This is a genomic window from Prevotella sp. P2-180 (assembly GCF_002251435.1).
Classification (GTDB): Bacteria; Bacteroidota; Bacteroidia; order Bacteroidales; family Bacteroidaceae; genus Prevotella.
On record NZ_NPJI01000110.1, the window covers coordinates 115,344 to 173,014 of the forward strand.

The 57,671-nt window shown below is 45.8% G+C and carries 46 protein-coding genes (1 of these 46 only partly in view); 13 read left to right on the top strand and 33 right to left on the bottom strand.

The genetic code is table 11. The features are described 5' to 3' along the window. From CIK98_RS15735 to CIK98_RS15745, 3 genes are all read left to right on the top strand, one after another. A protein-coding gene (locus tag CIK98_RS15735; protein ID WP_094385915.1) for an autotransporter-associated beta strand repeat-containing protein crosses the window boundary here: on the top strand, positions 1–2,991 show its 3' portion. 1,608 nt of this gene lie to the left of the window's left edge; 2,991 of the gene's 4,599 nt are visible here — the last part of the coding sequence; its start codon lies off the left edge, out of view; the stop codon is at positions 2,989–2,991. A 150-nt stretch (positions 2,992–3,141) separates the two neighbouring features. Beyond that, a complete protein-coding gene (locus tag CIK98_RS15740) occupies positions 3,142–4,146 on the top strand; it encodes a hypothetical protein (protein WP_094385917.1) in 1,005 nt (334 codons plus the stop codon). Between the two features lie 136 nt (positions 4,147–4,282). Continuing rightward, a complete protein-coding gene (locus CIK98_RS15745) occupies positions 4,283–7,276 on the top strand; it encodes a glycoside hydrolase family 2 protein (RefSeq protein WP_094385919.1) in 2,994 nt (997 codons plus the stop codon). Between the two features lie 204 nt (positions 7,277–7,480). Here CIK98_RS15745 and CIK98_RS15750 read toward each other — a convergent pair whose 3' ends face one another. The 4 genes from CIK98_RS15750 to CIK98_RS15765 form a co-directional block, all read right to left on the bottom strand. Further along, on the bottom strand, positions 7,481–9,079 hold the full coding sequence (locus tag CIK98_RS15750; protein ID WP_094385921.1) for an ATP-binding protein: 1,599 nt from the start codon (positions 9,077–9,079) through the stop codon (positions 7,481–7,483). 267 nt (positions 9,080–9,346) lie between these two features. Beyond that, positions 9,347–10,942, bottom strand: coding sequence for an ATP-binding protein (locus CIK98_RS15755; RefSeq protein WP_094385923.1), 1,596 nt, complete (start codon positions 10,940–10,942; stop codon positions 9,347–9,349). After that, a complete protein-coding gene (locus CIK98_RS15760; protein WP_094385925.1) occupies positions 10,939–12,672 on the bottom strand; it encodes an ATP-binding protein in 1,734 nt (577 codons plus the stop codon). Before CIK98_RS15760 ends, CIK98_RS15755 begins: the two co-directional genes overlap by 4 nt. 37 nt (positions 12,673–12,709) lie before the next feature. Further along, positions 12,710–13,720, bottom strand: coding sequence for a hypothetical protein (locus CIK98_RS15765; RefSeq protein ID WP_141210570.1), 1,011 nt, complete (start codon positions 13,718–13,720; stop codon positions 12,710–12,712). Between the two features lie 175 nt (positions 13,721–13,895). On the opposite strand from CIK98_RS15765, the gene CIK98_RS15770 reads away from it, so the two are divergent. The 5 genes from CIK98_RS15770 to CIK98_RS15790 all read left to right on the top strand — a co-directional run bounded on the left by CIK98_RS15770 (position 13,896) and on the right by CIK98_RS15790 (position 21,390). After that, positions 13,896–15,746 carry a sulfatase-like hydrolase/transferase gene (locus CIK98_RS15770; protein WP_253249760.1) on the top strand — a complete coding sequence of 617 codons (1,851 nt, stop codon included), beginning with the start codon at positions 13,896–13,898 and terminating at the stop codon, positions 15,744–15,746. A 70-nt stretch (positions 15,747–15,816) separates the two neighbouring features. Further along, positions 15,817–17,628: an LTA synthase family protein gene (locus CIK98_RS15775; RefSeq protein WP_094386226.1), complete on the top strand. Its 1,812-nt coding sequence runs from the start codon at positions 15,817–15,819 to the stop codon at positions 17,626–17,628. Next, the gene (locus tag CIK98_RS15780; protein WP_094385928.1) at positions 17,625–19,610 is read left to right on the top strand and encodes an LTA synthase family protein; all 1,986 of its coding nucleotides are present in this window, start codon (positions 17,625–17,627) and stop codon (positions 19,608–19,610) included. Before CIK98_RS15775 ends, CIK98_RS15780 begins: the two co-directional genes overlap by 4 nt. A 32-nt stretch (positions 19,611–19,642) precedes the next feature. After that, positions 19,643–20,230 (top strand): sigma-70 family RNA polymerase sigma factor, encoded by a 588-nt coding sequence (locus tag CIK98_RS15785; protein WP_094385930.1) that lies wholly within the window; start codon positions 19,643–19,645, stop codon positions 20,228–20,230. Further along, entirely contained in the window at positions 20,227–21,390 is a 1,164-nt protein-coding gene (locus CIK98_RS15790) for a glycosyltransferase family 1 protein (protein WP_094385932.1), read from the top strand. The genes CIK98_RS15785 and CIK98_RS15790 overlap by 4 nt, the downstream gene beginning before the upstream one ends. Here the strand turns inward: CIK98_RS15790 and CIK98_RS15795 are convergent. The 7 genes from CIK98_RS15795 to CIK98_RS15825 all read right to left on the bottom strand — a co-directional run bounded on the left by CIK98_RS15795 (position 21,374) and on the right by CIK98_RS15825 (position 27,848). Further along, on the bottom strand, positions 21,374–21,880 hold the full coding sequence (locus CIK98_RS15795) for a hypothetical protein (protein WP_141210571.1): 507 nt from the start codon (positions 21,878–21,880) through the stop codon (positions 21,374–21,376). The two genes, CIK98_RS15790 and CIK98_RS15795, sit on opposite strands and share 17 nt — an antisense overlap. A gap of 37 nt (positions 21,881–21,917) precedes the next feature. Continuing rightward, complete coding sequence (locus CIK98_RS15800; protein ID WP_253249761.1) at positions 21,918–22,925, bottom strand: M28 family peptidase; 1,008 nt, start codon at positions 22,923–22,925, stop codon at positions 21,918–21,920. A 52-nt stretch (positions 22,926–22,977) separates the two neighbouring features. Next, the gene (locus CIK98_RS15805) at positions 22,978–24,759 is read right to left on the bottom strand and encodes a gamma-glutamyl-gamma-aminobutyrate hydrolase family protein (RefSeq protein WP_094385937.1); all 1,782 of its coding nucleotides are present in this window, start codon (positions 24,757–24,759) and stop codon (positions 22,978–22,980) included. A 2-nt stretch (positions 24,760–24,761) separates the two neighbouring features. Next, on the bottom strand, positions 24,762–25,226 hold the full coding sequence (locus CIK98_RS15810; protein WP_094385939.1) for an Lrp/AsnC family transcriptional regulator: 465 nt from the start codon (positions 25,224–25,226) through the stop codon (positions 24,762–24,764). Positions 25,227–25,362: 136 nt separating this feature from the next. After that, positions 25,363–26,271: an FKBP-type peptidyl-prolyl cis-trans isomerase gene (locus CIK98_RS15815; RefSeq protein ID WP_094386228.1), complete on the bottom strand. Its 909-nt coding sequence runs from the start codon at positions 26,269–26,271 to the stop codon at positions 25,363–25,365. A gap of 68 nt (positions 26,272–26,339) precedes the next feature. Beyond that, positions 26,340–27,212 (bottom strand): FKBP-type peptidyl-prolyl cis-trans isomerase, encoded by an 873-nt coding sequence (locus tag CIK98_RS15820; protein ID WP_094385941.1) that lies wholly within the window; start codon positions 27,210–27,212, stop codon positions 26,340–26,342. Between the two features lie 30 nt (positions 27,213–27,242). Further along, positions 27,243–27,848, bottom strand: a complete 606-nt coding sequence (locus CIK98_RS15825; protein ID WP_094385943.1) for an FKBP-type peptidyl-prolyl cis-trans isomerase — start codon at positions 27,846–27,848, stop codon at positions 27,243–27,245. A gap of 149 nt (positions 27,849–27,997) precedes the next feature. Here CIK98_RS15825 and CIK98_RS15830 point away from each other — a divergent pair, with 149 nt between their 5' ends. Together CIK98_RS15830 and CIK98_RS15835 are read left to right on the top strand one after the other, a co-directional pair. Then, positions 27,998–28,699: a Sir2 family NAD-dependent protein deacetylase gene (locus CIK98_RS15830; protein ID WP_094385945.1), complete on the top strand. Its 702-nt coding sequence runs from the start codon at positions 27,998–28,000 to the stop codon at positions 28,697–28,699. Beyond that, on the top strand, positions 28,696–29,178 hold the full coding sequence (locus tag CIK98_RS15835) for a C-GCAxxG-C-C family protein (RefSeq protein WP_094385947.1): 483 nt from the start codon (positions 28,696–28,698) through the stop codon (positions 29,176–29,178). The genes CIK98_RS15830 and CIK98_RS15835 overlap by 4 nt, the downstream gene beginning before the upstream one ends. Here CIK98_RS15835 and CIK98_RS15840 read toward each other — a convergent pair. Together CIK98_RS15840 and CIK98_RS15845 are read right to left on the bottom strand one after the other, a co-directional pair. Next, complete coding sequence (locus CIK98_RS15840; protein WP_253249762.1) at positions 29,173–30,726, bottom strand: OmpP1/FadL family transporter; 1,554 nt, start codon at positions 30,724–30,726, stop codon at positions 29,173–29,175. The genes CIK98_RS15835 and CIK98_RS15840 overlap by 6 nt on opposite strands. Positions 30,727–31,320: 594 nt before the next feature. Beyond that, the gene (locus CIK98_RS15845) at positions 31,321–32,388 is read right to left on the bottom strand and encodes a C1 family peptidase (protein WP_094385948.1); all 1,068 of its coding nucleotides are present in this window, start codon (positions 32,386–32,388) and stop codon (positions 31,321–31,323) included. A gap of 168 nt (positions 32,389–32,556) precedes the next feature. On the opposite strand from CIK98_RS15845, the gene CIK98_RS15850 reads away from it, so the two are divergent. After that, positions 32,557–33,147, top strand: a complete 591-nt coding sequence (locus CIK98_RS15850; protein WP_253249769.1) for a DUF4294 domain-containing protein — start codon at positions 32,557–32,559, stop codon at positions 33,145–33,147. 581 nt (positions 33,148–33,728) lie between these two features. Here the strand turns inward: CIK98_RS15850 and CIK98_RS15855 are convergent. Together CIK98_RS15855 and CIK98_RS15860 are read right to left on the bottom strand one after the other, a co-directional pair. Continuing rightward, positions 33,729–33,986: a hypothetical protein gene (locus CIK98_RS15855; protein ID WP_094385952.1), complete on the bottom strand. Its 258-nt coding sequence runs from the start codon at positions 33,984–33,986 to the stop codon at positions 33,729–33,731. 60 nt (positions 33,987–34,046) lie between these two features. After that, the gene (locus CIK98_RS15860) at positions 34,047–34,520 is read right to left on the bottom strand and encodes an endonuclease (protein ID WP_094385954.1); all 474 of its coding nucleotides are present in this window, start codon (positions 34,518–34,520) and stop codon (positions 34,047–34,049) included. Between the two features lie 182 nt (positions 34,521–34,702). Between CIK98_RS15860 and trpS the strand changes: the two genes are divergently transcribed. Beyond that, complete coding sequence (gene trpS, locus CIK98_RS15865) at positions 34,703–35,788, top strand: tryptophan--tRNA ligase (protein WP_094385956.1); 1,086 nt, start codon at positions 34,703–34,705, stop codon at positions 35,786–35,788. A gap of 139 nt (positions 35,789–35,927) precedes the next feature. Beyond that, positions 35,928–38,348, top strand: coding sequence for a glycoside hydrolase family 2 TIM barrel-domain containing protein (locus tag CIK98_RS15870; RefSeq protein ID WP_094385958.1), 2,421 nt, complete (start codon positions 35,928–35,930; stop codon positions 38,346–38,348). Positions 38,349–38,446: 98 nt separating this feature from the next. Here CIK98_RS15870 and CIK98_RS15875 read toward each other — a convergent pair whose 3' ends face one another. From CIK98_RS15875 to CIK98_RS15960, 18 genes are all read right to left on the bottom strand, one after another. Then, positions 38,447–40,270: a VapE domain-containing protein gene (locus CIK98_RS15875; RefSeq protein ID WP_094385960.1), complete on the bottom strand. Its 1,824-nt coding sequence runs from the start codon at positions 40,268–40,270 to the stop codon at positions 38,447–38,449. Positions 40,271–40,459: 189 nt separating this feature from the next. Next, positions 40,460–40,888 carry a DUF6078 family protein gene (locus tag CIK98_RS15880; protein WP_094385962.1) on the bottom strand — a complete coding sequence of 143 codons (429 nt, stop codon included), beginning with the start codon at positions 40,886–40,888 and terminating at the stop codon, positions 40,460–40,462. A gap of 238 nt (positions 40,889–41,126) precedes the next feature. Continuing rightward, entirely contained in the window at positions 41,127–42,725 is a 1,599-nt protein-coding gene (locus CIK98_RS15885) for an ATP-binding protein (protein WP_094385964.1), read from the bottom strand. A 337-nt stretch (positions 42,726–43,062) separates the two neighbouring features. Continuing rightward, positions 43,063–44,217 (bottom strand): ATP-binding protein, encoded by a 1,155-nt coding sequence (locus CIK98_RS15890; protein ID WP_094385966.1) that lies wholly within the window; start codon positions 44,215–44,217, stop codon positions 43,063–43,065. Positions 44,218–44,440: 223 nt separating this feature from the next. After that, positions 44,441–44,992 carry a hypothetical protein gene (locus CIK98_RS15895; RefSeq protein WP_094385968.1) on the bottom strand — a complete coding sequence of 184 codons (552 nt, stop codon included), beginning with the start codon at positions 44,990–44,992 and terminating at the stop codon, positions 44,441–44,443. Beyond that, a complete protein-coding gene (locus CIK98_RS15900) occupies positions 44,989–45,600 on the bottom strand; it encodes an ADP-ribosylglycohydrolase family protein (RefSeq protein WP_094385970.1) in 612 nt (203 codons plus the stop codon). The genes CIK98_RS15895 and CIK98_RS15900 overlap by 4 nt, the downstream gene beginning before the upstream one ends. 33 nt (positions 45,601–45,633) lie before the next feature. After that, positions 45,634–46,194, bottom strand: coding sequence for a hypothetical protein (locus CIK98_RS15905; RefSeq protein ID WP_141210572.1), 561 nt, complete (start codon positions 46,192–46,194; stop codon positions 45,634–45,636). Positions 46,195–46,397: 203 nt separating this feature from the next. Then, a complete protein-coding gene (locus CIK98_RS18405; protein WP_172409995.1) occupies positions 46,398–46,559 on the bottom strand; it encodes a hypothetical protein in 162 nt (53 codons plus the stop codon). 62 nt (positions 46,560–46,621) lie between these two features. Continuing rightward, complete coding sequence (locus CIK98_RS18410) at positions 46,622–46,798, bottom strand: hypothetical protein (protein WP_172409996.1); 177 nt, start codon at positions 46,796–46,798, stop codon at positions 46,622–46,624. Between the two features lie 70 nt (positions 46,799–46,868). Continuing rightward, positions 46,869–49,727, bottom strand: a complete 2,859-nt coding sequence (locus CIK98_RS15920) for a calcium-translocating P-type ATPase, PMCA-type (RefSeq protein ID WP_094385978.1) — start codon at positions 49,725–49,727, stop codon at positions 46,869–46,871. A gap of 3 nt (positions 49,728–49,730) precedes the next feature. Next, positions 49,731–50,168 carry a hypothetical protein gene (locus CIK98_RS15925; protein WP_094385981.1) on the bottom strand — a complete coding sequence of 146 codons (438 nt, stop codon included), beginning with the start codon at positions 50,166–50,168 and terminating at the stop codon, positions 49,731–49,733. 26 nt (positions 50,169–50,194) lie between these two features. After that, positions 50,195–51,160, bottom strand: a complete 966-nt coding sequence (locus CIK98_RS15930) for a DUF4407 domain-containing protein (protein WP_094385983.1) — start codon at positions 51,158–51,160, stop codon at positions 50,195–50,197. A gap of 26 nt (positions 51,161–51,186) precedes the next feature. After that, positions 51,187–51,825 carry a hypothetical protein gene (locus CIK98_RS15935; RefSeq protein WP_094385985.1) on the bottom strand — a complete coding sequence of 213 codons (639 nt, stop codon included), beginning with the start codon at positions 51,823–51,825 and terminating at the stop codon, positions 51,187–51,189. Positions 51,826–51,955: 130 nt separating this feature from the next. Then, positions 51,956–52,984, bottom strand: coding sequence for a PrsW family glutamic-type intramembrane protease (locus CIK98_RS15940; protein WP_094385987.1), 1,029 nt, complete (start codon positions 52,982–52,984; stop codon positions 51,956–51,958). Between the two features lie 5 nt (positions 52,985–52,989). After that, complete coding sequence (locus tag CIK98_RS15945) at positions 52,990–54,486, bottom strand: helix-hairpin-helix domain-containing protein (RefSeq protein WP_094385989.1); 1,497 nt, start codon at positions 54,484–54,486, stop codon at positions 52,990–52,992. 11 nt (positions 54,487–54,497) lie between these two features. Further along, positions 54,498–55,946, bottom strand: coding sequence for a PP2C family serine/threonine-protein phosphatase (locus CIK98_RS15950; RefSeq protein WP_094385991.1), 1,449 nt, complete (start codon positions 55,944–55,946; stop codon positions 54,498–54,500). A 3-nt stretch (positions 55,947–55,949) separates the two neighbouring features. After that, the gene (locus CIK98_RS15955; RefSeq protein WP_094385993.1) at positions 55,950–56,996 is read right to left on the bottom strand and encodes a TerY-C metal binding domain-containing protein; all 1,047 of its coding nucleotides are present in this window, start codon (positions 56,994–56,996) and stop codon (positions 55,950–55,952) included. An 18-nt stretch (positions 56,997–57,014) separates the two neighbouring features. Then, positions 57,015–57,653 (bottom strand): VWA domain-containing protein, encoded by a 639-nt coding sequence (locus tag CIK98_RS15960; RefSeq protein ID WP_094385995.1) that lies wholly within the window; start codon positions 57,651–57,653, stop codon positions 57,015–57,017. Between the last annotated feature and the right edge of the window lie 18 nt (positions 57,654–57,671).

Consider the following 57,671-nt stretch of genomic DNA (forward strand, 5'->3'; position numbering starts at 1 on the left):
AACAGCACCAAGGCCACTCCTTGTTATCAGGGTGACATCTTCGGCGACTGGCGCGAGGAGGTGATAGAGCGCACCGCAGATAATAATATAAGGATATACACCTCAACCATACCTACAGAATGGCGCAACTACTCACTTTGGTACGACCATCAATACCGCAATGCCATGGTTTGGCAGCCTTGTGGATATAACCAGCCACCTCATGCCTCTTATTTCCTTGGCGAACTGGAAGGCATAACCATCGCTCCTCCTCCTCTCACAACCACGGGTCGCGAGATAATATCATTTTCTGTTGACGCATCGCTCAACGGCAAGCACGCACTGCTCGATGTTGACGGCGACGCCACTGTATCAGTGGCAGCGGGAGCATCTCCAGCAGTCTTCACCGACAATGCCCCATCGTGGGTGCAGGGCTCAGCCCCCAGCGAGTGTACAACCAAGGACACGGAGATTACATACGCCTACTATACCCATACTCTTACCGGAGGAGCTTTCACAGGAGAAATGCGTCTTGTGAAGCAGGGCGACGGAACACTCGTACTTCCTAACGTCACAGAGACATACACAGGCAATACCGACGTATGGGCAGGAACGCTGCAGTTTGACGGCACAATGGAAAAGAGCCCGGTATGGCTTAACCGCTTTGCACGACTCAGTTCGAACAGAGGTAAGTTCCTGGCAGGGATCAAGGCTGATTATGGTTCTGAAATCATGCCAGGTGGAAACAACCAAGTGGGTACTATTAACGCTTCTTCTATAGAACTCGGTTTCGGCGCTCGTGTTATCTTTGATGTCAATGGAAACGAGACCGACCGTCTTGTAGCCGAAAATATCAGTATCGAGAAGAAGGTGTGGGACAACGGACCGGAATACAGTGCTCCCGTATTTGTGTTCACATCCCAACCCATAGCAGGAACATACATTCTCGCAGAGGCAAGTGGATTGACTGGCAATCTTTCGGATGTCACAATAGAAGGTCTCACAGGAGTAAAGTATGACTTGGCATACGCCGACGGCAAGATTACACTTAATGTATATAATGGTCGTGGCAGTGAGGATGTAGTGTGGACAGGTGCAACAGATGGTACTTGGGACCTTATGAACTCTGAGAACTTCTCTTCTTCTGACAAGAAGTTTGTCACAGGCGACGAGGTAACGTTTGACGACAGTGCAGTGAATACCGCAATCACAGTGGCTGAGGACGTAACCCCGGGAAACATCATCTTCAAGAACGACAGCAAGACCTATTCTATCACAGGTGAAGGCGCTATCTCTGGAGAAGGCACACTCTCTGTAGAGGGCAATGGCGAGGTGAAGATTAATAACATCAACAAATATAATGGCGGTACGATAATCAGCAATGGTATTCTTACTCCCGCATCGCTCGCCAACAATGACGGTTCACAATATGGTTCGCTTGGAGATGTCAGCAACGGCATTACACTGAAGAATAACGGTACGCTGAAGACTTCTACCTCCATGACTGCCTCGCATCCGATAATTATTGACGAAAATGGCGGTACAATCAATACGACAGGAACGCTTATCCTGAATGGAAGCATAAAGAAAGCCAATACAGGCAAGAGCAGGAATCTTTACAAGGCAGGAACCGGTACGCTTCAGTTGAATTGCGCTGCCGACTTCGACTCATTGTATATCAATTCAGGTACGGTGTATGACTTCCAGGATGCACACTTCACGGGCAAGACCATTGTGCTCAACGGAAGCAAGGTCACACTACAGGCTAACAACAGTATATACAGCTCCAACACTGACAACGTAAATATCGTTGTGCCAAATGGAAAGACAGGTATATGGTATCCTGACGGACGCTGCGACTATACTGGTAAACTGACAGGAGAAGGCAAAATCGACATCTATGCCACATGGGTGCGTTGCGCGTTCAAGGGTAATTGGAGTGAGTTTGAAGGAACCATCAATGCCAAGCGCGGAACAAAGAACGCTTACGAACCTGTATTTGATTTCTGTAATACTTACGGAATGCCTAAGGCCACACTCAACGTTGACTCCCGATTCACAAAAGACACGCCGTTTAACACAAACGGAAAGAGTTTTGCCATCGGTGCACTCACCGGTTCGGGATATATCAGCAATGGCGGTAATTTCGGTTCGGGTACAAACACCCTGACTGTAGGTGGCAACAACACCAACTTCACCTTCTCGGGCACTATCAACGGCAGCCACATGGTGAAAAACGGTACGGGCGTATGGACAATTGCTTCCGAGACTGTTCTTGCCAATGCCAAGTCGCTGAAGATTATTGACGGAGCAGTTAAGCTGAATAAGGCAGCTGCAACAACATCTATGACCGCTCCTACCATCACTTATGTGCAGGACAACGGTGAACTGCGTGGAATGGGTTACTGCTACGGCATCAACCTTCTCAACGGAGGTACTCTCCGCCCCGGTAGTAATGCTGCGACATCACAGACAAAGAACGCCGGAATCATCAGTATAGAAAATAACCTCAATGCGGAAACCGGATCACATATCTATGTGAACAAGACCAAGACAGACTCAATATCCGTGAACTCTATCACTGGAGCTGAGTCACAGGCATGGGCATTCATTAAGGTAGGCGGCAACGCAACAGTCAATGCCACCATACATGTCACATACGGCACAACATGGAAACCTGCCGAAGGTGACTACGTGAGAGTATTCGACTGTGAAGGCACAATAAGCGGCACACCGTCGTTTGACCTTCAGGAACTGCCGGAAGGACTGAGATGGGATACTTCTAAATTGCTCTCAGAGGGTGTCATCTATGTAAGTTCCACTACCGGTATAATGAATATTGATGCCACTGCAGAGTTCTCGGCTGATGTTTACACCTTGACAGGAGTAAAGGTGGCAACTGATGTGACAACGACCAGAGCCACATTACAGAAAGACTTGAAGGCAATAGGTTTGTCTAATGGTACTTACATTGTGCGCTCAGGAAAGAACAGTTTCAAGATTTCGTTCTGATTCTGCACTTTCCTCATCGGATAATAACACAGAAACACAAAGGCACATTGATCTTCATATCATTGTGCCTTTGTTTTTTTATTGTAAAATTATCAGTAAAACGTTTGGTCATTAGAAAAATTAACACTACTTTTGCATAAAAAATAAATTATGATGAAAAAAGAATTGTTATACGTTGTGGCATGTGTCTTGATTTTAATGCCATTGTCTGTTTCACATGTTGCCGCACAGGGCAATGAAACCCGTGACGAAGGAGAACTCAGTGAGGACTCCGTAGTAAATATAATCGCATATTTTTCCAAGAATGACACGCTGACTTATGTATACGATTACCAAGAAATGAGTGTAGACAACGGAGACACTGTTTCTGTTCGGAAACTGTCACGTGACATATCAATTGTCGTGACCGATTCAACCGAAAATGGTTACATGCTTGAATTGATCAGTACGGATATACATGCTGATAAGAACATCAAAAAATCTTTCTTCGAGAAGAAATTCTTTGAAAGCATCAAGGGAGAGAAAGTCATAGTGAAACTTGACGAGTATGGTGCACTTCAAGGTATATCCAACTGGAAAGAACTCTACGACAAGGGCAAGACTTTGTTGAATGACGAAGCAAATACCACAGACAAGGAAACATTAAAAGGCTTAAAAAGAATGTTTGACAATACCATCAAAAGCGAACAAGGCATGATGGGTATGTTCCCAGAGCTTGACTTGCTTTTCGGAAGTCATGGAATACAGGTCATGGTTGGAGAAAACAATTTTGTTGATTCAGTATCGAGCGAAATACCTGTTACATACAAGTATATTGCCTATAATGACTATGAGGAAGACGGCACGTATGCAGGGTGTTTCACTATGGCACTTAGTGAAACCGTTATTCCTAAAGAGCGGTTTTCCGGCCTGTTGGCAAGAGGATTGTCAAATGTTGGCTTTGGAAAAGAGAAGAAAATAGAAGGCTCTATAGGCGAATTTTTCAATAAGGAATTGGATGGAGATGTGGACATAAAAGGATACGAATCAAGGGAATATTATTTTGTAGGCTGGCCACGTAAGACCGTAACAATTAGGGATTCTGGTACAGGAAACAACAGGAGCATAATAGCCCGTAGGATTTCATGCACAAGCTATTCATTGTTTAATTATTAACTGTATTCTTTTAAAAAAAGCTGAGCAACAAAACAAGACCAAAGATTTTATTGCCCGTTTCGGTGGTGCATGGAAAGGTGAAATAAAATAGGAATTGAACATATATATATATCAGAGATGACGGTTGGTGAATTGTATGTTGAATAAATACATGAGAAAACTTTCGATAATAGCAATTGCCGCCCTAAACATTGCGGCGGCGTTCGCACAGCGTTCGCAGAACTTTAATGCCGAATGGAAGATAGGCGACAAATCGGTTACCCTGCCACGGGCATGGAACGAGGAGTATGCTTTCAAGGTGCCTATAGAGAAACTGCCGGACGCGCAGGTTACTTACACCAAGACATTCCTTGCCCCCAAGACTTGGAAGGGCAAGAAAGTGTTCATCGAGTTTGAGGGCGCAAGACAGGCGGCCGAGGTGTTCCTCAACGGCACGAGAATAGGACTGCATGAAAATGGAGTGATGGCATTCGGATTTGACCTCACTCCATACATACGCATAGGGAAAGAGAATGTCCTCGAAGTGAAAACAGACAACTCATGGGCATACAAGGAAAAGGGGACACCCACTGACGGCGAGGTTGTTGCAGACTGCAACAACCTTCCGAACAACACCCTCAGCCCGGCTTCCTTCCAGTGGAACAACAAGAACTTCAACGCCAACTACGGCGGACTGCCTAAGAACGTGAAGCTGCACGTGACAGACCGCCTCTATCAGACACTCCCACTCTATTCCGCTCTCGGAACTACGGGTACTTACGTCTATGCCAAGAATCACGACGTGAGGGGAAGGAAGGCTATTATACATGCCGAGTCGGAGGTGAGAAACGAGACGGGCAAGAAACAGACTTTTGTATATAATGTGGAAATCATCGACCGTGACGGCTCCAAGCTGTCTGCTTTCTCCTCAGCTCCAGTCACATTGGACAAGGGCGAGACACGCACTGTCAGTGCGGAGAAGATGGTGGAAGGACTGCATTTCTGGTCGTGGGGATATGGCTATCTGTATGATGTGAACACCAGTATCACTGTCAAGGGAAAGGTAATAGACCGACAGACCACCACGACAGGATTCCGCAAGACTGCCTTCCGCGATGGAATGACCTATCTGAACGACCGTGTCATGATGATGCACGGATATGCTCAGCGCACATCCAACGAATGGCCTGGAGTGGGTATGTCGGTGCCGGCATGGCTGAGCGACTACAGCAATGAGCTGATGGTGCTCTCGGGCGGTAATCTCGTGAGATGGATGCACGTATGTCCATGGAAGCAGGACATCGAGTCGTGCGACCGTGTGGGACTCATACAGGCTATGCCCGCGGGAGACGCCGAGAAGGACGTGAGGGGAAGGCACTGGGAACAGAGGGTGGAACTGATGAGGGACGCCATCATATACAACCGCAACAACCCTTCCATCCTCTTCTACGAATGTGGCAACAAGGGCATCAGCGAGGAACACCAGATGGAGATGAAGCAACTGCGCGACAAGTACGACCCGCACGGAGGCCGTGCCATAGGATGCCGCGAGATGCTCAACAAGGCGACATGTGCCGAATATGGTGGTGAGATGCTATATATCAACAAGTCGGCTGGCAAGCCTGTATGGGCAATGGAATACTGCCGCGACGAGGCTCTGCGCCGCTATTGGGACGACTGGTCGTACCCATATCACAAGCACGGCGATGGTCCTCTCTACAGGGATGCCGACGCCTCGGCATACAATCAGAACAACGACCAGTTTGCCGTGGAGATGGTGCGCCGGTGGTATGACTACTGGATGGAACGCCCAGGAACGGGACTGCGAGTATCCAACGGTGGCACGAAGATTATCTTCTCCGACACCAACACCCATAACCGTGGTGAGTCAAACTACCGTACATCGGGTGTGGTGGATGCCATGCGTCTGCCAAAGGATGCATTCTATGCACACCAGGTGATGTGGAACGGATGGGTTACTCCCGACAAGTCGATGACGCATATCGTGGGGCATTGGAACTATGAGGAATACTGCCGTGACAGGAACAACGGCAACATGGATTTCAAGAAGACGGTATATGTAGTGAGCGACGCTCCTGTGGTAAGGCTCTTTGTCAATGGCAAGGAGACGGGACGTGACTCCGTGGCTTATCATTTTCTGCATGTCTTTGAGAACATAGCCTTCGAGCCGGGAAACATCAAGGCCATTTCATACAGTGCCGACGGCAAGGCTCTCTCCGAGCATTACATAGAGACCACAGGCAAGGCCACCTCACTTCGCATCAGCAATATAAAGAACCACCAGCTCGTTGCCGACGGTGCCGACATGGTTCTCTTGGAGATAGAGGCTCTTGACGACAAGGGTCGCCGCAATCCTCTTGCCACCAATATGCTTCACTTCTCAGTGGAAGGTCCGGCGGAATGGATAGGCGGTATAGGCAAGGATAACCACGACACCAACTGCATCCGTTCCAAGTCACTGCCCCTGGAATGTGGCGTAAACCGTGTACTCCTGAGAAGCACCGGCGAAGAAGGTATTGTGCGTGTAAACGTCACCTGCGACGGTATGCCCGCATCGTCCATCACCCTTGATGCCAAGAAGGATGTCGCAAACGCTCCATTCGAGTTTGTCAGGTCAGAGACTCCCGCCACTCCTTCCTATAAGGACATCAAGCGCACCATACAGTGCAAGTCTGTCACTGCGGGATGCAACCAGCAGGATGCCATCCGCTCTTACGACGACAGTGAGGACACAGAATGGAAGAACGACGGCAGGATGTCAACGGCATGGATAAGATATGAGCTTGCGGAAAAGGCGCGCGTGGATGAAGTGGTGCTCAAACTGACGGGATGGCGCAAGAGGGAGTATCCCCTGCAGATCTTCGCCGACGACACCCTCGTTTGGGAGGGCAAGACTCCCGTGTCATTGGGTTACGTTCATCTTCCCCTTGCAGCATCCCAACCTGCGGGCAGCATAACCATCAACCTGCAAGGCACAGCCTCCGACTCCGACAAGTTTGGCAATATCAAGGAGCTTGCAGCCCCCGTGGCCAACGAACTTGACCTCTTTAAGGTAAAAGACGGCGACAAGGTGCGCAATGAACTGCGAATAGTGGAGTGTGACTTGTTGCAATGGATTAAGCCAAATTAATTATTGCCATTAGGGTTTTCACCCGAATTGACTCACGCTTGATGCTTGAAGATTATAATAGGAGAAAAACAATAAAATATTTAGTATAAACAATGTTTCAAACAATGAGAAAAAACATTTAGTTTTTTGTGGAATCATATTATAAACTCAAATTTCACATCCCTTTTATAGTATTGCAACTTCAATATAACCCACTTTATACAATTACTCACAAGGCTTGTAGGAAAAGTCGTTTACGGTGCCTGTTTCGGAAGAGAAGCTAATGCCTACCTTGTATATCTTGCGCTTGTCGGCGGCGTATGGCTGGGCATAGCCCTTTTCGTCTATCTGTTTTAAGGCTACTTCCGCCGTGGAGTTAAGCTTGAATTCGAAGATATAGACGTAGTCGGGACACTCCAACACGCAGTCGATGCGACCTTGGCTCGTCTCCTTCTCAACGTAGGTGTTGTATTTGCCGAGAAGTTGGAGGATGAGGTAGAAGGTGTATTGGAAATGACGCTCACACTCCCTTGTGTCCTCTTTGCGCTGGAAACGGTAGGAGATGTTGGCGAGGAAGCCGGTCAGCTGGAGCTTGAACTTCTCGAGGTCGCCACTGCGCAAGGTACGGGTGACGTCAACAAGCCATGAGTTGGAATAGTTCTCGTCGCTGAAATAGTCAGACGCAAGGAGCGCTATCATACCGTTGCGCACCTCCTCGTTGGGGAAGTCGAGACGATAGACGTCGAAGGTGGGGTCATAGCCCTTTATGGTAAAATATCCGCTTTGGTAGATCATAGGCAGCGGCTTTTGCTTTGTTGCCTTGTAATCTACAAATTCTGCGGCTGAATATTCCTTGCATGCCAGTTCGTTGATGTTTTCGTGGTTGTTTGCCAAGAGACGCATAAGATACGTCGGAGTGCCTGTGGAGAACCAATAATCCATAAATTTACGTTTTTGGAAACAGTTCAATAAACTGAACGGATTGAACACATCAATCATTCCATCACTGAAATGGTAACCGTCATATTTCTGTTTCAGCTTTTCTATTGTCTCTTCCTCTGTCATGCCGTTCACTTTGCCAAGTTCCTGTATCTGATCCTTGAACACCGAAAGCAGTTCTTTTTCGGAGATGCCGCAAAGTGTGTCGAAACGGGAGTCGTAGCTGATGTCTGCAGGCTGGTTGAAACCGCTGAACACGCTGACCTGAGAGAACTTGGTGACTCCCGTGAGCAGCACAAACTGCAGATGCTTGTCCGTGAGCTTGAAAATGCTATAAAAGCCTTTAAGTATCTCGCGGTTATAGTCTTCAAGAGTCTTTATGTCTCCAGCCACAACAGGTGATGGGGTGTCAGTGTTCATCACGTCGAGCAGCGGCTTGTCGTATTCGTCGATAAGTACCACAACACGCCTGCCGGTCTTCTCGTGTGCTTTTTCGAAAACGTAAGCCAACCGGTCGCCATAGGTGTTGGCAAGCTCATCCTTACCGTATTTTTCCTCACATTTTGCGATGAAGGTCTCAATGGTTTCCTTTAGCTCCATAGGCGAGGTGAAGTTCTTTCCGTTGAAGTCAATATGGAACACAGGATATTCCTTCCACTCCTTCTCCAGCGCGTCGATGGCAAGACCGCGGAACAGTTCCTTGCGTCCGAGGAAATAGTTTTCGAGTGTGGAGATGAGCAGGCTCTTGCCGAAGCGGCGGGGGCGGCTGAGGAAATAAATAGTCCCCTTGCTGACAAGCTCATAAATCAATGCCGTCTTGTCGACATAAACGTAACCATCCTCACGTATTCGGTCAAAGCTTTGTATTCCTATAGGGTACTTCATAATCAAGCATTTTTTTATTTTTGTCGCAAAGATACATTATTAATTTCATTTCTCCAAAGAAAAACACAGATTTTCATATCTTGAGAATCTCATGCTGCAAAATTACTGCATTTTTTCTTTTTCTGCAATAGTTGTCCTCTATGCCGAGCGCCATAGTCCCGGATTTTGTATCGGCAAACCATAGTATGCAGAACATAATCCCTCAAACAGGTAATTTTGTGTAGAATTAAAACACGTGAGGTAACCAGAGTAACCGGAGTAACTGAATTACTCACAAGGCTTGTAGGCAAAGTCGTTTACGGTGCCTGTTTCGGAAGAGAAGCTGATGCCTACTTTGTATATCTTGCGCTTGTCGGCGGCGTATGGCTGGGCATAGCCCTTTTCGTCTATCTGTTTTAAGGCTACTTCCGCCGTGGAGTTGAGCTTGAACTCGAAGATATAGACATAGTCGGGACACTCCAACACGCAGTCGATGCGCCCTTGGCTCGTCTCCTTCTCAACGTAGGTGTTGTATTTGCCGAGAAGTTGGAGGATGAGGTAGAAGGTGTATTGGAAATGACGCTCACACTCCCTTGTGTCCTCTTTGCGCTGGAAACGGTAGGAGATGTTGGCGAGGAAACTCGTCAGCTGGAGCTTGAATTTTTCGATGTCGCCTGCTTCCAATGAGTCGCTTACGTCGTTGAGCCACGTGGAAGGACTGCTTGTGTCGCCAAAGTAGTCGGACGACAATGCTGCCACCATTCCGCTGCGCACTTCCTCGTTGGGGAAGTCGAGCAGATAGGTGTCGCGTCGGCGGTTGTAGCCCTTTATGGTAAAATATCCGCTTTGGTAGATCATGGGCAGCGGCCTTTGCTTTGTTGCCTTGTAGTCAACAAACTCTGCGGCTGGGTATTCCTTGCCAGCCAGTTCGTTGATGTTTTCGTGGTTGCTTGCCAAGAGGCGCATTAGATACGTCGGGGTGCCGGTGGAGAACCAATAATCCATAAATTTACGTTTTTGGAAACAGTTCAATAGGCTGAACGGATTGAACACATCAATCATTCCATCACTGAAGTGATAACCGTCATATTTCCGTTTCAGTTTTTCTATTGTCTCTTCCTCTGTCATGCCGTTCATCTCACCAAGTTCCTTTATCTGATCCTTGAACACCGAGAGAAGTTCGTCCTTCGAGATGCCGCAAAGCGTGTCGTAGCTGGGGTCGTAGCTGATGTCGTTCGGCTGGTTGAAACCGCTGAACACGCTGACCTGAGAGAACTTGGTCACTCCCGTGAGCAGCACAAACTGCAGATGCTTGTCGGCGAGTTTGAACACGCTGTACAGACCTTTTAATATACCTCGATGTATGTTCTCAAGTTTTGTTTCCTTCCCGTTGAGCAGTCCTGTATAGTCACTGTCCATAACGTCGAGCAGCGGCTTGTCGTATTCGTCGACAAGCACAACAGCACGTCGTCCAGACTTCTCGTGCGCTTGTTTAAGTACATGGGCAATCCTTGCGCCAAGTTCCTTGTTTATTGGGTCTTTGCCCCATTGGTTCTCCCATGTCTCAAGACTTCCAAGAATACGGTTTTCGAGTTCTCCGTCTTTGTCGTAGTTACCACCGTTGAAGTCCAAATGGAACACAGGATATTCCTTCCACTCCTTCTCCAGCGCGTCGATGGCAAGCCCACGGAACAGTTCCTTGCGTCCGAGGAAATAGTTTTCGAGTGTGGAGATGAGCAGGCTCTTGCCGAAGCGGCGGGGGCGGCTTAGGAAATAAATAGTCCCCTTGCTGACAAGCTCATAAATCAATGCCGTCTTGTCGACATAAACGTAACCATCCTCACGTATTCGGTCAAAGCTTTGTATTCCTATAGGGTACTTCATAATACTTCCTCCATCCTATTTAGTTCCCATCCCACAAACTGCATCACAATTTTGTGCATCTGCGTGCCTTGGCGCAGTGCTTCAACGCGCGGAGCCACGGCATAGCCGTTAATCTGCTCCACAGCCTCCTGCCATTGCTTTTCGGCGGCTTCCTCGGTATAGTCTTTCTTCGGCATGTATTTCAGTTCGAGGATGTAGCTGTGGTTAGCTTGGTAGTGGGTGAGGTTGGGCAGAAGGAAGAAGTCGCAATAGCCGTGTGCCACCTCAACCTCCGGTGCGGTGTAATAATAGTCGTTGAGGTTGAGATATGCAAGGAAGAATCCCTGTATGTTGCGCTCTCCCTCTATACTGTCGCGCACAGAAGAAAGGTTTTTGTAGCAGTCGGCCATATACTGGAGACATTCGCGCCAGTTGCCATCAAATGCCATCATGTCGAAAAAGTCTCTTAGCTTTAGGATATTCACTTGGTTGCCAAGTTTGTCATACACCTCAAGGATATAGTTGTAATATTGTTTTCTTACGTTGTTGTTTGGTATGCCGAGTATAACCCTACTGCCCCTTGTACCGGTAATAGTCAGCATACCATAATAGAACAGTAAGCTTGGGAATATCTCGGGCTTGGTCATCTCCATGGCAGAGAACGAGGGGATGAGTGTTGCCTTTATCTCCCCCTTTTCAATTATCTCGAGCATCACTCCCTTGCGGTCGCCATCGAGTTTGTCGAGCTTTATGAGTCTCTTCAGTTTGTTATAGTCGGTCTTGGTGTTAGGGTCGAGCATAATCTCGGGCGCATGACCACGAGAGACATAGCTTCTGAGATAATACATCACCATGTCGCAATTAAATACCCTTATGTCGCTTTCAAGACATTCCTTGGCAAAGCAGTAGTTGTTATACCACGGCTTCATTTCTTCGATCATAGCCTCAATGTCGCAATCAGCAGACAGCAATTCCACTTTTTTATAATATGAGAACATTTCGCGCACATCCTCTGTTGAGAATCCGAGCATCTTGTCGAGTTCTGGGTTCATCGACACGTTCCAACCGATGTTAAAGCCGCTGGTGAGGTCGTCGAGTGTAACAGGACTTACTCCTGTCAGGAATATGCGCTCAAACATGCCCTTAAACAGTTTGAAGAAGTCGCGATAGAAACCATTTGCATGTGTTATGGCATGATACACCGCCTCGCCCTCCTCATTGAGCACGATATTGGTGAAGTTGTCGTATTCGTCGATGATGAGATAAAGTGGAATGCCTAATTCCTGGGCACTATTGTTTATGAGATTGAGCTTGGCGCGGGCGGAATTGGTCTGTAATACTTTTCCGACAATTCTTTCGGGATATTCATCTTTGTACCGCTCAATAAATGAGTCGATACATCCACAACTGTATTCATTGAAATTCTCCTCAAGTCGCTCGATTGTTCCTCCTGCCCTTGAATAGTCGAAATACATCACCTGATACCTGTTGCGCAGCGGTGTCGGATGTTTGCCCACCCATAGGTCGCCAAACAGTTCGTCGAACCGTCCTGCCATCGCCTTGTCGTAGTATGCCTGCATCATACTTATGAATAGGCTTTTGCCAAAACGGCGTGGGCGTATGAATATCAGTGTGTCTGGTTGACTTTCCAGTTCAGCCAGATACATTGTCTTGTCGATATAATAGAGATTTCTGCTTCTAATCGACACGAAGTTTGACACTCCGTAAGGTATTTGTCTTATTCCGTCCATTGTGCGAATATATTTTTTTGGTATATAGCTTGACTCCTTATTTACTAAAAACAACTTCCCTAATGTTGCTTACTTCAGAACAAGGTACGCTGATACCATAAACGCCACGTTCTATCAATTTCAGTCCTTCTACGGGCAGTGGCTTGTCGGTAGAGAGACCGTAGCGTCCTTCGGTCTCGCCACGCAGATGGAATGTGAAACCATGATAGTCGCAGAGCGTCTGTATTAGTCCTTCGGAATAGCGCCCGTTGCGTATGGCCTCATTGGAGGAACGTGTGGTAGTGGAAGGAAGATAGGGACTCTCGTAGGTCTGCCATCGACCATCGTGGTAAATGGAACGCAGTATTTCGCGTCCCTCGGGTGTCACCTCATACAGTTCTGCATTTTCCTCAGGAGCGTAATATCCGCTGAATGTCCATTCGGGATATCCGCCTTCGCCGAGTGTGGACGTGGTGAAACCACCTCCACCGTTAGGCCACTCATGAGGCTGGCTGCCTCCAAGTTCGGGAGAATAGGGGATGTACATATTTTCAGTGGCACTGCTGTAAAAACGTATTACGGCATAGCCTGCACCATCGGCCTTGAACTTAGTGCCGGAATAGTCGAGGCGTAGGCCATGGAAGACTTGTTCCATGGTGTGTAGCGACTTAACGTCGGCAGCCTCGCATACGAAACCACCAATGGTACCTCCATACATGTTGTTCATGTAGGTGCTTATGTCTTCCAAAGGTATTATTTTCTGTAGTAATGTCTTGCCGTCGGGACGGCTTACCCCGTCGCGCACTGACTTCAGTTTCTTCTGTTCGGCATGAGGCAGAGCCCAGGCAGAGTCGGTGCTGAGACGTATGAATTCCTGATTGGTCACTCCGTTGGCTTCTAACAGCGCCGTTTTTTCTTCGCCAAAGCCATCAAGTGTTTTCACGAAAGCACTTGTGAGTGAGCCTTCGCTGATGGTTGGGTTACTTTCGTTGTCGTCGTTGGTGCATGAGCTTGGTGCAGTGCATAAGACGGCACAGGCTATGATAAAAAATAGATAAGTCTTTTTCATGTCAGCAAAGATAGGCATTTTTCTCCAATGTCGGAAATTATCGTTAGGGGAAATGTGGCAGCATTATGATATTATAACATTTTTTATATATGAAACTTTACAATTTTATGCGATAATCAGTTTTTTTGCCTACCTTTGCAAAAGAAATGCAATATTATTGCCATACTTTAAAGATATGATGGAAAAGAAAACAATAAAGGACAGACTGAAACAGGCATTCCTGTTTTACGCCTTGTCGGCCATGACAGCCGCCGTGATGTTTGTCTGCTTTATGCAGTCAAGCAGCGTGAAGGAGGTGATGGACTTGGAGGGCTGGGTGTTTTTCGCTGCCTCGTGTCTCAGCCATGCCTCGCAGGTAATGTTGCCCCCGTTTTTGGTGTCGGCCCTGCTCATTTGGCTTAGGCTGTCTCGCACTGCAATCATTGTGCAGGCCGTGCTTACTGCCCTGACGCTCATACTCATCGACCTCGACAGTCAGGTATATGGTATCTACCGCTTCCACATCAACGGCTTCGTGCTCAGTATGGTGTTCGGTGAGGGAGCCTCCCAGATATTCACCTTCGACACCCAGCTCTATGTGAAGGAGACGTTGAGGCTCTTGGGAGTGTTCGGCGCGTTGACTTGCCTTTGTGCCTATGCGGCACGGATAGTATACCGCAGGCGAGGAAAGGCGTATACCCTGCCCGTGGCGCTTACATTTGCAGGTTGCACGTTGTTTGCCCACCTGTGGCATATCTATGCCTCGTTTAACCAGCATCAGTCGGTCACCAAGAGCGCCATGCTGCTGCCTTACTATTTTCCCACTACTGCCAACGGACTAATGTTCGACCTTGGCATGGTACCGCCAGAGAGCTATCAGAACATGGCAGGCAGCAGGCAGAGTTCTGACGTTAGCTATCCACTGCATCCGCTCGATACGGTGTCGCCACAGTCGCTGCCAAATATCGTAGTGATTGCCGTGGACTCGTGGAACCGACGCGCATTGACCAGTGAGTGCATGCCCAACGTGTATAAGTATGCCACCGAAAACCAGTGGTTCACCAACCATCTTAGCTCGAGCAACGGAACTCGAAGCAGCATCTTCGGCCTCTTTTTCGGACTGTCGTGCTACTATTGGGAGTCGTTTGAGCCAAGTCACATTCAGCCACTGCTCATCGACCGTCTGCTGCAGTTGGGCTACCACTGCCAGGCTTATCCCAGTGCAACACTGCTCGAACCGCCTTTTGCGAAGGTGGTGTTTGGCAATGTAAAGGGCTTGAACGTCAGCACTCCGGGCGACAACACGTTCGACCGCGACTCGAAGATAACGGAGATGTTTATTGCCGACATGAAGAAGCGTGACAAGACGAAACCTTTCTTCTCGTTTGTGTTCTACGACCTTCCCCACAGCTTCGAGCTGTCGAAGGAACAGAACGTTCCCTTCAAGCCGGCATGGGACTACGCCGACTATACCCGACTGAACAACGACCTCGACCCGACGCCATTCTGGAATCTCTATCGCAACTGCTGCTATCAGGACGACAAGATGATAGGACGGGTGTTGAAGGCTATCGACGACGAGGGGATGGCCGACAACACTATTGTCGTGCTCACCGGCGACCACAGTCAGGAGTTTAACGAAAACCACCGCAACTACTGGGGACACAACAGCAATTTCTCCATTCACCAGACAGGAGTGCCGTTGGTGTGCCATTTCCCTGGGCAGTCAGCCGCCCGCCATAACTATCGCACCACCCACTATGACTTGGTGCCGACGCTGATGCATGACTACCTTGGAGTGAGGAATCCCGTAGGCGACTATTCGATGGGAAAGCTGCTTAACGACTCAACGCCAAGGCTGTGGCATATCGTTGGCAGCAATCTCAACTATGCTTTCATCATTGGTGGCGACACCATACTTGAGAAAAAGGCTGAAGGAGCATTAGAGGTTTATGACGCAAGTATGAAGCCTGTTATTGACTTCAGGATGCCGGTGAAGGAGTTTGACCAAGCCGTAAAGGAGCTAAACCGGTTTTTTAAGAAATAGGGGGAGGGGAGAAGGAGTTATGGAGTTAACTCCTCAAAAACTGAGCAAATGTGAAATTTAAATGGAGAAGATGAAAAAAAGAGTAATATATCTCATAACGCTGTACGCAATGCTGATAGCAGTGTTCGTCTTACAGAAGACTGCATTCATGCTGGTCGATATGCCCGACGGCAAAAGCTATGGCATAGGCGACTGGTGGAATGTGGTGGTAAACGGTCTGTTGCTCGACATTCCTATGGCAGGATATCTTACGGCATTGCCACTGCTTGTCGTTATGGCAAGCGTATGGGTGAATAAGACGGTGCCGTTGAGGCGTATTGCCACTCCTTATTATATTATTGTGGCAATGGTGACAGGCATAATCTTCATTGCCGACATGGCTCTCTATCCGTTTTGGCAGTTTAAGCTCGACGCACTCGCCCTGAGCTATCTTGAGTCGCCACAAGGTGCCTTTGCAAGCGTGTCTGTAGGGTTTGTAGTGGTAAGGCTTATCTTGATATGTGTTGTAGTGGCCCTCACGGCATGGCTGCTTGTGAAGATAACACCAGCAGTGCTTCAGCCTGTAGCGAAAACAAGTCGACGCATAGTGTTCACTGCCGCCGTGGTAGTGTGTCTTCCTCTTTATGTCATTTCGATAAGAGGTGGAGTAGGGGAGTCGACTGCTAACATCGGAAAGGTATACTTCTCCGACGACATTTTTCTCAACCATGCCGCCATCAATCCCACTTTCAGCCTTTTATATTCGCTCGACAAAACCACCGATTACGCCAGCGAATTCAACTACTTCAGCGAGGAAGAAAGGAAGAGTATCATCACCACCCTCCACCCTCTACCTTCCATCCTCTTAATTATCATGGAAGGCTTCGGCGGCCAGTTTGTCGAGGCGGTAAGCGGAAGGAAGGACATTACCCCAAACTACAACCGCCTGGCCCGAGAAGGCATAATATTCACCAACTGCTACTCCAACAGCTTCCGCACCGACCGCGGCACGGTGTCGACGCTCAGTGGATACACCAGTTTCCCGACGCTCTCGGTGATGAAGATACCGGCAAAGAGCCGCACGCTGACATGTCTTGCCAACACGCTGAACGCCAACTGCTACACAAGCAGCTTCTTATACGGAGGCGACATAAATTTCACCAACATGCAGAGCTATCTCAGGACAGGAGGCTATAGTACTATTGTAAGCGATGTGGATTTCGACAACAAAGACCGTAAGGACAACCCGTGGGGAGTGGACGACGACGTGACCTTCGACAGACTGTACGACATGATATTAAGCCAGAAGCAACAGCCGTGGCATATCTGTTACCTTACATTAAGCAGCCACGAGCCATGGACGGTGCCATATCACAGGCTGAAGGAAGAGATACCAAACGCCTTCGCATTTACCGACCACTGCCTCGGCCAGTTTATCGACCGCCTGAAGAAGACACCAGCTTGGGACAACTTACTTATAGTGTGTATTCCAGACCACGGATATGGTTATCCCGAAGGCATCAGCCATGAGGAGCATCACCACAACACGATGTTGTGGACAGGAGGAGCAGTGAAGGAACACAAGGTGGTTGACGCCATTATGAATCAAAGCGACATGGCTGCCACGCTATTGGGCTATCTCGGCATCGACTATTCCGAGTATACCTACAGTCGCGACGTGCTTAGCCAAGACTACAAATATCCTTATGCTTTCTTTACCTTTAAGGAAGGAATAGGATTTGTAGACAGTACGGGATATTCGGTCTACGACATCATAAGCGACCGGACATGGGAAGACCATAGCAAAGACGGAGTGGCCGACAAGAAAGAAGCCACCACGCAGAGAATAAGAAAGGCGAAAGCCCTGTTACAAACCATATATGATGATTTCGGAAATAGATGAGAAAAATTGTTAGCATTCTTCAATCGCCATTGTGCTTTATGGTGAACATGCTGTTGGCATACGTAGCTTATATGATTTGCCGACTTGCATTCCTAGCCGAAAACTGGAAGCTTTTTTCAGACCACATGACGTGGGGCTCGTTTGCGGAAATAATGAAAGGAGGCCTCGTGTTCGACACCTCGGCAATACTCTACACCAATGCCTTATATGCCCTTATGATGCTCTTTCCGATACATTTGAAGGAAACTAAGGCATGGCAAAAGGTGGCTAAATGGGTATTTGTGACAGTCAACGCCATTATGATGGCAGCAAACCTCATAGATTGTGTTTACTTCCAGTATACAGGCCGACGCACCACCGTGACCGTATTTTCTGAATTCAGCAACGAGAGTAACATTGGTTCGGTCATGGGCATAGAAGTGCTGCGACATTGGTATCTCGTGGTGCTTTTTGTGCTGCTCGTATGGGGCTTATGGAGACTCTACCGCAGTGCTGATGGTCGCAATGTGCGGCCTTACGTGCCGTATTACTTGTGTCAGACGCTTTGTCTGGCTGTGTTTGTGCCGCTGTGCGTAGCAGGAATGCGGGGAGGGTTCACCACTGCCGTGCGTCCCATAACCATCAGCAACGCCAACCAGTATGTCGACCGCCCGATAGAAGCAGGCATAGTGCTGAACACCCCGTTTTCCATCATACGCACATACGGCAAGAAGATATTCGTCACCCCCGACTATATTCCAGTGGCTGAGCTTGATGCCATATACTCGCCGCTTCACCTGCCGCAAAGCACCGAAACGCAGTGCGATGGTTCCGACTCAACGGTTTTCGTCCCTCATCCAGGAAAGAACATCGTGATACTCATAGTGGAGAGTTTCGGACGAGAGTATATCGGGGCCTACAACAAGTGGCTCGAAGGAGGAAAATACAAAGGCTACACCCCGTTTGTGGACTCGTTGATGCAACATTCCACCACCTTCCTCTATTCATATTGCAATGGAAGGAAGAGTATCGACGCCATGCCGAGCATACTCTCGGGAATACCAATGTTTGTAGAGCCATTTTTCCTTACGCCAGCCTCTATGAACGATGTGAGCAGCATAGCCGGCGAATTAAAGGGCAAGGGTTATTACTCAGCCTTCTTCCATGGGGCGGAAAACAGTTCGATGGGATTTCAGGCTTATGCCAGGACAAGCGGTTTCGACGACTATTTTGGACGCACGGAATACAATGCCGACAAACGCTTTGGAGGAGACAACGACTACGACGGCCTTTGGGCTATATGGGACGAGCCGTTCCTGCAGTTTTTCGCCATGAAGATGTCAGAGTTCCGCCAGCCGTTTGTCTCCGCGGTGTTCACTGCCTCGTCACACCATCCTTACAAGGTGCCGGAGAAGTATCAGAACGTGTTTAAGGAAGAAGGCATAGTGATACACAAGTGCATACGTTATACCGACAACGCCCTGCGCCTCTTCTTCGAAAAGGCAAGGAAACAGTCATGGTATGACAACACGCTGTTTGTCATTACAAGCGACCACACCAACCTCAGCGACCATGAATACTATCAGACCGACCTCGGCGGATTCTGCTCGCCCATAATATTTTTCGACCCTAAGGGCGACATGAAACCTGGTGTACGCAATGCCATAGCCCAACAGATTGACATCATGCCCACGGTGCTCGGATACTTGGGCTATGACCGGCCATATATTGCTTTTGGCAAGAATCTTCTGGCCACTCCTGATGAGCAGACTTGGGCGGTGAACTATCTCGGCGGCATATACCAGTATGTGGAAGGCGACTACCTGCTGCAGTTTGACGGCAATAAGACCAAAGCCCTCTACCGCTTCCGCACTGACTTGCTGCTGAAGGACAATGTGGCAGAGAAAGAACCGGATGTGGTGAAAAGGATGGAACGACGGCTGAAAGCCATAATACAATCGTATATGACAAGAATGAATGAAAATGAATTGATTAGCAAATGAGTTGACGAGTCAATTGTAAATAATAAACAAATATGAAAGAAGACAGAAACAAGATTGTGACCGATAATATGGGACTGGTAGTTTCAACGGCACGTAAATACCAAGGACAAGGACTCGAACTCGACGACCTTGTAAGTGAGGGGACTATAGGTATGATAAAGGCTGCCGAGAGATATAATCCCGAAAAGGGAGGATTTGCCGCCTTTGCATTGCCTGAGATAAAGAAAAGTATAGAGGCGGCCATAGAGCAGCAATCTGGACTGTATCGCATACCTCGAAAAGAAAAGTCTGTTGTGGAAAAGAAAAGGAGAGTGCCACTGTCGGTTGACGCTCCGCTTGGAGGAAGGGAGAATATCAACCTTCTCTCACTTCTTGTCAATACCAATGCCAAAGACTCTGACATCGACGCCACAAGCTCTTCATATATGAAACTCATTATTGATGTGCTCGACCTGCTCGATAAAAGGGAACGAGAGGTGATAACTTGCTTCTATGGCATTCGTCGTGACCGGCTTTCTCTTGCCGAGATAGCTGCGCAGATGTGCATAAAGCGGGAACGGGCAAGGCAGATAAGGGACAAGGCGACCAGAAAGATAAGGAAGGCCATTAGAAAATCATGAGAATAGGTTTCGACGCCAAGCGTGCGGCACAGAACGCTACCGGACTGGGCAACTATAGCCGTTTCGTCATAAGGATTCTGAATAATTTTTTTCCCGACGACGAACAGGTGCTCTATGTGCCTAACCCAAAGAAGACGCAACACCTCGACAAGGCTACGGCAAACGGTAATGATAACGACATAAATGGTAAAAACGTAACTAAAATACGTTTCCCGCAGCGCATTTGGAAACGGTTGAGATCGCTCTGGAGAGTATGGGGCATCACTTCCGACTTGAAGCGGGACCGTATAGACATTTTTCACGGCCTTAGCAACGAACTGCCTCTTAACATTAGGAAGGCGAAATGCCGCTCGGTGGTTACCATCCACGACCTCATCTTCCTTCACTATCCGAAATACTACCACTGGATAGACCGTAAGATATATGACTTCAAGTTTCGGCGTGCATGCAGTAATGCCGACAGGGTGATAGCTGTCAGTGAGTTCACCAAGCGTGAGATAATGAAGTATTACGGCACACCGGAAGCAAAGATAGATGTGGTCTACCAAGGTTGCGATCCGGCTTTCTCGGCTCCCATAGGTAATGAGAAACGTGACGAGGTGGCTCGCCGCTACTCCCTGCCGCAGCAGTTTATACTTTACGTGGGAAGCATTGAGGAACGAAAGAACCTGATGCTTGTGGCAAAGGCCATCGCCTCACGGCCTTCGGCTTTCAGTCATAAGATAGTGGCGGTGGGAAAGCGTACTCCATACGTAGACGAGATAAGGCAATATCTTGAGGCCAATGGCATAGCCGACCGCATATTGTTCTTCCACAAAGTGCCTTTTGCCGACCTTCCGTCGTTCTATCGCCTAGCCGATGCCTTCGTCTATCCCTCACGCATAGAAGGGTTTGGCATACCGATGCTTGAGGCTATCAGCAGTGGCTTGCCTGCCATCGGGTGTACTGGCTCGTGCATTGAAGAAGCAGGCGGACCACATTGTATCTATGTCGATCCCGATGACGCACAAGCCATGTCAGCAGCACTTTGCCGTGTGGTGAGCGACAAGGAGCTGCGCGAGACGATGATAAGGGAAGGATACAAATATGCCCGCAATTTCACCGACGAGGTGCTTGCGGGCAAAGTGCATGAGACTTATTCTTCTATTCTCCAACCATGACAACGCTGAAGTCCGTGAAATAGGAAACCATTTCCGGCTGGCGTGCCATGGCTTCCATAAGCCCGACGGCGGCCTTTGCCTTGGAATAATCCAGAATGGTGGAGGTAATGGCTGCGTCAGTGGCCGAGCCAAGGTATTTTATTGCGATGTCCTTAAGTTCGTTTGACATTTCCGGCTGGCGTGCCATGGCTGTCATGCAGGCTGCAATGGCCTCGCCTCGTCTTGTTCCTACCATTGCCTCCTCTTCAGAGTCAAACGGGGCAAGGTCGGAAAACTGCTTGTAACCTACTACCTTGGAGAAACTCTCCAACAGCTGGTCTTTCATTTCCGGCTGTCGGCTGATGTTTTCAACAAGCGAGGCCACTGCTTCTATCTGCATGGCCTTGTATGACTCTTCCTGGACAATGGTGTAGTTGTTTGTCTCATCGGTGCATGATGAAACGAGTGACATGGTGCAAACCAAGATTAAAAGTGAAATTAACTTTTTCATTGTTCTTTTGTTATGTAATGTATTGATAATCATTCCTCTATTCGCTGAAAAGCACTTGTATGACCGTCTGTCCCACGGCTTTGAGCGTGTTGGCATCAATGTTGTCCATCGTGTCGTTCACCGTGTGCCATGTAGGTCCGAAAGTGCTTTGCGGACAGGACTCGATGTGGGGAATGATGTCGATGGTGAGAATACCGAGCTTTTCGTTCACGGGAATATGGTCGTCGGTAACCATTCCCCCGTCTTTATTAGGGAACATCGACGAGTAGCCCACGGCATGTGCCGCACTCCACACCTTATCTACTATCTGTGAGGCATAGTGAACAGACATGCCTTCGCGGCAGAAGGTAGCACCTGCACCTCCCACCATGTCGAGTAGTATTCCGAATCGGGCTGTATAGTTCGGCTTGTGTGGGTTTGCAGCCCAGTGTTGTGCGCCCAAAGCCCATGAGTTGCCGTTGTCGGGGGCATCGCTCCATTGTGGCACGCCCCAGTCTTCGGCGTCGAAGCACACGAAGTCCACTCCCACGGCAAGACTGTCGCTTTTGGCTATGAGTCGGGCTAATTCGAGCATCACAGCCACTCCAGAGGCACCATCGTTGGCTCCTACCACGGGTTTGCGCCAGTTAGCGCTGTCAGGATCGTTGTCTGCCCATGGTCGTGAGTCCCAGTGGGCGCAGACGAGTATTCGTTCCTTGGCCGTGGTGTTGTGAGAGGCAATGATGTTTGTGGCTTTCAGTGTCGTGCCGTCGTATGCCTTCAGGTCAGCCTTTTGTTCAGTCACTTCAAGTCCAAACTCCTTGAACTTGTTTGCTATCCACATTCCGCAACGCTCGTGAGCCTCGCTGTTCATGGTACGTGGACCAAAGTCGCATTGTGCCTTGCAGTAGGCATATGCGCTGTCGGCAACAAACTCTGGTCCTACAATAGCCTGTGCTACTTGGCTTTCCTTTGAGTTCGTCGTGTTTTTGGAATTGCCGCATGCCATTACCGATGCGGCCAGCATTCCAACTAAAGCAATGTGTATAAATATCCTATTCTTCACCCTTCACTCTTAATTTTTAATTCTTAATTTTTAATTTTTAATTCTTAATTCCTCACCTTCTTCCCGCCTGCACTTCAGCCATAACTCTCATGAAGTTTCCACCCATGATACGTTGAATGTCTGTGGTGTTGTATCGGCGGGCGAGCAGCATTCGTGTGAAATTTATTATTTTCGATGCGTCGGCAATGCCTGTCACTCCGCCGTCGCCATCGAAGTCGGTACCTAATCCCACATGTTCGATGCCCATAATTCTTATGGCATGTTCGAGATGGTTCATGGCGTCGATGATAGAAGCCTCGCCCTCCTTTCGCAGGAATCCAGGGTAGAGGGTTATCTGTGCCACGCCTCCTCGTTTGGCGAGCTGTCGCATCTGTTCGTCTGTGAGGTTTCTCGGATGGTCGCATAGTGCCCTAGCGCTGCTGTGGCTGCATACAATGGGTGTGCGGCTTATCTCCAGTGCGTCGTAGAAGCTCTTCTCCCCGGCGTGGCTAAGGTCTACCATAATGCCCAGCCGGTTCATCTCGGCAATCACTTTTTCGCCGAATCGGCTCACTCCGTTATGTGTGTTACATCCCTTTGCACTGTCGCAGATGTCGTTGTCGCCGTTGTGGCACAAGGTTATGTACACCACTCCTCGTTGTGCGAAATGCTTCACGTTGGCAAGGTCGCCGTTTAGGGCTATTCCGTTCTCGATACCGAGCATTATTGATTTCCTTCCGTTTCGTTTGTCCTCGTAGAGTTCTTTCGGCGTGCGTGCGATACTGAGGTATTTTTTCTGCTTTGCCACAATAGTCTCTATTCTGTCGAATATCATGTTGGCATAGTCGAACGGGCTGGCTGTAGGCAGTTCTTCTTCCGAAGGATACGACTTTCTTACTATGGATGAGAAGCTCTCGCCTATTTTCGGTTGAGGGAGATAAGCCACCATGATAGTGGCGTCGAGTCTGCCCTCTGTCATTTTCTGAAGGTCTACAAGAGCCTTTGGCTCGCGGCAGTCAAACCTTATGCCCTGTGGGAATTGCATAGGCGTGTCGCAATGAGTGTCGAGGGTGAGGATGGTGTGGTGGAGGCGTTTGGTCTCGCTGAACAGTATAGCTTGTCTTACGAGCCATTCGAATATGGGCAAGCCTTCCTCCATACACTCCGGATGCCACTGTACTCCCATTATAGGCTTGAACTCGCTGCTTTCTATGGCTTCCACCACTCCGTCGGTAGCCTTGGCAGTGATGCGGAATTTTTTTCCTGCATTGTCAACGGCCTGATGGTGGAAGGAGTTGACATAGATGGTGTCGGTGCCATAGATGTCGTGAAGCATGGAAGAAGGAAGGAGGCTGACAGTGTGTGTCGCCTCGCTGCGTTCTGCGTCCTGGCTATGCTTTATCCCGTCGGTATTGAGAGAGATGTCTTGCTCCACATGTCCGTCGAGTGCCATTGCCAGTGTCTGTATTCCGCGGCAGATGCCGAGAATGGGTATTTGTCTGTTGTAAGCCAGACGTGTGACAAGAAGTTCCGGAAGGTCACGCTCGCTGTTTATTGAATGAAGTCTGCGACAGGGTTGTTCGCCGCAATAAAGCGGATTGAAGTCTGCACCGCCGGTGAGTATCAGGCCGTCGATGCGTTCGAGCGTGTTGATGATAATGTCGGGATTGTCTATCGGTGGTATGACAACAGGCACTCCACCTGCCTTTTCCACCGATTTGTAGTAAAAGGCGGTGAGTCGTTGTTCGCCGTCGGCATAATTGGCGGTAAGACCGATTACCGGACGCCTTGTCGCTTCCGGAAATCGGTCGTATATTTGGTTTATTTGTTCTTTCCAGTTGAATTTGTTGTTCATAATTATTCTTCAACTTTCACGGCAATTTCTCTCTTGATACTTTGTTCCAGCGAGATGAGAGTTTCTGTGGCCACTACGCCAGGAATGTCCTGTAGCTGTCCGTTAAGCAGGTGCATGAGTTGCTCGTTGTCTCGTGCATATAGCTTTACGAGCATGGTATAAGGTCCTGTTGTGAAATGACATTCCACAATCTCAGGAATATGTTGCAGACGTGCTACAACGTCCTTGTACATACTACCTCTTTCAAGTGTTATACCCACGTATGTGCATGTGGAGTATCCAAGGGATTTTGGGTTTACGTCAAAGCCGCTTCCCATGATTACGTTTCCTTCTATCAGATGCTGTACACGTTGGTGGATGGCTGCTCTTGAGACGTTGCATTCTGCAGCTACGTCCTTGAACGGGATCCTGGCGTTTTTCGACAAAATACTTAGTATTTTTCTGTCGAGATTATCAATTTTTTCCATTATTAATCAAAAAGAATAATTGTTGTTTGTTGACATTGTGTATAAATGTATTGTTGTTGTTCTCACAAATTGTCAGCAAAAGTACGACATTTTATTGATATAGTCAAGAAAAAACTGCAAAAAATATACAAAATGGCTACTTTTTCACTATTTCCACCAATTCTACGGTGAAGATAAGGGCACTGAATGGCTTTATCTTGCCTTGGTCGCGGTCGCCGTAGGCCAGGTTGTAAGGAATGTATATTTCCCATTTGCTGCCCACAGGCATCAGGGTAAGTGCTTCTGTCCATCCTGCTATCACTTGGTTGGCTCTGAACTCAATGGGCTTGTCGCCGTGTTTAGCTGAGGAGTCGAACACTGTGCCGTCTACAAGGCGTCCTTCGTAGTTCACCTTCACACGGTCGGTATGCTGAGGTTTCTCGCCCTCACCAGCCACAATCACCTTGTATTGTAGTCCACTCTCTGTAGTCTTCACACCCTCTTTCTTTGCGTTTTCAGCAAGGAATGCCTCGCCGGCACGACGGTTTTCGCCATAGAGTTTCTCTATCTTTGCTTCCTTTGCCTCCGACAGCATGTCTTTGAATAGCAGTCCTGCGTTGTCTATATTATAATAGGTGGTGTCGCCCTGCAGGGCATCTGTGAAACCACGCAGCGCAAGAGCTTCAACGAGAGAGTCGGGAGAGTCCTTAAGATCGTTCGCCAGTCCAGGAAGCATTTTCTCTTTCACCTGCTTTGCTATCTCAATGCCAGCGGAGTATGCCTTGAACTGAGGGTCGTCAGTCGCCTTCACCGCTTCTTGAAAACCCTTCACGAAGTCAGCCATATAGGCGGTGTCTACTCCCAGCGACTGTGTGAGAAAAGGTATGAGACCCTGTGTCATGCTCATGCCAGCCACATAGCTTAAGGTGTCTGACTCGTTGTTCATTACCACTGCTTCCTTTTCAGGTTTTTTTTCTTTGCTTTTCTTTTTTCCAGCGTTGCTGTCAACGCAAAATGCACCCGCCATAATCATGGCGAGTGCAATTATCATAGTTTGTCTTTTCATTATCATGAATATTACCTGTTACTCGTCAACTCGTCAACTTATCAACTTGTCAACTCGTCAACTGAACACTACTTCTCAATTCCCAAGAGTTCGATTTTGAAGATAAGAACAGAGAAAGGCTTGATATCGCCCTGCTCGCGATCGCCGTAAGCCAGATCCTGTGGGATATAAACTTCCCATGTAGAACCTACAGGCATGTGAACCATAGCGTCGGTCCAACCCTTGATGGTCTGGTTGCAGCGTAGCTTCAGAGGCTGGTTGCGCTTGTAAGAGCTGTCGAACACTTTACCGTCGATGGTACGGCCCTCGTAGTGGCAAGACACCATTGATGTGTCGGCAGGTATAGCACCTTTACCTTCCTTTATCACCTTGTACTGAACACCGCTTGGCAGAGTCTTCACGCCGTCCTTCTTCTTGTTGGCAGCCATGAAGTCCTCACCCTTCTTCTTGTTGTCGCCGTACTTTGTCTCCATTGTCTTTGACTTGATCTGCTGCATTTTGGTCTGTGCCATGATGCCAGCTTCCTCAACAGTCATGAGTCCCTTCTTGCCTGTAACTCCAGAAACGAATCCAGCCATGAAGTTCTTCAGAGAGATGGTCTTTGTAGAGTCGTCGCCGAACACCTCGTGGTTGATACCCATAACCATCTGGTTGCTAATCTGCTGACCAATCTGAATACCAGCATAGTAAGCAGCCTTCTTCTTGTCGTCGCCAGCGTTAGCGCCCTCGTTAAGACCCTTGATGAATTCCTTCATGTAGGTAGTGTCTACCCCGAGACGGCCTACGAGGTATTCCTTCAGACCCTGTGTCTGTGCCATACCAATGGCATAACTCATTGAGTCAACATCGCTCTTAAGGTTTGCCTTAGGAGTTGAATTGCCGCATGATGTGATAGAAGCAGCGGCGATGGCCAGAGCGGCCATAAATGTCAATTTCTTCATTTTTTTGTATTTTGTTTAATTTCTGTTATCTTATTTTACCTCTAAGAGTTCCACGTCGAATATCAGTGTGGAGAATGGAGGAATGGTCTGTCCGGCACCGCTCTCGCCGTAACCGAGGATGTAAGGGATGAAGAAGCGGTATTTAGCACCTTCCTGCATCAGTTGCAAGCCTTCGGTCCATCCGGCAATGACCTGCTGGAGTCCGAATGTGGCAGGCTCGCCTCGCTGTACGCTACTGTCAAACAATGTACCGTCGATGAGGAATCCCTCGTAGTGGCACTTCACGCTATCGGTAGCTTTGGGCTTGCGGCCGTTGCCTTCCTTCAGCACCTTATACTGAAGTCCGCTGGCTGTAGTTGTCACTCCTTCTTTCTTTGCATTTTCGGCAAGGTATTTCTCGCCGGCTTCCTTTGCCGCCTTTCCCTTTTCAGCCATCTCAGCCTGTATGCGCTGTTCTTGTTTGGCGAAATAGTCTTGTACGATAGTCTGTGCCTCTTGGTTTGTCATTTTCAGGTCGTTGCCTGTCACGACATCCTTGATGGCGTCAGCAAAGTCTTCAATACTGATGTTGTTTGCACCCATCTGTGCCAGTTGGCGACCGATGCCCAAACCTAAAGCATAGCTCAATTTGTCCATTTTTTCTTCTATTATATAATGTGTTACATATAAAAAGCATGCAAAGGTAATACTTTTCTGGGATTTTCTTGTGTTATTTCGAGAAAAATTAGTATTTTTGTGCATTGTTAAGAAGAAAATTTGATTTACTTTATAAAAATCTTTGCATTATGAAGAAAATTGTAGTTCTTACCGGTGCTGGAATGTCGGCGGAGAGTGGATTGTCTACCTTCAGGGATGCCGACGGGTTGTGGGAGCAATATCCTGTGCAGCAGGTGGCTTCTCACGAGGGTTGGCTGGCTGATCCTGTGTTTGTAAACAATTTTTATAACATGCTCCGTGGAAAAATGCTCGACAAGCGTCCGTGCAAGGGACATGAGCTTGTGGCTGAACTGGAGAAGCATTACCAGGTGACTGTGGTTACGCAGAATGTAGATAACTTGCACGAACAAGCTGGCTCGACCAATGTGATACACCTTCATGGCGAACTTATGAAGGCTTGTTCAAGCGACGATCCCGACGATACTCGCTATCATGTGCAACTTGACGCCAACCACTACGAGGTGGCTCCGGGTGAGAAGGCTGGCGACGGCTCGCTGTTGCGTCCGTTCATAGTGTTTTTCGGCGAGGCTGTGCCTATGATTAGTGTTGCTGCTGAGGCTGTTATGGAAGCAGACATAATGATTATCATCGGGACGTCGTTGGCTGTATATCCTGCAGCAGGGCTTATTCGATATACAAAACCAAACATCCCCATTTACCTCATCGACCCGAAACCTGTCACTGCTTATGGTAATATCAAGTATATTGCCAAAGGTGCAAGCGAAGGCATGGAGGAACTAATGGGAATATTGAATAATAGTAATTTATGAATATCAACAAGGAAGAAAGAATAAGACGGGCAGAACAACTGTTCGTCGCAGGCTATAACTGCTCACAGTCGGTTGTGGCCGCCTTTGCCGACCTCTTTGGCTTCACCGAAGAGCAGGCTTTGAAACTGAGTGCCGGAATGGGTGGTGGCATGGGACGCCTGAGAATGACATGCGGTGCTGTCAGTGCCATGGCAATACTCGCGGGTATGGAGTGTGGTTCTGCGGATGCCGACGACCGTGAGGGCAAGTCTCATAATTACAAGGTTGTGCAAGACCTTTGCGCAAAATTTAAGGCTGAACACGGCTCGCTCGTCTGTGCCGAATTGCTCGACCTGCGTAAAGATGCGCCACTGAGCTATGTAGCATCAGAACGCACGGCTGAGTATTACAAAACCCGACCGTGCGTCAATATGGTTGTTACAGCCGCAAAAATCTTTGCGGAGTATATAGAGGGCTCTAGCCTCCAAAATAGTTTATAACTTGAAATCTACGCCTATACCTATCACACGATTGGTGCGGGTGAATGAGTTTTTGACGCCCATGGCATCTGGTGCTTTGTCGTAGTCATCGTACAGAGTCTGAAACCATGCGGCGTTTACCTTTATCTTTTCTGTAACGTTGTAGCCGATGCCAAGACCATAGGAATATGAACTAACGTTGAACGAAATGTCGTTCATTCCTGCATCGTTGATATCATAGGCAGTGCGTTGCATACCGGCACTTATCTGCAGCTTTTTGCAAATGTCATATTCTGCGCCGAAGAGGTATTCGTTGCTGTCGCCAAGCATCTCTTTGGTATATTGCTTTGTGTCGACGTCGAAATAATGATGCCAGCCTGCCATCACGCGCAGTGAGGGAAGAATCTCGTATTGTGCTCCAACGGTGAGAAGGGCAGGTGAGTCTTCGTCCACTTTCTCGCCGTCTTTGAACTTGTTAACCGCCGCAATAAGACTGGCCTCTTTTACTGTCGACTTGTTTTTCATTCTCATGCGAGTCTTAAACTCATACTTTGCGGCAAGGTTAAGCTTTCCTGCCTTATAGTCGATGCCGATGATAGGAGCCACACCCCATGCCGTTTGGTCGCACATCAGGTTCACACCGTTGCGGTATGGTTCAAGTTGGTTGATGCTTCCTTCCGCTCCTTTCAGTGTCTCTTGGGTTGTAAGAAGCTGCTGCTGTGTGGCTTGCAGTTCAGCCAGCTTTCCTGTAAGTTCTGCTGGAACCGGTACTCCGGCAGCCTCATACTGTGCAATGCCCTGCTGCACCTGAGCTATACCGCCTTCTACCAATGGCAGGTTTTCTGCTATCTGCGCCAGTCCGCCTTCAATAGTCTGGTTGGCAGCGTCGAGGAATTTGTCGAATGCCACTGCTCCATTGGCTGTGTTCACCTTTATGTTGTCAACCTTTGCCTTGTAAGAAGCGTTGCCATAGAGCAGACGCAGACCGCCGTAGACAGAGAGGTTTTCGCTCACCTTGTATGCTGCACCGGCAGTGAATCCGAAGTAGTACTGGCGGCCTTCCATAAAGGCGCTCATGTCGTAGCCAGTGGCTCCGAAAGCACTCAACTGCTTGGAAATCATTGCTATAGACGACTCGAATGTGGGTATGCCGTAGTCGAACGTACACTTGCCTCCTCCGCCAGTGATGGCAAAGCCAAACTGATAGCTCCACTTGCCTTTGTTGTATGCAGCCTGTAATGAAGGGATGATTGGAGCGTTTGCCTCGCCTTCAAATTCCTTGAAATCGCTGCCGTTGTTGTTCATGCCTAACTTGTACAGTTCACTCCACGACGATACAGTACGGGTCTGTAGTGCGTTCTGGATGTTTAACGAGAGATGAAATCCATCGCCGAGGAAAACCACACCTGCTGGGTTGCTGTAAACACCGTCGATGCCGATAGCCGCGTCGCGTGCAGGATTACGAAGGAAAGAAACATTTTGATTGGTATTGGTCAACAGACCACCTGCCATAACTGTTTGTGCTGCTGCCAAAACAAAGGCAAGACAGCTTAATTTAATCTTGTTCATTAATATAATTTATTCTAAATTCGCCGCAAAGTTACTAATAATGTTCTGTATTTCCTTAATTCAGCTATTTGAATTAAGTATTGTTAACAAGAAGAACGCTGTTCTTTGCACAAAAGAAGTGTAGTGTGCAATATCTTGGTTAGGGATATGCCTATCGCCTTTAGGTATTTTCCCCTGTGTGTTTAGGAGAAATCTCTTGTTTATGAAGTGAAATAGTAGTAATTTTGCAGCAAGAAAACAAAGAAAGACAATCTCTCTCATATATATATAATAGGTGAAATAGATTGTATCAGGATATTCATACGTTTTGTTAGGTTAGTTATGTTTTAAATTATTTGGTTATTTGTAAATTGATTTTCATTGGCGGTTGTGGTTGCTCTACATCCGCCATTTTTTATTATAGAAATGATGTGAAAAGGCATAAATTCAGTAATAGTATCATTATTGGCAATAATAGTATCATTGACCAACGGAAAAGTTTTATAACTTTGCAGCCGAAAGTTCTCATATATTTGGTTTAGTGATTTTTTAGTTGAATGTAGAGGGAGGCTGGGCATTGTTTCACCTCCCTTTTTTTTGTTCCTCCGCCGATAATTATTCAATACATTCTTTGTGCATCACCACAGCCACGGTTTTCAGTTTCAGATATTCTTCCGACATATACATTAGTCCTCCATAGGGATTGTCTTTTCCCCACGAATTTTTCATTATATAGTATTGTCTGCCATTCCCGTCGTGTGCCAAGCCCACGATGGCCATGCAGTGGTCGTCGGTGGTGGAAGCTGTAAAGAAGTCTTTTTGTCTTTGTTCTTGCACGTTGCCCTTGTGTGCCTTGCAGATGGCCAATCCCTTGGCAAACGAAAATCCTTTCTCGCTGATGTCTCCTTCCCAACAAACGCCATGTCCGCTTTCCACTGCCTTTTTCACCATTGCCACAAGACGTTCGATGGGTATGTTGTAGAAGAGGTTATGGTGGTGGTTGTCTGGCAGTTCAAGGTCGACGTATGTGTTGAAGGGGTGGTGGGTGAAACTTGTCAGTGCCACATAGTTGTCTCGAAGGCATACACTGTGTCCAAACTCCATGGGAGTGTATTCCGCACCAAGCATGTATATGCGGTGTGGCAGTGTGCCAAGGCTTTCGTCGAGCATAGTCTTAAGCAATGGTTTATATTTCATTGGCGACACTCTTTGCGCCACTGCCTTTTCTGCCAAAGCAAGGGTTTTGCGTGCGAGCAGTGAGGAGCTTGTAAGGCGACCGTCGTCGGTGGCAGTATGGTAGTAGCTGTCGTAAGGCATTGTGCCATAGTATGCCAAAAGTCGAAGGAGGTCGGGGGCGGTGCCACTGTCGGTCACTTTCGATCGTCCATGGCACAAGACGTTTCGCAGATATTGTTCCTCCAGCATGCGGCGCACGGAGAAGGCTGGCGAGAGGTTCACAGAGTCTCCTTTCATGATGCGGTCGGTCTCTATGGCGGCAAGCATGGCGTGTATCCAGCAAGTTCCTCCATGTCCTTGGTCTTTTACGGGAGTATGGCCATTGAGTGTCTCGATGGTGAATATAGGTGTCTTCACCGCCACATTTTCATTGTTGCGTCGGCACGCAACAATTGTCATGACGGCAATCATGGTCAAAACTGCGTGTTTTATATTATAGTGTGACATGTGACATACATTTTGTTTTTGTGAATGCAAAAGTAATAAAACGTGGCGAGTGTTCAAAATAAAATGAGTTAAAATATTGTTTTATATATACATAATTCAGATTTTATAAGTACTTTTGCACCCGAAATGAGAAATATCGTGACCATAATCATATTGGCGGTTTGCTGCATGGCGGCAAAGGCACAGAATGTCGACGGCGGGGAAAAGAAACACGACACGCCAGTCGATGACCCTACGTTTGTGCCTACCGTAAAGGTGTCGAAGGTGATAGACAAGGGCGACAGCATACCTTATATGGAGATGAGCAACGTCTATGTCTATCCCCAGCTTACGTTTAGCGACAAGAAAAAGATGGACGCATACATGAGGTTGGTGAAAAATGTCAAGAAGGTGCTTCCTATAGCAAAGCAGGTGAACGGTATTATTGTGGAGACATACGAGTTTGTCCAGACGCTGCCCGACCAGAAGTCGCGCGACGAACATCTGAAGCTGGTGGAGAAAAGCATCATCAAGGACTACAAGCCAAAGATGAAGAAACTCACCTATTCGCAAGGCAAGTTGCTTATAAAACTTGTCTATCGCGAGTGCGACTCATCTTCATACGATATCGTAAAGGCTATTCTCGGTCCGGTGAGGGCGGGATTTTGGCAGGCGTTTGCATGGTGTTTCGGAGCAAATCTCAAGAAAGGCTATGATCCTGAAGGCACCGACCGACTTACTGAGCGCGTTGTATTAATGGTTGAAGCTGGCCAATTGTAGAATCTATCTACAACGGCCAGCTTCACACGTAACCAATTTTACTTAATACTAATGTCAAATTTGTCCCCAGACTATATATCTCACGACATTGCCCGAGGCTTTATATGTAGGATAGTTTGTCTTTCGAGTGCAAAGATACGACGAAAACCTCAACAATAATACATTTTTTACGCAAAAAGAGCCGTAAACGTTTGCGTGTTTCATGATTTACACGTTTCTTTTTGATATTTATATATGTATATTTTGTTATTTTGAGAGTTGATTGCAAAAATAAGTACAACTTTTGGCTAAAATAATATCAACAAGTTATTAATATTTAAACTGATTTTCATCAGATTACCAAATAGGCAATTATTATTTAACTAATTAATAACTTAAAAATAACAAGTATGAAAAAATTATTTACTCTTATCGCAATATTGTGCTGCGCAGTGTGCGTTGATGCACAAACAAGAACTACCTTATGGGAAGGCAGCAAGACATTTGACAGTACTTGGCCAAGTATTACAATTCCTACGTCTGAATTTGCCACTGCCAAAGTAGGTGACAAAATTATTGTGACAGTTGATAAGGCTGACAATTCAAAACCATATTCCCGCCCTTCTGGATTTTCTGACATATAGGGTCGCATTTTTTATTGTTAATTCTTTTTGAATACTATCAGCTTCTTGCCACCTATTATATACACTCCACAGGGAAGCCCCCTCTGTAGGGTCGCTTCCGTTGCTGACGGTGCCTACACGGCGGCCGTCGATGGAATATATGGCTTTATTGCTCCACAATCTGTCGGCATCCACAATGTCTATCGAGCTTGAGACGTTGCGCTTGTATAGCGACACGGGTTCCTGACCTGTGGTGTAGCAGGCAAAGCGGGGACTGCTGCTGTTGTACCTTATGCTTCAGGTCGTATATTTATTATTCCTTATCTCGGCATTGCCGTTGGTCTCGCCGAAAGGGTAGTTGCTGCGCCGGTTGTTTACGTATCCGTCGGTGGGTATGACGTGGAAGAGGTCGGAGTTCATGGGTGCAATGTTGCCAAACCAGTTTTTGGGAAACGAGTGTTCGCGGTTGAACATGTCTCCTTCAACCGTGTAGTTGCCCGAATGGTCGTTGTCGGGGTCGTAGTTGGTAGAGTTTGAGTACATGTCCCATATCTTGCCGTCGGGTCTTAGGTCGGTAGTCTTGTAGCACTCAAACAGTTCGCTGTAGCTTTTTACGCTTGGCGACTTGATGATTTCGTAAAGTGCGGTCTTAAGGCTCTTTCCCTTGTGTCCGTCTGCACTTTGGTAATAAGAGCCCGTTCCGTTGGGCTGTACCCATCCCAATGTAGCTGTCAATACCAGCATCATCAGCAAATATGAATAATAATCCATACTTCCAAATTAATAGCGGAAAAGAACATGTTTTTCAAAAATATTGGAGATATATTTTGCATTGTGTCTAATTTGAATAATAATCTCATGTGCAGAAAAGAAAATAATTACTCTTTTCCTTCGCTTAATCGATTTTTTACACTACCTTTGCACCGCAAAAGGAAACAAAAGAAGAAAAAGATATGGAAAAAATAATCCTAACAGGCGACCGTCCGACAGGTAAACTGCATTTGGGACACTATATTGGCTCTCTGCGCCGGAGAGTGGAATTGCAGAACGCTGGAGACTTCAGCAAGATGTTTGTCTTTATGGCTGACGTACAGGCATTGACCGACAATGCCGACAATCCTGAGAAAATCAGACAGAACATCATTGAGGTGGCTCTCGACTATCTTGCTGCCGGACTTGACCCCGAAAAGTGCGTGCTGTTTATACAAAGCCAAATACCAGAGTTGGCAGAGCTTACAACATACCTGATGAACCTCATCACCGTGAGCCGCGTACAGCGTAACCCTACAGTGAAGACCGAGATAAAGATGCGTAATTTCGAGGCAAACATTCCTCTTGGCTTCTTCTGCTATCCAGTGAGTCAGGCTGCCGACATCACTCTCTTCAAGGCAACCACAGTGCCTGCCGGCGAAGACCAGGAACCGATGCTTGAAGTGACAAGGGAATTAGTGCGCCGCTTCAACCAAACCTATGCTCCCGTGCTTGTGGAACCGGAGATAATGCTGCCCGAAAACGCAACGGCACGCCGACTTCCCGGCACCGACGGAAAGGAGAAAATGAGCAAGAGCCTTGGCAACTGTATCTATCTCTCCGACTCGGAGAAGGAAGTGTGGAAGAAGGTGAAGAAGATGTCGAACGGAGCCCCAAGAATGTCGATGGACGAACCGGGTAACCTTGAGGGCAATGCTGTGTTCACCTATCTCGAAGCATTCAGCACCGACGAGGATTTCGCAGCCTTCTGGCCTGAATATAAGAACTTGGAGGAGTTGAAGGAACATTACGTTCGTGGAGGTATTGGCGACGGCACTTGCAAGAAATTCCTCAACGAGGTGCTGAACAAGTTCCTTGAACCAATGCGACAGCGCAGACATGAGTTTGAGCAGGACATACCCGAAATTTATAACATCTTGAAAAAGGGAACAGAACGTGCCCGCGAAACCGCAGCTCAAACGATGGATGAAGTGCGCAAAGCGATGCAGATAAACTATTTCGACGACATCGACTTGATAAACAGTCAGGCGGAGAAATATAGGAAATAGGGTCAGCGAGTCATGGCGGGCCAGCGGACCATAGGGCCATAGGGACAAAACATTAAGCATTTTTGTCAAATATGCAAGTCCCGATTTAAAATAATGGAGTAATTTTGCATTATCATTTAAAATACAACTTATTATAACAATGGTAAAGAAAAGGACTTTATTATCAATAGCAATCGCTGTTACGCTCCTGCAATCGCCTGTGTATGCACAGTCTGACAGAAAAGTGACAAACATCAACCGCGGATGGCTTTTCCGACAGGGTGAATCGTCTTCGGCCATTACAACCGAAAAGGCTAAGGCTGAGGGATGGAAAGAGGTGAACTTGCCTCATGACTTCCAGATAGAACAACCATGGGTGGCTCCGGCTGCCGACGAGAAAGCTAATACCAGCGACGCCGGGGCGAACATCAAAAGCCGCCTATCGGCAAGAGGATTCAAGGAAATGGGCTCGGGATGGTACGTAAAGGCTTTCACCCCGTCAAAAGAAGATAAGGGAAAGCGGGTGGTGATTGACTTCCAGGGTATTATGTATCTTGGCGACGTATATCTCAACGGAAAGAAAATTGGAGGCACAGACTACGGATATGTGGGCTTTGAAATCGACATTACCGACAAACTGCGCTATGGAGAGGAAAACACGATTGCCGTGTATTCCAACACCGCAAACCCAAGAGACTCGCGCTGGTATACAGGAGGCGGACTGTTTCGTGATGTCAACATCGTGTATACCGACCCGCAACTATACTTCAACCGCCATCCGCTCAATATCTCCACTCGGGAAAACAAATATGTGGACATGACTGTTGACGTGCAGTGCAAAACAAAGCAGAACACCATAACCATGCAGGTGACAATAACATCGCCAGACGGTACTGTGGTGAGCGACCGCAAACACGAACTGAAACGAGTACGAAACTACAAATTCGGACAGGAATTTGCTCTGCCAGCAGTTGAAATAGTTGACCCGCAACTGTGGGACTGCGAGAATCCTAACCTCTATACTGCCACTGTCAGGCTCATACGCGAAGACGGCACAGTGAGCGACGAGATAACAAAGCGGTTTGGAATACGCGACGTGGCTCTGCTACCTGGCAAGGGATTGCTCCTCAACGGGAAGAAAGTGCTGCTCAAAGGCTATGCCAACCACCATACACTCGGTGCTCTCGGAGCTGCCGCCTATCCTCGTGCCATGGAGAAACGCATAAAGCTGATGAAAGACTTCGGCATGAACCACATACGCACCTCGCACAATCCATACTCTGAATCGTTTCTCGACCTATGCGACGAAAATGGCATACTCGTTGTGGATGAGCTATACGACAAATGGAACGACCAATATGTGGGCGGCGGAAGAGCACATTTCGCCAACCTGTGGATGGACCATGTGGCAGAGTTCATAAAGCGCGACAGATGCCATCCATGCGTGGTGCTGTGGTCGATGGGCAACGAGCTGCAGTCATATAACGACACTCCGTTCAACGACTGGGGTGTGACGCAATACAAACTTATGAAGACCCTCATACAGAGATACGACACCACACGTAAGGTGACTGTGGCCATGCATCCCCGCTACCGCAACTGGGAGACCGACTCCCTGCCTTGCGACCTTGCCAAGGTGACTGATATTCAGGCGTATAATTATAGGTATATGTATTTCCCCGGCGACGGCAAGCGATTCCCGTGGATGAACTTCTACCAAAGCGAGGCCTCTGTGGCTGCCATGGGAGAAAACTTCTTTGGAATGGAACTCGACAAGGTGATAGGACTGGCATACTGGGGAGCCATCGACTATCTCGGAGAAAGCCAGGGATGGCCGGCCAAGGGATGGGCTCAGGGCGTGTTTGATATTGCCCTCGAACCAAAGCCTAAGGCTTATTACATGCGCTCGTTCTTCAAGCCCGAGGAGCCTGTGGTGCATATTGCAGTTACCGAGTCGACAGAAAGCGTCATGTGGAACGGTGTGCAGACTGGCAACGACGGACAGAGCGACCACTGGAACCGCACTCCCGGAACAAAACTCTCGCTCACCACATATACCAATGCCGACGAGGTGGAACTGCTGGTGAATGGGAAGAGCTACGGCACTAAGAAGAACGACAAGGGCAACGCCAAGATGCGCAACCAGATACGATGGGAAAATGTGGTGTATCAGAACGGTAACTGCGAAGCCATTGCACGCACCAACGGTAAGATAGTGGCCCGCCACAAGATTGAGACCACTGGCAAGGCTGTGGCTTTGAAGTTGGCTGCCGACAACGACAATTGGCTTGCCGACGGCATGGACCTGCAGCACATACGTGTGACTGCCGTGGACAGCAAGGGCAGACGAGTGAGCAATGCTGTGGCTGATGTCTCAGTGAAGGTGGATGGAGAGGCAAGCATCGTTGCCATGAGCAATGGTAATATCAAGACCGACGAACTCAGTGTCACTGACCATCAGAAGCTCTTCAACGGCTCGTGTCTCGCCATAATACGTTCAGGCCAGACACCTTCTCCTGTCACAGTCACCGTTTCCGCTTCAGGCTTCAAGACGGCAAAGATAAAGCTGTCTACGAAATAATTTTTATTTTTATCTATCATCTGTCACCATATTATTATAATTATCTGATATATAGGTATTTAGTATGGTGACAGAAGGGTGACAGACGATTTTGTCTGTCACCCTTCTTTTTTGCGGAATTTCACATAGTAGGCGGTGCCCGACTTGACGTGAACTTTCTGAATATCAGGTACATTGGAGAGATAACGGCCGAAGGTGGTTATGCTCTCAGTCACTGCCGTGGCTCCGGCTCGCTTGCGTATGTAGTCGTATATTTCCGATGCTGTGAGCTTCATTGCGTCGGGGTCGTCGGGCGATGTTGTGTCGAAATAGTCGTTGAAATACATGTCGGCACTGCTTAGTAGGGCATACTTTCGGTTGTGTGCCATCACCTGCTCAATGTCAGCGTCGTTGAACCATCTGCGCTCATTGTTTCTCACTGCAGCTACTGCTTGGGCATAGAGTTGCTCGTAGTTGATGGGCTTGTCGGTGTCGATGGGACTTGTGACGTTTACCACGAAGAAACGGCGTGAGCCTGAAGGGTCGCTGAGCACATCGGTCATGTTCGACGTCGCTATGAACGAGGCACGCCTGCGCTCTGATTCCACACGGCGCGAATAAGGTCGCTTGAGCGAAATGCTGGCAAGTTGAATGGTGTTTTTCAGAAATCCCTCCTGCGTCTTCTTCGATATGCTGTTGAATTCGTCTATGTTTATCAGAAGGAAGTCCACCATCGACTGCATCACCAGCTTCTGGTTGTCGAACTTCAGGTTGTCGAGATAGCCCCAACGTAACTCTGGCGGCAGGAGTTGTCGGCAGAATGTGGATTTGTGGTAGCTTTGCGGAGCAACAAGAAGCGGGACGATGCTGTTGCCATACTTGTGGTTGTAGCCCATCCACTGCGCCACCATGCCGTAGAACCACATCCTGAACCACTTTTTCCACTGCTTCAGGTCGGTCTTGACCCTGTCGGCAAGGTCGCCGATGTGGTCGTGGCCGTCCCATTTGTACGACATGTTGAAGATGTATTCGTCCACTGGGTCAACAGCTCTTATGCGCGACGAGTTTAGGTAAGTCATCACGTCCTTCGGTCGGGCTTCGATGTCAGCCTCGCGAGCGTCCAACGACAGTCCGTTGACAAAGCGCAAGTCTATAGGTCTCCATCCCCAATATGGCTTCTCTTTCTCGAGATATTCAGTAGCCCCTCTCACGGTGTTGTAGCGGAAATCGTATTTCTTTGCAAGGAAAGAAATCAGTGCGCTGACATCGTTGTCGTCGATACTTAGTGCCGTTTCTGTCTGCGGCATTGGTGCCAGTTCCACGCCATCCACATTCAGCGGTGTTGGCTTTTCAATCAGCAGCGGCGACTCGTCGGCGCTGATGCGGCAGCTTGCCATCACCGGCGACGACCCGTCGTTGATGCCCGAAGGAACCACCGCCACATTGAGCAACGACGAATATATGGCGGAAGCCGCATGGTAAGCCTTGCGAAAGAACAGGTCCATCTCCGTCTCGTTGCCAAGGCGTGACTCTTCGGGCAGTGTCACCTGTACGATTATCTTCAGCGTCCGTCCGCTCGACCCTACGAAGGCTGCCATCGTCGAAGGCAAAATCCTCGCCACCTGCTTCAGTTGTCCAAGACGTTCCTCCTCAATTATTGGTCCTGCCGAAAGTAGTAACATGTCGGTATAGTTGGCAACCACGAGTGCTCCGTTGTCCGACTTTTTCAGCCATGCCGACGCATAAACGCGATGTAGCAGTTCGTGCTTGTCGAGCATATAGCGGCCGTTGCTTTTCACTTTATGGCGAAGCGCGGCAATCTCGTTGCTGTCAACATTAGCCTTCAGCCTGTCCATCAGTTTGCGCAACGTAATGGGCGACACCCTCCGTTGTTGCTTCTTGTCTATCCTGACCATTGTCAGTCGGTTGTTCTGTATATTCATAAGACTTGTAAACTACATTTGTTTGAAAACTCCCTAACTACTGGTACGACTGTACCACAGTCTTGTATCACGACTGTTCCATAGCTTGTGGGACGCTCGTTCCATAGTTGTGGTGACGAGTGTTCCACAGTTATGGAACGGTCGTCTCACCAGTTATGGAATGACCGTCCCAACAGCGTTCCTTACGGATTAATAACTAAGTACGTATTCGTCGAAAAGATTGTCAGTGTCATAGCCATACTTTCTGAACACGGCGGCAATGCGTTTTTGCTGTTCCTCCGAGATGAGCCTTTCACCGTTTATGCTGCGGTAGTAGCTGCTTCGCCCTCCGAGTATTCCCTTCACGGCACCTTTTATTGTCCCGTAGTGTTTCACCTTGATCTCGTCGTAGATGTGTGTCGCACCCTTTGCGTACCGCTTTATCACAGCCTCGGAAAACATGTCACATTCGCCGTTCTCCTTCAGCGACGAAGGCATCACAGTGTTTCCGCATTCCTTTTGGTCGCCCATCATCTCATACGCCAAGTGTTTCACACATTTGTCTGCCCTTGGGCATCCTTCGAGGAAGCACATCGTGATGTTTGTCCCCAGGTTCTTAATCAATTCTTTATTTACCATAGATTATAGAGTTTTTTCCTGCAAATATACAACAAAAACAGCGGAAATGCAAGAAAAATGGCAGAAAAATTACAATCATCGTAATCAAAAAGCCCTATGATGATGCGGTCTAAACCCCTTTTTCAAAGTCTCTGTCACCACGACGGAAAGTCAACGCGCTTATAAACAGGTATTTAACAAAATAAGGTGACAGTGACAGACGTTTTGCAACTTTTTATTTTTCTGATTATTCGTACGCTCATTGAATCTCTTTGGTCTTAAATCCGTCTATCGTGCCTTTCTCCGACGAGAAGTTGATGCCGAGAGCTATCACCTTGCGGCTGTCGGCGGCGTAGGGTTTGGCGTAGCCTTTTTCGTCTATTTGGTTGAGAGCAGCCTCTGCTGAACCGTTGAGCTTGAACTCAATGATATAGACATGGTCTGGGCATTCGACAACACAGTCGATGCGTCCCTCGCTTGTTTCCTTCTCTGCCACGGCATTGTAGAAGCCGAGCATCTTCACGATGAGATAGAACGTATATTGGAAATATCGCTCGCACTCTATCTGGTCCTGCTTGCGCTGGAAGCGATAAGAGATAGATGATAGAAGGGATGTCATCAGTTTTTCAAACTTGGCGGTGTCGCCTTTTTCCAACGATGTGGTAACATCGATGATCCATGCCGTGGGGGATTGGCTTCCTTTGAAATATCCCGACGCTACAGCATCGATAAAACCATTGCGCACCTCTTCGTTTGGGAAATCGAGCTTATAGGTATAAAGCCTTTCGTTGAAATCTTTTATAGTCAGATAACCGCTCTGATATATCATCGGCAGCGGCTGCTCCACGTCGGCCTTGTAGTCGATAAACTGTGACGCGTCGTAGTATTTGCCTACCAGTTCGTTGATGTTCTCATTGCAGTGGGCGAGCAGTCGGACGAGATAGGAAGGAGTGCCGGAAGCAAACCAGAAGTTACGTAGTTGGAGCTTGTTGAAGCAGTTGAGGATGCTGAAGGGGTTGAAGATTTCTATCATTTCATCGCCGAAGTGGTAACCGTCGTATTTCTTTTTCAGCAGTTCCACTGTGTCTTCGTAACTTCGTCTTAGTTTTGCTGCGAGCTCGTGAATAGGTTCATCGAACACAGAGAGAAGCTCATCTTTGGTGATGCCGCACAGGGCTTCATATTTACCGCTCATGCTGATGTCGTCGGGCTGGTTGAAACCGCTGAACACGCTTACCTGCGAGAATTTCGTCACGCCGGTGAGCAATACGAACTGCAGGTCCTCGTCGGCATCCTTGAAGACCCCGTAGAATCCCCTCAGTAAGTTGCGGTTGTAGTCTTCAAGTTTTATCCTGTTGCCCTCGCTGTCGGTGACGTAATAGTCGAGTTCGAGAACGTCGAGCATCGGTTTGTCATATTCATCGACAAGCACAACAGCCCTTCGTCCCGTTTTTTTACGGGCTTCCTTGAGAATATTCCTAAACCTAAGACCATAATCCTGAAGTCCTGTGTCTATTTGATATTCCTTCTCAAAGTCAGACATATACTTGCATAATAATTCATCGAGAGTCCCATGCTTGGTGAAATTGGAAGCACCGAACGAGATATGAAACACAGGATATTCCGCCCATTCCGTCTCAAGCTTGTCTATGGCAAGTCCTTTGAACAGGTCTTTCTTTCCCTGGAAATACGATTTCAGAGTAGATATGAGCAAGCTCTTCCCGAACCTCCTTGGACGGCTCAGGAAGTAAATCTTTCCTTCTTTAACGAGCTTATACACCAAGTCCGTCTTGTCAACATACACATATCCGTCCTCGATAATTTGGTCGAACGACTGTATTCCTATAGGGTACTTCATAACCATGAGATTTTTATTTGTCGGCAAAGATACATCAATAGTTTCATTTCTGCAAGGATTTTCCAAACATTTTGAGATAATTCCCCGATTATTAACAAACCCGGGACAGAGCGGTCGGGACAGGGGACATCGGGACAGGGGACAGGTCATATCATTTCTTGGGTACTATCGCTCTTCAACTCATTCTGTTCACCCATTAGCAAGTTTCGTAAGAATATTTCTTTTCGGTGTCAAACTTTTTGAGGCGAGGGTCTAACGGTACAGGGAGAAATAAAATCCCTGTGTCTCTGTGACTCTATGTATAATAAAAAAAGTCGTGCCCCTGTGTAAAGGGAATCTAATTTGGGGAAAAGACTCTTTCTCTTAGCCATAGCGACAGGATGGGGTCGCACATCTCTATTCTCTTGGCGGCCACCGTCATGATTAGGTCTTTTTCGGTTAGGGACTTTTTTAATCTTGTAATATTTGCCGCAGTGCCAAGATGGTATTTGCTGAGGACTGCTGATTGGGTAAAGCCCGTGTTGACGCCCTCAATTATCGCCCTAAGGAAATTCATTTGATATGACGACAAATCTTCTGTTTGCTGTATAAACAATGGCTCGCATGAATCAAGCAGTTTATTTACTGCATATCTTAAGTCTTCTTCGGTTGCCGTGTCTTGAGTTTTCAGCCATACAAACCACGCCAACTGCTGAACGTATGAAGAGTATCTGTCGGTGAGTTTGCAAATCTCCTTGGCAATGCTTTCCGAGATATGCTTGCCCGTAGCCTCAAATCTTGCGCATATAAACTTCACCCAATCCTCTTCGGAGATTTTCTGCAGGTAAATTATATCACCAAAGCGGTAGAATGGGTAGCTGTGATTCTGGAACATTGTTTCCATAATGTGTTTCTTGCTTCCGTAAAGACAATAGGACACTCGTTTTTGCAGTTGCCATACACTTCGGAGCTTCTTTTGGAATGTCAAGGAGTCCTGAAAGTTGCCTATCTGCTGAAACTCGTCGATACACACGACTATCCTATATCCTTTTTCCTCTGCGATTTTCTCAGGCAATGCCAAAACATCTTCTGTCGTGGTGTTTGATGCATTATATTCCAGTGTTACCGAAAAATCATTTAATGGGTCTTGGCCAAAGCTAATCTTAGGTACAAATCGGCTTAGAAAGACCTTGGCATTCTCAATCCACTCCTCCCAGCGGTTAGATGTAGCCCTTACAACTGCTGTGGCAAATGAGTTGATGAAATCATACTCAGAACGGCAACTAAAGGCATCAATGCGTGCAATTCTGACTTCAGAACCGTCTGTCAATGAGCATACTTTATCCACCAAAGATGTTTTTCCCATACGGCGTGGAGAAATAAGAATAGTATTCACGCCATATTTAAAATTCATCTTCAATCTTTCTGTTTCGTCTCTACGGTCGGTAAATGTTTCGCCTTCCACTCTAACTCCAAAGACAAATGGAGCTTCATCATTCCTTCTATTTGTCATAATGCCATTTTTTGGCTGCAAAGATACGCTTTTTTATCAAATTAAACAAGGTTGTTTAAAACAAAGTTGTTTAAAATGTATAAATTGATTTGTCGAAATCCGAAATTAAATACAGTATTACATCCGAAAGGGCAGGATACTGACCTGTCCCCTGTCCCGCTTGATGTTATTACTGTTCTGAACCTGTTTATTAGATTCCGTATCTGCTTTTCCTTTGCAAGTATCAGAACCTGCTTACATTCTGGCTCGTCTGTCCCATTACAGACGCTATTTCCTTCTTTGTCAAGTTTTTCAAGAGAGAATAGTACAAAGCAGAGGCTTGTCCTGTTGTCAAACCGCTGACGATATCATCAACAAATGGCAGGCTCACACCAAACTCTTCATTAATCTCCTCCCAAGGTGTAGAAAGGCAAAATGTTGACTTTCCCATTTGGTCAAGCGCCCTTCCAGACAATCGGAAAGCCTCTCCATCCGATACATTGACATTACCATCAAGGAACTCAGTCATACCAATACCAACAGAAAGCCTTACATCGCACATAACAGAAAGTATCTTTTCTGTCTTGCCCCTTAAGCCAACCCGAAATAAAATAGACACGACTAAAGAATCCGACGGATTGTCAACGACTATTTGTATGCTGTCACCTCTGAAATAATCATAACTTACAGAATACGACTGCTTAATGTCATCAAGCACCGACGACATACATTCAAGCAAGCCAGCCCTCTTTTCTATAGGGATGGAAGTGGAATCCACAATATCCCCTGTAATCACTCCTTTGATTCGAGGAAACTGAGAAGCGCTGCAGGTACACTGCCTTGGCAGGATGAGTCAAAATAATAGCCTGGTTTTATCTCTGAATATGTCTTGTCGCTCCAATCGGGATAATACTCATCAAGAACTTTTTCCTTAATATACGACTTGTCATGACCATTCATACAATAATGAATAGCCAATGATGTAGCGACAGCACCTTTAATGCCTTCGGGATGGTCATGCGTGGGCATGGCTGTCTCTGTAGCCAAACGTATGCATTCGTCTTTTGACTTTGCCCAAAAGCCTGCTGCCGACACTCTCATTGCACTGCCGTTTCCGTATGAACGATATGATGGAGGTATGCCTTCAGCATCCAACCATTGTCTGAAACGACCGCCATAACCTCGATGCCTGTCTGCCATGCACCTTTCCTTTAGAGTCTGTGCCATATCCTTGTGATTCAACAAGGCATCTGCACAAGCAAAAGTACAAACAGTGTCATCACTATAGGTATTTTCAGGCAGGAGCAAATTGACAGAATCATAATCCTTTGTCCTGGTTCTCCTTGATTCGTATGGTTTCCCCGATATGTCGCCAATGGCGGTACTTAACAATAAATTTCTCATCTTACATCAATTATTTCTTCAAAACGTATTATCTTATTTTCTCTCCAACTCATTCTTCATAATCTCCATCTTGGTGTCTTCAAAATACTTTCTTGCCATGAAGAACCATTGAAGATATTGTGTAAGATAGTGTTTCAAATTTGGAATATAGTCATTGAAAAGGAATGTAGCCTGAGAGTGGGTATATAGACGATTGGTTTCGTTATTTATGGCATAACACATGGTTATGATTCCCTCCTGATTGGTGTAATTTATTGACTTTGACACTCTCGATACCTCATCAAGATCGTCAAGCTCTATTTCTGACCAGAAAGGATCCCAAAGCGTGATGAATTCACTGTTGTCATCTATGTTGATGCTGAAATTCTGACCTTGATACGTAAAGTCCACTCGGGTATTTTCCTTTTCATCTACTACTGGCTCGCAGTTCATCTCATTGAGTGTATTAATGAGAAGAGGCTTAATGTCTTTCTGTCCAGTATTGGATACTGGTGATGATATTGAATTATCATCGTCAGAATTCTTCTTTGCGAATATAAACATATAAGTGGCAAAGCCTGTAATAAATCCGACAATAACTAAAAACAAATCCATATCTTCTATTATTTTAAAAGTTTCACTATAAACCATATTCTACCGACACCCCTGTAGGTTAGTCATTGGCCTCGGGGATGGCAGTGGCGGTAAGACCATTGTAAAGATAAAGAAAATAAACGGAAGTTATATATATTTGAATTAGTTTTAACACTAATTTAACGTAAACCATCAGTAACCCCCGTATTGTCGTGTTGAGAATGTTACACTCCGTAGCATAGAGCGAGGCTATGTCGGCACTGAACCATATCCATGCCTGTAACCAATTCTTCCATTGTACCGTCAGTATCATACCAGAAGATGTAGCAGTGTTTGTCAAACTGCTTGCTGAGCACATTTTGTATTTTTATCTTGTTTTCGGCCATGCTTAATCTTTAACTTTATACAACTGATTGGGATGGTTTTAACTTTTTCTTTCTTACAAGATTTATCTACCGAACAATGCTTTCAATAGCATATTGCCAATCTTTCTCTCCACTCCTGCCTTCGTTGTAGGGATTCCTGTCTTTTGACTAATCTGCTGTTTCGCTTGTGTTATTCCCAATGCCCTCTTCCATGAGAATGAAAGGCCGGGAATCCCTGTATTTGATTTTCTTCCTGCCATTATTATGAGTTTTATCAGGAGTGGAGTGTCAAAATACATCAACACTCCACCCCAAAATGATCACATACTTTTATTTACAAATCACATTTGAACATGAAGACTTCTTTGTGACAATATGCCATGCCTCTCGTACCCAAAGGACAAGCGAAGAACCAATAATGATTATTATCCAATCTTGCCATTTTAATCCGCAGACATTAAAGAAATCTTGCAGCATTGGAATTTCTACCATAATAATTTGTCCAAAGAACACTACACCTACAATAAGGAGCAATCCCTGGCAACCCTTGAAATGTAATGCACTGCGGCCAGTCTCAAATGCACGAGCGTTGAACAGATAGAAGAAGTGAGTCATAACAAATGTAGTGAAAATCAATGTCAACTCGTATGTACTCAATCCGTCACGCTCACCAATATGCAGATTAAGTAAATCTGTCATACTTGTATATTCGCCATGCTCAAATATAAAGAGCATCGCAATCAGCAAGAAGAAGAAAAAGAATCCGACTCCTGCTATATTGATACGCATCGAACGGCTAAGAATTGAAGATTTTCTGTCTCTTGGCTTGTCTTGCATCACCTTTCTCGATGGAGGCAGTGACGCCAAGGCAATAGCAGCAAATGTATCCATGATAAGGTTTATCCACAACATCTGCGTTACGGTCAATGGTGACTCTGTTCCCATAAATGCGCCAACAAGCACAAGGAAACATGCAGTCACATTTACGGTAAGCTGGAACAACAAGAAGCGTTGGATATTCTTATAGAGCGAGCGTCCCCACATAACAGCATTGGCAATCGTCGAGAACGAGTTGTCCTGAATTGTCATATCAGATGCCTCTTTTGCAACTGCGGTACCATCACCCATTGACAATCCTACATCTGCTACATTTAACGCAGGAGCGTCGTTAGTTCCGTCACCTGTAGCGGCAACAACGAGTCCCTTTGCTTTAAGCAATCTAACCAAACGCTCTTTGTCATTAGGACGTGCACGAGAGAGTATCTTAATATCTTCTGCACGAGACAATATCTCCTCATCTGTCATGGCAGCGAACTCACTTCCCGTTATGATATTCCTATCAGTATCTGAGTTATTCCAAAGCCCTATTTGCCTACCTATTTCCTTGGCTGTTCCTGTCGTATCACCAGTTACGATCTTTACCTGTATACCGGCATCGATACAATCCTTTATTGCGGCAGGGACCTCCTTGCGAACAGGGTCGGAAATTGCGAATACACCCACGAATGACAGGTTTGCAATATTCAACTTTCCATCCTTAATGATTTCCTCATCACCAATTACTTCCGCGTATGCCAATCCAAGCGTGCGCATTGCCTTATTCTGGTATACAAGCAACTCGTCGTTATACTTTTTCTTCTGTTCATCCTTCACATTTGATAAGGATAACAATATCTCAGGAGCACCCTTGACAAACACAACCTTCTTGTTTAATACAGCAGAATTGACAACAGTAGCCATATACTTGTTCTCTGTTGAGAATGGCAGACGGTCGATGACCTTGACGCTTTCACGTATGTAAGCATAATCAATACCCTTGCCATTAAGCCATAAGAGAAGTGCACATTCCGTAGGATTACCAACTGTCTTGATATTCTTCCTGTCAGTAAAGTCAAGGTTTGCTGTCGTATTGAGTGCAACCATCTCTGCCACCAGTTCATCTGACACATCATTAAGGTCACACTCAGCTACCTGCATTTTGTTCTGCGTCAAAGTACCTGTCTTATCTGTACAAATCACAGAAGTAGCACCCATTGTCTCGCAAGAATGCATTGTACGTGGTAATGTATTCTCTTTCATCAGTTTACGCATACTGAATGCCAAACTTAAAGTAACGGACATCGGCAATCCTTCTGGCACAGCAACCACGATAAGTGTAACAGCAATCATTATTGTATTGAGAACGTATGTAATGAAGCTAATCCAACCATCTCCCGATGAGAAATTGGCATCACCCATGTAGAAATAAATACCTATACGTCCTACAACGATAAGTGCTGCAAATACATAACTTAACTTGGTTATCAAGTCAGCCAGTCCATCCAGTTCTTCACTCAATGGAGTAGAACCACCTTCTTCCACCTGTGCTGCCTCAAATACCTTTCCACATTCAGTGGAGTCTCCAACCTTCTTCACCTCAGCAGTACAATATCCTTCAAGAACAATCGTACCTTTCATTATCTGATTAGTAGGATATGTTGCCTCCTCATCAAAATCTTCAGGATTTGTGGATTTATAAACCTGCAACTCACCTGTAAGCGACGATTCGTTCACATTGAGGTTTAGTGACTCAAGCAATTCACAGTCTGCAGGAATCTCCTCTCCAGCCTCAACAAGCACGATGTCGCCAACAACAACATCCTTGCGAGGCACTTGGCATACGTTACCATTACGTATAACCTTAACGAGAGTGTCATCATTAACTTCATTTAGGCTTTGGAATGTCTTCTCGTTTTTCCTTTCAAGGAAGAACGCGATGCTTGTTGCCAATATCAACGCCACAATGATTCCGATTGGCTCAAAGAATGTCTTGAATCCGATACCCACCCAAGCATATTCATAAATAGATATGCCCATAGACAGGACAAAAGCCATAATAAGGATTTTGAAGAGGGGGTCGCCAAAACCTCCGAAGAATCCCACTATCAGAATCAATAAAGTGGCAAGAGTAATAATGGCTGGCATTGACCAAATTATGCCACCCATACTGCCACTCAACACTCCAGCAGCAATCACAGACGATACTACCATCACAAACATCGAGATGGCAATCCAATGAGTACATGCCTCCTTGAGAGTATCCCAAAGAGTCTCTTTCTCTGGCGGTGTCAGAATGTTGACACCATGCTTTCTACGGCTTTCGAGCACTTGGGCATCGGTTAAGCCAACGTAATGTTTTTTTTCTTCCATAAATCAAATATTGCTTTCAAATTCTTTTTTAGATATGGTAGGACCAAGCCCTGAGCCTCCACCATGTTTCGAAACTGTTATCTTAAACGTTATTTCACCTTGACTCCATCTTTCAGAAGTCGATGTTACTGAAAAATTACCACCTTTATGATAAGAAGCCCTTCCACTTATCATCGCTTTTATTTTCATCTTATACGTTGCAGAGCTATAGAAGTCAACTGTTTCACTTGAATATGGCGGAAGAGTAACTGTTGAATACAAGCCTCCTTGCAACTTAAGGATTTTCACCGTCATGTGATACCCCGACTGATTTCTAAATGTCATTGTTGCATTAGACTTCTGTGTGGTGTACGTTGGAAGATCGTAGTCTCCAAAATAGTTTTGTGCAGACGCGCTTATTGCGAACAACAACGTTGCTATAAATAAAAATGTATATTTCATAATTAAAACTCTTAAAAATATTCAACTTATGTATTAATTCTCGAGAATGCAGCCTCAAATTGAGCTATCCTTACCCTCTGACTTCCAACTATAGCCTTTTCATAGTCACATTCACTATCAACCATCTTGCTGACGACAACAAATAGCTCAAGACTCATTAGCAAGACAAAGAACACTATATAGAACACTCCAGCTAAAGGGCGATTTGTTATTATAGTCCACATTGCTTCAAGTTCTTCAAGAAATCCTACGTTTTCCTGACATTCCGTCCTAACAGTCTCTTCTACTGTCTGCTTTTTCTGATGCCATTCCTTTTCTTCTGCCGACAGTGACAACACCTTTTCATTATTGCTCTTAATGACCTCCTGCTTAGGGTTGGGCACTTGGTTAGTTGTAACCGAAGGGTTGTTAACGGTTTTTATTTTGCCATCCACAACCAATTTCTGTTGACTTATTGTTGCCGATCTTTGGATAATCCAAGGATTTGCATTTACATCAGCTTGCAATTGTGCATTGACCATTTCCAACGAGTCTTTTTCAGCTTTAATATATGCCAGTTTTCCATCAATAATTGAAACTCGTTTACCCATTAGATCTGCAACTTGCAATTCAATTTTATTTGCCATCTGCTTATCAATGTCTTTTCCAAACATTGTTTGATCAAAGATTGTTGAGCCTACGATAGCCATAACAGCGGCAATAATGCCCCTAAACAGCATTAACTTAAATGACTTTTGGTTGGTCAACAATATTTGGCGTTCAATCATTATCACAATCGTAACGAACAACAATGACACTATACAGCAAGCCCATACAGGCAATCCCATATATCTTTGAGCAAAACAGAATCCTGTTATACTCCAAACAATCATTAGAATCAGCAATGCAGATGTATATTTACTCAACTGACTTCTGCTCGCCTCTGAACATTGTGCAAGGACGGTTGAGTTCCATCCCGTTAATATGCAACCAAACTTTGACCACCAACTCATAATTCTCAATTTTTTAACATTAATAATTAGGCTATTGAAACTTTTCGTACAGCTACATCAGGATTATTATTCATAGTAGCATTTACGTGATTATTTCCAGTGTTGCTCAAAGCAATGGTAGCTATGCCTCTCAAAAAACCACATTCATAAGACTGAAGTGGAATAGAACTTTCATTCGCATTATTGCGAAAATCTTCTTCAAGACGACGCAGTTCTTCCTTATGGCTATCAATAAGAGTTTTCTGTTTCTCTAATTGAGAAATAGTAGTCAACAAACCTGCGGCACTACATGTATCTATACGCATTTGCAAATCCTGTCTCATTACGTCATAGTTGAGATTGATCTCGCGAAACACCATCAGAATTTTGTTCTTAATTACATTCTTGTTCATATCGCGGAATGTCAGATCACTCTTGAGCATCGCATCCTCGAATCCCTTCTTTTCATAGTTCTTATGGAGATAGCCATAAACGACATCAATAGGCCAACCTGTTGCGTATGATACTGTCAAAGGTTGTTCGGCTTTATTATCACCACCTTTCTCATCTGCCATTTCTACAGATGTTACACTTTCCTGTGAGTCTTCTGGCTCAACTACTGGCAAAGAAACTCTGAGAGTATCTTCTGCACCATTCTTTTGCTTAAAGAAATCAAATATTCTCATAATCTAAATTATTAAATTGTTATTTTTGATGGTGCAAAATTACTCACTTTTTATCAATGATAGTTGAAAACCACAACATTACAATTACGTTTGGTAATATGCAAGTGATAAGGGTTGCAATATTCTATTCTCAATTTCGAAGCTTAGATTGGTAGTTCACTCCCTGTTTCAAATACACAGTCAAAAGCATTAAACCCAATACGACTACTGCCAGATGAACAACAGGAATGTTAGATACAGAATCGTATATACCATGTATCAACATCGGTATAGATATTGCTAATATCCATAATCCTCTACGATATTTAGGGTATAGCTGTGCAAATGCCAAGAAATATCCCGCAATTCCACACCAACAAGCATGAAGGAATGGCAAGCTCGTTAGTCGTGCAATATTCAAAAAGAAAGAAACATCATACGCTTGTTGAGCATTAACTGTCATCTGATACTGTACACCCTCATATACTCCAAAAGCGATGCCAGACATCAAGCCATAGAATACCATCGTTTGAGGAATTAATGGTTCTTTCGCTTTTCGTATTATTATTAAAAGAGGTAGCAATTTTGCAAATTCTTCTGTTAAGCCAACCCCAAATGTAAATCCAATAATATTTATTGGGAATGGACTTTCAATGAATTCATAAAAAGGATTCAAATTCGGCAAGCCTAACAAATCCCACGCTATGAAAACACATATTTGAGTTAGGAAAAATACAGTAATCGTAGTACTTAATACAACTTGTTGTGTTTTGAAACTCGCATAAAAGAACAAGCCCCATATTATTGAAAAATAGAGCGACACCTCATAGAATAAGAAGAAACCACCTAATGGAATATTCATTATTACCATAGGGAGAAGTCCTACCAAGGCCAATATTAGGAAACGCTGATCGGAAATAAATTGTTTAGAAAACATAGCAGTCTTGGGGAATATTAGTTCATAACCGATATGTTTTAGTTGTGAAAGAATATTCCCCTTATGGACAACATTTGCCGTCAATCTTGCTCGTTTCAGATAGAATCCTACTGTATGCTCTACCGTATCGTTATCTGCTATTGCCTTATCTTGTAGCAGTATCTGCCCTTGATTTACATACGACAGAAGTGTTTGTTCCGAATAAGGACCAAAACGTTGAGAATTGCGGATTACGAATATCATCTATACTAATTTTTTACCAATTGTACTACAACTAATCTTCCTCCCTGCCCTTTGTCAAGTAGAATCTGGCGACCATCGGTGAGAGGCACAAATCTACCTATAGCTATAGGTTTCTTCTCCGTTACATCATACATATCAGGCAAACGACGGTTAATGAGAATCCACTGTCCATTATGGAAATGGAAATCACCTACAGGCTTCTTGTCCTCCGCACTAGTCTTTTCATTAGCCGATACAAGGTTGTTGGAGTGCCATTTATATAATGTTTGTTTGTCATACACCATCAGGCGATAGTTCTCCGACATATACTTGCCATGAGATGGTGCATAATAAAAGTTGAGGATTGGCAATTGTCCTTTATACTCCTGTCCGCAGAATGGACATTTTGGTTTAGTCGTATTGTCAAATACATACCAATGTGCCTCGCATATTGGATTCTGACAAGGTTGCACCAAATCGCAAGTCTTTACTAAAGCCACCTCCCACTCTTGTGCTGTAGGACGAGCTGATGGATTGTGTAAGCCATCAATAAAAGCCCTATCAAACAATTTTTTCAAATAAGGACCACAAATAGTATATGGCAATCTGTTAGGATCACCTTGGGGTAATTCTGCCTTACCTAATTGGTCCGGTTTGACTCTATTTGTCTTATCTGTAGGATGTTCTATAAAAATGGCATTAGAGCCATACCTCATATCGTCATCTTTTTGAGGGTCTATATCCCAAACCTTTCCACCATCCAATGGATGACGATTTAAAAGGAAAGTATATATCAAGACTGCAAGCGCATGTTGGTCTGTTGTCCTTTTAGGCAAGTTCTTCTTTGGATCATCCACTTTTAATGTTTTCGTAGCTAAAACCTCAGGTGCTATAAAACCTGGAGTTCCAACCACTTCTGGTGGGAATTTGCCAGGAACAACCAATCCATCATCGTCTATAATACAAGCACTGCCAGAAAGAGGATCTACTAAAACATTATTATACGACAAATCAGAGTGAGCCAAACCTGCTGCATGAATACGACGCATTCCACGCGCAATTTTCAAGCACATATGCAAACGACTCAGGAAAGTTCCTTTTTGGTCAATAGGAACAAAACGGTTGATAAGCTTAGCAGAAGAAAACCATTTGCCATTCTTCTCTTGACCATTCTTTATGAATGGCCAAGTGTCTGCCACTCCTGAAAAGAAATATCTTTTGTCATAGAATGGAATAACAATACCCGTCAATCCTTTCCATTCAACCATTTTTGTTGGCCATGCAAAAATATCTTTCCAATATCCTCCATCTGAGTTTTGAATGAATATTTTTTCCCGATATATACCTACAATATTTTCTAATCGTGCCTTATCATTGGCATTTGTTGGTTTTCTATAAAATGCGACAACGTATGTCTTATCAGTGGAGAAATACACATCCTTTACTCCACCCTGAGCCTTTATTTCATCATAAAACTCAACTGTAGAGCCATCAGAGGCGGTCAATGTTACTTTATTTGCCATATCATGCAGAGTTAATATAATATTGCTATTGTTCTATCATCATGATTACCAGGAGCCCAAAAATCCAACCAGTTTAACAACTGGTCTTTTGCTGCCTCGTTGTCGTCAATTAGTTCTACTGGGAACTCTTTGTTGTGTGTCAAGTCATCCCACAAATCATCCCACTTATCTGGATTGTTCAAATTAGCATCAGTCTCAAATTTGGGATCACTAACTCCATCTGTCATCATAAAAAGAGCTGTAAAGTCAGGTACAATTCTGCATTTGAGTCGCTTAAAAAAGGCAGAAGAATCAGTGAATATGTCAGGCATTGTCAAGAATCGTGTTTGACCTGCATATTCCCCCTCGTCAGGTGTACCCAACAAGGTTGCCGTATGGCTATTCTTATCATAAAGACATAATGCTCCATCACCGACCCAAAATGATGCGACAAACCAACCAAATTCGAATTTCTTACATATAGCAAGCAACAATGTAGTGGCATAATCCTTAGGGCGTGCCCCCTGCATTTTTGCCTCTTCGTTAATAGCTTTATGTGCCTTATATGCAGCATTCCCGACAATCTGATAGACATCACTACTTATCATCTTTCCTGCTTCTTGTGAGCCTTGATCCAAATGCCACAGGTTAATGTCATCTTCAAATTTCTCACAATGCTCGAGTTCTGCCTTGCAGTGCGAAATTACAGTATCACATGCAATTCTGGAACCTTCACGAGAATATTTTGCAGATCCTGCACCATCCGCTACTGCCATAACATACCAATTGGTATTTTCATCATGATATAGTTTGAAATGGTCATCTCTTGGCTTTCCTTCCTGGGCATGAGAGCGTCCACGCTTACTTGCTGCAACGATGTCCTTCTGAGGTGTTCCATCTTCTAAACTTTCTACAGAGACATACTCACATTGGATGTCATCCTTCTGATATCTTGGCTCTGGCATACCAGCCCAATCCACAGGCTGATTCTTCCACAGTTTGCGAGGGTCTTGATTTATTACAAAAGATATTTTTCTTTCAAGCACAGGATGATTCTCTGGTAACATCACACCTTTATACCCATAATACATAGTGAGTTCATAGGTAGATTCTGGTATTCCTCCTGTCTTTTTTCTCATAGCTTCAAGAGAGGGAGTTCCACTAATAGCAAAACTCCTCTTATCCTCTGAGACTGTAATTTCCAACCCATGTTCTTCCTTAGATAACCCCTTAACATCATAAATCTCTACGTTTGCATTGTCAGAAGGAACTGCTACAGTGCAATCGTATGGGGTATTTTCCTTGGCATTTGGCAAGTTGAATGCTATTGCATTTACTTCATTCTTTATAATAAGCACTTTATCCATAAGGTATGAATTATACTCATTCCACATTTTTTCAGAAAGGAACTTTACAAATCCCTCTGAACGCTCATTCGATTTTCCATCGAAAAAATAATCAATAATCGATTGTATATCCATATACTAACCTTTTCCTCTTGTAATACTCATTCCGCCAGCTTCAATTGCTCCTAAAGTTCCTTCCATTCCACACCAAGGGCATGCTGTCGTTTGACCATCTGAGCACATTATACCGCCACACTCACATACGACCACTCCAAGTTGGTTGCCGCAACAAGGACAAGTGGGAACACCACGAAGAGACATTACATTAATATTTCTGTCAGATTTACTGTCACATAAACTGTTATAGATTTCTTCATCCACTGGATAAGCTCCTACCAATCTATATTCGGTTCCTTTCATTTGTATGTCTTCCAAACCTTCTATGTCTGTAAGTCTTTTGGCATACTTAACCAAATATGTCTTCTTTGTATTAGAACATTTACCGAACAAAACCACAAAGTTTTCATCAATGATACAACGTTCTGTTGTGTCAACCTTCTCAAGGTTAATACTTGATGTTGGAGCCAACTTAACTTCATCATCACCCATATCTGTAACGGACACACTCGTTGCTTTTATTGATGCTGTAACCCATTTGAAGAATGACTTAAATGAAATAGAATCAGTTGCTTTCAGTCTTAATACATTGTCAGAAACCTTTCCTAATATATGTGTGTCCGCATTATCGCCAATTGAAATAGCTATAATATTCGCTGATTTCTTATACTTGTTATTCCATCGAGCGATTGCAACAGTAGTATCATCCGTTGGAGTTCCGTCTGTAAAAAGGAATATTATTGGTTTCCAATCCCCTTTCTGTTCAAGTGTTGTCTTTACAAGTTCCTTATCCATACTGTCCATAAGGAAGTTCAAAGCCGCTCCCAAGGACGTTCCACCTCCTATTGGGAATGTTTGGGGATAGAACTTGTACAACTCCGTCAATGGAGATATACATTTCGCCTTGCCTGCAAAAGCAATTACTGAGATAAATGCTGTTTCAAGAGCATACGGATCTGTACGCAACTCCTGTACTATCATTCTCATGCCATCCTGCACTTGCTGAATGGGTTCGCCGACCATCGACTCCGATACGTCAACGAGGAAATATACTGGTAATCGTCTCATGATTTGTTTTTCTTCTTTTTACACTACTAAATTTACCTCGGCAGGCGGAGCCGGTAACTCTGTTTGTTCCGAAATACCCATAGTACGCCCACCTTGTTGAACGTTAATTGTAACCCATTGGAAAAACTTTTTGAATGTATTGCTGTCCATTGTATCAAGCGTAAATACATTCTCTGTCAGTTTCTTTAATGGCTCGGTTTTTGCTTTGGGACCAGCCGCACAAGCGACAATATTGGTAAACTGATGCTGTTTCACTCTTTTAATGGCGTCATCATAAACCATCAAATCGGAAGGTTTGCCATCAGTCAGTAAAAACAACAACGGCATCCAATCTCCTTTTTGCTCCCTACTTCCCATATTAACCTCCCTATCATAACAATCACATAATACATTAAGAGCTGCTCCAGTATGAGTAGGACCTGAATCCGGGCAAACTATCTCTGGCAACTGAAGGCTTTCCAACTCTGTCAGTGGCAATATTTGTTTTACTTCTCTATCATATGTGATTATGCTAATACATGCAGTTTCAAGTGCATAGGGATCCAACCTTAGTGAGGCTATCATGTCAGACAATCCCACCTTAACTGATTCAATTGGCTCGCCCTTCATTGAGCCACTTGTATCTATAAGTATATATACTGGTAATCTTCTGCTCATAAAGTTTTGATTTGTCTG

Bases quoted from the DNA above. Each gene is read 5' to 3' on its own strand.
- CIK98_RS15740 (WP_094385917.1), top strand. From the start codon at position 3,142: ATGATGAAAAAAGAATTGTTATACGTTGTGGCATGTGTCTTGATTTTA.
- CIK98_RS15745 (WP_094385919.1), top strand. From the start codon at position 4,283: ATGTTGAATAAATACATGAGAAAACTTTCGATAATAGCAATTGCCGCC.
- CIK98_RS15750 (WP_094385921.1), bottom strand. From the start codon at position 9,079: ATGAAGTACCCTATAGGAATACAAAGCTTTGACCGAATACGTGAGGAT.
- CIK98_RS15755 (WP_094385923.1), bottom strand. From the start codon at position 10,942: ATGAAGTACCCTATAGGAATACAAAGCTTTGACCGAATACGTGAGGAT.
- CIK98_RS15760 (WP_094385925.1), bottom strand. From the start codon at position 12,672: ATGGACGGAATAAGACAAATACCTTACGGAGTGTCAAACTTCGTGTCG.
- CIK98_RS15765 (WP_141210570.1), bottom strand. From the start codon at position 13,720: ATGAAAAAGACTTATCTATTTTTTATCATAGCCTGTGCCGTCTTATGC.
- CIK98_RS15770 (WP_253249760.1), top strand. From the start codon at position 13,896: ATGATGGAAAAGAAAACAATAAAGGACAGACTGAAACAGGCATTCCTG.
- CIK98_RS15775 (WP_094386226.1), top strand. From the start codon at position 15,817: ATGAAAAAAAGAGTAATATATCTCATAACGCTGTACGCAATGCTGATA.
- CIK98_RS15780 (WP_094385928.1), top strand. From the start codon at position 17,625: ATGAGAAAAATTGTTAGCATTCTTCAATCGCCATTGTGCTTTATGGTG.
- CIK98_RS15785 (WP_094385930.1), top strand. From the start codon at position 19,643: ATGAAAGAAGACAGAAACAAGATTGTGACCGATAATATGGGACTGGTA.
- CIK98_RS15790 (WP_094385932.1), top strand. From the start codon at position 20,227: ATGAGAATAGGTTTCGACGCCAAGCGTGCGGCACAGAACGCTACCGGA.
- CIK98_RS15795 (WP_141210571.1), bottom strand. From the start codon at position 21,880: ATGAAAAAGTTAATTTCACTTTTAATCTTGGTTTGCACCATGTCACTC.
- CIK98_RS15805 (WP_094385937.1), bottom strand. From the start codon at position 24,759: ATGAACAACAAATTCAACTGGAAAGAACAAATAAACCAAATATACGAC.
- CIK98_RS15810 (WP_094385939.1), bottom strand. From the start codon at position 25,226: ATGGAAAAAATTGATAATCTCGACAGAAAAATACTAAGTATTTTGTCG.
- CIK98_RS15815 (WP_094386228.1), bottom strand. From the start codon at position 26,271: ATGAAAAGACAAACTATGATAATTGCACTCGCCATGATTATGGCGGGT.
- CIK98_RS15820 (WP_094385941.1), bottom strand. From the start codon at position 27,212: ATGAAGAAATTGACATTTATGGCCGCTCTGGCCATCGCCGCTGCTTCT.
- CIK98_RS15825 (WP_094385943.1), bottom strand. From the start codon at position 27,848: ATGGACAAATTGAGCTATGCTTTAGGTTTGGGCATCGGTCGCCAACTG.
- CIK98_RS15830 (WP_094385945.1), top strand. From the start codon at position 27,998: ATGAAGAAAATTGTAGTTCTTACCGGTGCTGGAATGTCGGCGGAGAGT.
- CIK98_RS15835 (WP_094385947.1), top strand. From the start codon at position 28,696: ATGAATATCAACAAGGAAGAAAGAATAAGACGGGCAGAACAACTGTTC.
- CIK98_RS15840 (WP_253249762.1), bottom strand. From the start codon at position 30,726: ATGAACAAGATTAAATTAAGCTGTCTTGCCTTTGTTTTGGCAGCAGCA.
- CIK98_RS15845 (WP_094385948.1), bottom strand. From the start codon at position 32,388: ATGTCACACTATAATATAAAACACGCAGTTTTGACCATGATTGCCGTC.
- CIK98_RS15850 (WP_253249769.1), top strand. From the start codon at position 32,557: ATGGCGGCAAAGGCACAGAATGTCGACGGCGGGGAAAAGAAACACGAC.
- CIK98_RS15860 (WP_094385954.1), bottom strand. From the start codon at position 34,520: ATGGATTATTATTCATATTTGCTGATGATGCTGGTATTGACAGCTACA.
- trpS (WP_094385956.1), top strand. From the start codon at position 34,703: ATGGAAAAAATAATCCTAACAGGCGACCGTCCGACAGGTAAACTGCAT.
- CIK98_RS15870 (WP_094385958.1), top strand. From the start codon at position 35,928: ATGGTAAAGAAAAGGACTTTATTATCAATAGCAATCGCTGTTACGCTC.
- CIK98_RS15875 (WP_094385960.1), bottom strand. From the start codon at position 40,270: ATGAATATACAGAACAACCGACTGACAATGGTCAGGATAGACAAGAAG.
- CIK98_RS15880 (WP_094385962.1), bottom strand. From the start codon at position 40,888: ATGGTAAATAAAGAATTGATTAAGAACCTGGGGACAAACATCACGATG.
- CIK98_RS15885 (WP_094385964.1), bottom strand. From the start codon at position 42,725: ATGAAGTACCCTATAGGAATACAGTCGTTCGACCAAATTATCGAGGAC.
- CIK98_RS15890 (WP_094385966.1), bottom strand. From the start codon at position 44,217: ATGACAAATAGAAGGAATGATGAAGCTCCATTTGTCTTTGGAGTTAGA.
- CIK98_RS15900 (WP_094385970.1), bottom strand. From the start codon at position 45,600: ATGAGAAATTTATTGTTAAGTACCGCCATTGGCGACATATCGGGGAAA.
- CIK98_RS15905 (WP_141210572.1), bottom strand. From the start codon at position 46,194: ATGGATTTGTTTTTAGTTATTGTCGGATTTATTACAGGCTTTGCCACT.
- CIK98_RS18405 (WP_172409995.1), bottom strand. From the start codon at position 46,559: ATGGCCGAAAACAAGATAAAAATACAAAATGTGCTCAGCAAGCAGTTT.
- CIK98_RS18410 (WP_172409996.1), bottom strand. From the start codon at position 46,798: ATGGCAGGAAGAAAATCAAATACAGGGATTCCCGGCCTTTCATTCTCA.
- CIK98_RS15920 (WP_094385978.1), bottom strand. From the start codon at position 49,727: ATGGAAGAAAAAAAACATTACGTTGGCTTAACCGATGCCCAAGTGCTC.
- CIK98_RS15925 (WP_094385981.1), bottom strand. From the start codon at position 50,168: ATGAAATATACATTTTTATTTATAGCAACGTTGTTGTTCGCAATAAGC.
- CIK98_RS15930 (WP_094385983.1), bottom strand. From the start codon at position 51,160: ATGAGTTGGTGGTCAAAGTTTGGTTGCATATTAACGGGATGGAACTCA.
- CIK98_RS15935 (WP_094385985.1), bottom strand. From the start codon at position 51,825: ATGAGAATATTTGATTTCTTTAAGCAAAAGAATGGTGCAGAAGATACT.
- CIK98_RS15940 (WP_094385987.1), bottom strand. From the start codon at position 52,984: ATGATATTCGTAATCCGCAATTCTCAACGTTTTGGTCCTTATTCGGAA.
- CIK98_RS15945 (WP_094385989.1), bottom strand. From the start codon at position 54,486: ATGGCAAATAAAGTAACATTGACCGCCTCTGATGGCTCTACAGTTGAG.
- CIK98_RS15950 (WP_094385991.1), bottom strand. From the start codon at position 55,946: ATGGATATACAATCGATTATTGATTATTTTTTCGATGGAAAATCGAAT.
- CIK98_RS15955 (WP_094385993.1), bottom strand. From the start codon at position 56,996: ATGAGACGATTACCAGTATATTTCCTCGTTGACGTATCGGAGTCGATG.
- CIK98_RS15960 (WP_094385995.1), bottom strand. From the start codon at position 57,653: ATGAGCAGAAGATTACCAGTATATATACTTATAGATACAAGTGGCTCA.